Annotated in this window: 57 protein-coding genes, 1 tRNA gene, 1 pseudogene and 2 riboswitches (2 of these 61 running past the window's edge); of the genes and pseudogenes, 40 read left to right on the top strand and 19 right to left on the bottom strand. The window is 66.3% G+C overall.

Annotation, left to right across the window (positions count from 1 at the left end; genetic code table 11):
• On the bottom strand, nt 1-1536 hold the 5' portion of the coding sequence (locus CNE_RS01105) for an acyl-CoA dehydrogenase family protein (RefSeq protein WP_013955313.1). 126 nt of this gene lie to the left of the window's left edge; 1536 of the gene's 1662 nt are visible here — the first part of the coding sequence; its start codon is at nt 1534-1536; the stop codon falls past the left edge of the window.
• Between the two features lie 198 nt (nt 1537-1734).
• Nucleotides 1735-1836, top strand: a riboswitch (TPP riboswitch).
• A 101-nt stretch (nt 1837-1937) separates the two neighbouring features.
• Between CNE_RS01105 and thiC the strand changes: the two genes are divergently transcribed.
• The 9 genes from thiC (at nt 1938) to CNE_RS01150 (ending at nt 8955) form a co-directional block, all read left to right on the top strand.
• Nucleotides 1938-3818 (top strand): phosphomethylpyrimidine synthase ThiC, encoded by a 1881-nt coding sequence (gene thiC, locus CNE_RS01110; RefSeq protein WP_013955315.1) that lies wholly within the window; start codon nt 1938-1940, stop codon nt 3816-3818.
• Nucleotides 3819-3956: 138 nt separating this feature from the next.
• On the top strand, nt 3957-5150 hold the full coding sequence (locus tag CNE_RS01115) for an FAD-dependent oxidoreductase (protein ID WP_013955316.1): 1194 nt from the start codon (nt 3957-3959) through the stop codon (nt 5148-5150).
• Between the two features lie 12 nt (nt 5151-5162).
• Complete coding sequence (gene thiS / locus CNE_RS01120; RefSeq protein ID WP_041228272.1) at nt 5163-5360, top strand: sulfur carrier protein ThiS; 198 nt, start codon at nt 5163-5165, stop codon at nt 5358-5360.
• A 3-nt stretch (nt 5361-5363) separates the two neighbouring features.
• Nucleotides 5364-6200: a thiazole synthase gene (locus CNE_RS01125; protein ID WP_010813326.1), complete on the top strand. Its 837-nt coding sequence runs from the start codon at nt 5364-5366 to the stop codon at nt 6198-6200.
• Nucleotides 6197-7333 (top strand): thiamine phosphate synthase, encoded by a 1137-nt coding sequence (locus CNE_RS01130; RefSeq protein WP_013955318.1) that lies wholly within the window; start codon nt 6197-6199, stop codon nt 7331-7333. Before CNE_RS01125 ends, CNE_RS01130 begins: the two co-directional genes overlap by 4 nt.
• Nucleotides 7334-7347: 14 nt before the next feature.
• Nucleotides 7348-7866, top strand: coding sequence for a GNAT family N-acetyltransferase (locus CNE_RS01135; RefSeq protein WP_013955319.1), 519 nt, complete (start codon nt 7348-7350; stop codon nt 7864-7866).
• 53 nt (nt 7867-7919) lie between these two features.
• Complete coding sequence (gene relB, locus CNE_RS01140; RefSeq protein ID WP_013955320.1) at nt 7920-8144, top strand: type II toxin-antitoxin system RelB family antitoxin; 225 nt, start codon at nt 7920-7922, stop codon at nt 8142-8144.
• The gene (locus CNE_RS01145) at nt 8128-8397 is read left to right on the top strand and encodes a type II toxin-antitoxin system RelE family toxin (RefSeq protein WP_013955321.1); all 270 of its coding nucleotides are present in this window, start codon (nt 8128-8130) and stop codon (nt 8395-8397) included. Before relB ends, CNE_RS01145 begins: the two co-directional genes overlap by 17 nt.
• A 105-nt stretch (nt 8398-8502) precedes the next feature.
• The gene (locus CNE_RS01150) at nt 8503-8955 is read left to right on the top strand and encodes a PaaI family thioesterase (RefSeq protein WP_013955322.1); all 453 of its coding nucleotides are present in this window, start codon (nt 8503-8505) and stop codon (nt 8953-8955) included.
• Nucleotides 8956-8976: 21 nt separating this feature from the next.
• On the opposite strand, the gene CNE_RS01155 is transcribed toward CNE_RS01150, so the two are convergent.
• Nucleotides 8977-9411 carry a PGDYG domain-containing protein gene (locus CNE_RS01155; protein ID WP_013955323.1) on the bottom strand — a complete coding sequence of 145 codons (435 nt, stop codon included), beginning with the start codon at nt 9409-9411 and terminating at the stop codon, nt 8977-8979.
• Nucleotides 9412-9416: 5 nt separating this feature from the next.
• Nucleotides 9417-10244, bottom strand: a complete 828-nt coding sequence (thiD, locus tag CNE_RS01160; RefSeq protein ID WP_049800538.1) for a bifunctional hydroxymethylpyrimidine kinase/phosphomethylpyrimidine kinase — start codon at nt 10242-10244, stop codon at nt 9417-9419.
• A gap of 58 nt (nt 10245-10302) precedes the next feature.
• A riboswitch (S-adenosyl-L-homocysteine riboswitch) is annotated at nt 10303-10418 on the top strand.
• Between the two features lie 122 nt (nt 10419-10540).
• Here thiD and ahcY point away from each other — a divergent pair.
• From ahcY to CNE_RS01185, 5 genes are all read left to right on the top strand, one after another.
• Nucleotides 10541-11959, top strand: coding sequence for an adenosylhomocysteinase (ahcY, locus tag CNE_RS01165; RefSeq protein ID WP_010813332.1), 1419 nt, complete (start codon nt 10541-10543; stop codon nt 11957-11959).
• A 71-nt stretch (nt 11960-12030) separates the two neighbouring features.
• Complete coding sequence (locus tag CNE_RS01170) at nt 12031-12381, top strand: phage holin family protein (protein ID WP_013955325.1); 351 nt, start codon at nt 12031-12033, stop codon at nt 12379-12381.
• A gap of 61 nt (nt 12382-12442) precedes the next feature.
• A complete protein-coding gene (gene metF / locus CNE_RS01175) occupies nt 12443-13273 on the top strand; it encodes a methylenetetrahydrofolate reductase [NAD(P)H] (protein ID WP_013955326.1) in 831 nt (276 codons plus the stop codon).
• 8 nt (nt 13274-13281) lie between these two features.
• Nucleotides 13282-13641, top strand: coding sequence for a TfoX/Sxy family protein (locus tag CNE_RS01180; protein ID WP_013955327.1), 360 nt, complete (start codon nt 13282-13284; stop codon nt 13639-13641).
• Between the two features lie 51 nt (nt 13642-13692).
• Complete coding sequence (locus tag CNE_RS01185) at nt 13693-14451, top strand: Mut7-C RNAse domain-containing protein (protein ID WP_013955328.1); 759 nt, start codon at nt 13693-13695, stop codon at nt 14449-14451.
• Nucleotides 14452-14610: 159 nt separating this feature from the next.
• On the opposite strand, the gene CNE_RS01190 is transcribed toward CNE_RS01185, so the two are convergent.
• The gene (locus tag CNE_RS01190) at nt 14611-15195 is read right to left on the bottom strand and encodes a 5-formyltetrahydrofolate cyclo-ligase (RefSeq protein ID WP_013955329.1); all 585 of its coding nucleotides are present in this window, start codon (nt 15193-15195) and stop codon (nt 14611-14613) included.
• Between the two features lie 106 nt (nt 15196-15301).
• Between CNE_RS01190 and CNE_RS01195 the strand changes: the two genes are divergently transcribed.
• The 4 genes from CNE_RS01195 (at nt 15302) to CNE_RS01210 (ending at nt 20559) form a co-directional block, all read left to right on the top strand.
• Nucleotides 15302-17254 (top strand): lytic transglycosylase domain-containing protein, encoded by a 1953-nt coding sequence (locus CNE_RS01195; RefSeq protein WP_013955330.1) that lies wholly within the window; start codon nt 15302-15304, stop codon nt 17252-17254.
• Nucleotides 17255-17360: 106 nt separating this feature from the next.
• The gene (locus CNE_RS01200; RefSeq protein ID WP_013955331.1) at nt 17361-18383 is read left to right on the top strand and encodes a complex I NDUFA9 subunit family protein; all 1023 of its coding nucleotides are present in this window, start codon (nt 17361-17363) and stop codon (nt 18381-18383) included.
• A gap of 185 nt (nt 18384-18568) precedes the next feature.
• A complete protein-coding gene (locus tag CNE_RS01205) occupies nt 18569-19267 on the top strand; it encodes a glutathione S-transferase family protein (protein WP_013955332.1) in 699 nt (232 codons plus the stop codon).
• A gap of 56 nt (nt 19268-19323) precedes the next feature.
• Nucleotides 19324-20559, top strand: a complete 1236-nt coding sequence (locus tag CNE_RS01210; protein WP_013955333.1) for a multifunctional CCA addition/repair protein — start codon at nt 19324-19326, stop codon at nt 20557-20559.
• Here the strand turns inward: CNE_RS01210 and CNE_RS01215 are convergent.
• The 6 genes from CNE_RS01215 to CNE_RS01240 are packed head-to-tail and all read right to left on the bottom strand — an operon-like array spanning nt 20556 to nt 25832.
• Nucleotides 20556-20993 (bottom strand): universal stress protein, encoded by a 438-nt coding sequence (locus tag CNE_RS01215; RefSeq protein ID WP_013955334.1) that lies wholly within the window; start codon nt 20991-20993, stop codon nt 20556-20558. The two genes, CNE_RS01210 and CNE_RS01215, sit on opposite strands and share 4 nt — an antisense overlap.
• A gap of 41 nt (nt 20994-21034) precedes the next feature.
• Nucleotides 21035-21868 (bottom strand): ABC transporter ATP-binding protein, encoded by an 834-nt coding sequence (locus CNE_RS01220; protein ID WP_013955335.1) that lies wholly within the window; start codon nt 21866-21868, stop codon nt 21035-21037.
• A complete protein-coding gene (locus CNE_RS01225) occupies nt 21865-22611 on the bottom strand; it encodes an ABC transporter ATP-binding protein (protein WP_013955336.1) in 747 nt (248 codons plus the stop codon). The genes CNE_RS01220 and CNE_RS01225 overlap by 4 nt, the downstream gene beginning before the upstream one ends.
• The gene (locus CNE_RS01230) at nt 22608-23630 is read right to left on the bottom strand and encodes a branched-chain amino acid ABC transporter permease (RefSeq protein WP_148271556.1); all 1023 of its coding nucleotides are present in this window, start codon (nt 23628-23630) and stop codon (nt 22608-22610) included. Before CNE_RS01230 ends, CNE_RS01225 begins: the two co-directional genes overlap by 4 nt.
• Entirely contained in the window at nt 23627-24523 is an 897-nt protein-coding gene (locus CNE_RS01235; RefSeq protein WP_013955338.1) for a branched-chain amino acid ABC transporter permease, read from the bottom strand. Before CNE_RS01235 ends, CNE_RS01230 begins: the two co-directional genes overlap by 4 nt.
• Before the next feature lie 25 nt (nt 24524-24548).
• A complete protein-coding gene (locus CNE_RS01240; protein ID WP_202947889.1) occupies nt 24549-25832 on the bottom strand; it encodes an amino acid ABC transporter substrate-binding protein in 1284 nt (427 codons plus the stop codon).
• 193 nt (nt 25833-26025) lie between these two features.
• Between CNE_RS01240 and CNE_RS01245 the strand changes: the two genes are divergently transcribed.
• Genes CNE_RS01245 through CNE_RS01260 form a run of 4 tightly spaced genes read left to right on the top strand, consistent with a single transcriptional unit; the run spans nt 26026 to nt 30259 of the window.
• Nucleotides 26026-27417: an ABC transporter substrate-binding protein gene (locus CNE_RS01245; RefSeq protein ID WP_013955340.1), complete on the top strand. Its 1392-nt coding sequence runs from the start codon at nt 26026-26028 to the stop codon at nt 27415-27417.
• Between the two features lie 13 nt (nt 27418-27430).
• Nucleotides 27431-28459, top strand: a complete 1029-nt coding sequence (locus tag CNE_RS01250; protein ID WP_013955341.1) for an ABC transporter ATP-binding protein — start codon at nt 27431-27433, stop codon at nt 28457-28459.
• Entirely contained in the window at nt 28456-29403 is a 948-nt protein-coding gene (locus tag CNE_RS01255; RefSeq protein WP_013955342.1) for a carbohydrate ABC transporter permease, read from the top strand. Before CNE_RS01250 ends, CNE_RS01255 begins: the two co-directional genes overlap by 4 nt.
• Nucleotide 29404: 1 nt before the next feature.
• Nucleotides 29405-30259 (top strand): carbohydrate ABC transporter permease, encoded by an 855-nt coding sequence (locus CNE_RS01260; RefSeq protein WP_013955343.1) that lies wholly within the window; start codon nt 29405-29407, stop codon nt 30257-30259.
• Nucleotides 30260-30268: 9 nt separating this feature from the next.
• Here the strand turns inward: CNE_RS01260 and CNE_RS01265 are convergent, their stop codons facing one another.
• A complete protein-coding gene (locus CNE_RS01265; RefSeq protein ID WP_013955344.1) occupies nt 30269-30463 on the bottom strand; it encodes a DUF2905 domain-containing protein in 195 nt (64 codons plus the stop codon).
• 16 nt (nt 30464-30479) lie between these two features.
• Nucleotides 30480-31667 carry a class I SAM-dependent methyltransferase gene (locus CNE_RS01270; RefSeq protein WP_013955345.1) on the bottom strand — a complete coding sequence of 396 codons (1188 nt, stop codon included), beginning with the start codon at nt 31665-31667 and terminating at the stop codon, nt 30480-30482.
• Nucleotides 31668-31682: 15 nt separating this feature from the next.
• On the opposite strand from CNE_RS01270, the gene CNE_RS01275 reads away from it, so the two are divergent.
• The 3 genes from CNE_RS01275 (at nt 31683) to ttcA (ending at nt 34079) form a co-directional block, all read left to right on the top strand.
• Nucleotides 31683-32537, top strand: coding sequence for an SDR family oxidoreductase (locus CNE_RS01275; RefSeq protein WP_080569529.1), 855 nt, complete (start codon nt 31683-31685; stop codon nt 32535-32537).
• Between the two features lie 86 nt (nt 32538-32623).
• Nucleotides 32624-33025, top strand: a complete 402-nt coding sequence (locus CNE_RS01280) for a dihydroneopterin aldolase (RefSeq protein WP_011614433.1) — start codon at nt 32624-32626, stop codon at nt 33023-33025.
• 109 nt (nt 33026-33134) lie between these two features.
• A complete protein-coding gene (gene ttcA / locus CNE_RS01285; RefSeq protein WP_013955347.1) occupies nt 33135-34079 on the top strand; it encodes a tRNA 2-thiocytidine(32) synthetase TtcA in 945 nt (314 codons plus the stop codon).
• 72 nt (nt 34080-34151) lie between these two features.
• Here ttcA and CNE_RS01290 read toward each other — a convergent pair whose 3' ends face one another.
• Nucleotides 34152-34979, bottom strand: coding sequence for a DUF6279 family lipoprotein (locus CNE_RS01290; RefSeq protein WP_041227695.1), 828 nt, complete (start codon nt 34977-34979; stop codon nt 34152-34154).
• A 290-nt stretch (nt 34980-35269) separates the two neighbouring features.
• On the opposite strand from CNE_RS01290, the gene glmU reads away from it, so the two are divergent.
• The 7 genes from glmU (at nt 35270) to CNE_RS01325 (ending at nt 42436) form a co-directional block, all read left to right on the top strand.
• Nucleotides 35270-36634 (top strand): bifunctional UDP-N-acetylglucosamine diphosphorylase/glucosamine-1-phosphate N-acetyltransferase GlmU, encoded by a 1365-nt coding sequence (gene glmU, locus CNE_RS01295; RefSeq protein WP_013955349.1) that lies wholly within the window; start codon nt 35270-35272, stop codon nt 36632-36634.
• Between the two features lie 117 nt (nt 36635-36751).
• On the top strand, nt 36752-38590 hold the full coding sequence (glmS, locus tag CNE_RS01300; RefSeq protein ID WP_013955350.1) for a glutamine--fructose-6-phosphate transaminase (isomerizing): 1839 nt from the start codon (nt 36752-36754) through the stop codon (nt 38588-38590).
• 730 nt (nt 38591-39320) lie between these two features.
• Complete coding sequence (locus tag CNE_RS01305; RefSeq protein WP_013955351.1) at nt 39321-39950, top strand: cytochrome b/b6 domain-containing protein; 630 nt, start codon at nt 39321-39323, stop codon at nt 39948-39950.
• Between the two features lie 21 nt (nt 39951-39971).
• Nucleotides 39972-40745: a molybdopterin-dependent oxidoreductase gene (locus CNE_RS01310; RefSeq protein WP_013955352.1), complete on the top strand. Its 774-nt coding sequence runs from the start codon at nt 39972-39974 to the stop codon at nt 40743-40745.
• A 64-nt stretch (nt 40746-40809) separates the two neighbouring features.
• Nucleotides 40810-41082, top strand: coding sequence for a pentapeptide MXKDX repeat protein (locus CNE_RS01315; RefSeq protein ID WP_041227697.1), 273 nt, complete (start codon nt 40810-40812; stop codon nt 41080-41082).
• Between the two features lie 246 nt (nt 41083-41328).
• Nucleotides 41329-41766: a prolipoprotein diacylglyceryl transferase gene (locus CNE_RS01320; RefSeq protein ID WP_013955354.1), complete on the top strand. Its 438-nt coding sequence runs from the start codon at nt 41329-41331 to the stop codon at nt 41764-41766.
• Between the two features lie 295 nt (nt 41767-42061).
• Entirely contained in the window at nt 42062-42436 is a 375-nt protein-coding gene (locus tag CNE_RS01325) for a MerR family DNA-binding protein (RefSeq protein ID WP_238553074.1), read from the top strand.
• Nucleotides 42437-42484: 48 nt separating this feature from the next.
• Here the strand turns inward: CNE_RS01325 and CNE_RS01330 are convergent, their stop codons facing one another.
• Entirely contained in the window at nt 42485-43120 is a 636-nt protein-coding gene (locus CNE_RS01330) for a TetR/AcrR family transcriptional regulator (RefSeq protein WP_013955356.1), read from the bottom strand.
• Between the two features lie 186 nt (nt 43121-43306).
• Between CNE_RS01330 and CNE_RS41960 the strand changes: the two genes are divergently transcribed.
• Nucleotides 43307-44107: an MFS transporter gene (locus tag CNE_RS41960; protein ID WP_049800539.1), complete on the top strand. Its 801-nt coding sequence runs from the start codon at nt 43307-43309 to the stop codon at nt 44105-44107.
• Nucleotides 44029-44667 carry an MFS transporter gene (locus CNE_RS41965; protein ID WP_049800540.1) on the top strand — a complete coding sequence of 213 codons (639 nt, stop codon included), beginning with the start codon at nt 44029-44031 and terminating at the stop codon, nt 44665-44667. Before CNE_RS41960 ends, CNE_RS41965 begins: the two co-directional genes overlap by 79 nt.
• On the opposite strand, the gene CNE_RS01340 is transcribed toward CNE_RS41965, so the two are convergent.
• Nucleotides 44668-45828 carry an RNA-guided endonuclease InsQ/TnpB family protein gene (locus tag CNE_RS01340; RefSeq protein WP_049800573.1) on the bottom strand — a complete coding sequence of 387 codons (1161 nt, stop codon included), beginning with the start codon at nt 45826-45828 and terminating at the stop codon, nt 44668-44670.
• A 54-nt stretch (nt 45829-45882) separates the two neighbouring features.
• Between CNE_RS01340 and tnpA the strand changes: the two are divergent.
• Nucleotides 45883-46182: pseudogene (gene tnpA / locus CNE_RS01345) on the top strand (IS200/IS605 family transposase); the annotation flags it as partial.
• A 70-nt stretch (nt 46183-46252) separates the two neighbouring features.
• Here tnpA and CNE_RS01350 read toward each other — a convergent pair.
• Both CNE_RS01350 and CNE_RS01355 read right to left on the bottom strand, forming a co-directional pair.
• Nucleotides 46253-47626, bottom strand: coding sequence for an IS4 family transposase (locus CNE_RS01350; RefSeq protein WP_041227699.1), 1374 nt, complete (start codon nt 47624-47626; stop codon nt 46253-46255).
• Between the two features lie 229 nt (nt 47627-47855).
• On the bottom strand, nt 47856-48797 hold the full coding sequence (locus tag CNE_RS01355; protein WP_013955360.1) for a LysR family transcriptional regulator: 942 nt from the start codon (nt 48795-48797) through the stop codon (nt 47856-47858).
• Nucleotides 48798-48915: 118 nt separating this feature from the next.
• Between CNE_RS01355 and CNE_RS01360 the strand changes: the two genes are divergently transcribed.
• From CNE_RS01360 to CNE_RS01375, 4 genes are all read left to right on the top strand, one after another.
• Nucleotides 48916-49908 carry a Bug family tripartite tricarboxylate transporter substrate binding protein gene (locus tag CNE_RS01360; protein ID WP_013955361.1) on the top strand — a complete coding sequence of 331 codons (993 nt, stop codon included), beginning with the start codon at nt 48916-48918 and terminating at the stop codon, nt 49906-49908.
• Between the two features lie 294 nt (nt 49909-50202).
• Nucleotides 50203-50670, top strand: coding sequence for a bacterioferritin (gene bfr, locus CNE_RS01365; RefSeq protein WP_013955362.1), 468 nt, complete (start codon nt 50203-50205; stop codon nt 50668-50670).
• Nucleotides 50671-50756: 86 nt separating this feature from the next.
• A tRNA-Cys gene (locus CNE_RS01370) sits at nt 50757-50831 on the top strand.
• Between the two features lie 319 nt (nt 50832-51150).
• Nucleotides 51151-51594 carry a GNAT family N-acetyltransferase gene (locus CNE_RS01375; protein ID WP_013955363.1) on the top strand — a complete coding sequence of 148 codons (444 nt, stop codon included), beginning with the start codon at nt 51151-51153 and terminating at the stop codon, nt 51592-51594.
• Between the two features lie 24 nt (nt 51595-51618).
• On the opposite strand, the gene dmeF is transcribed toward CNE_RS01375, so the two are convergent.
• Nucleotides 51619-52608, bottom strand: a complete 990-nt coding sequence (dmeF, locus tag CNE_RS01380) for a CDF family Co(II)/Ni(II) efflux transporter DmeF (protein WP_013955364.1) — start codon at nt 52606-52608, stop codon at nt 51619-51621.
• Nucleotides 52609-52987: 379 nt separating this feature from the next.
• Nucleotides 52988-54448: an aminotransferase-like domain-containing protein gene (locus CNE_RS01385; protein WP_013955365.1), complete on the bottom strand. Its 1461-nt coding sequence runs from the start codon at nt 54446-54448 to the stop codon at nt 52988-52990.
• Between the two features lie 329 nt (nt 54449-54777).
• Between CNE_RS01385 and CNE_RS01390 the strand changes: the two genes are divergently transcribed.
• Nucleotides 54778-55367: the start of an aspartate aminotransferase family protein gene (locus CNE_RS01390; RefSeq protein WP_013955366.1), read on the top strand. Its footprint extends 742 nt past the window's final position; the window shows 590 of its 1332 coding nt (coding positions 1-590); its start codon is at nt 54778-54780; its stop codon lies beyond the right edge, outside the window.

The raw sequence follows: 55367 nt of genomic DNA on the forward strand, positions 1-55367 counted from the left end.
GGCATGCGCCAGCATCAGCGCGGCCTGTGCGGTCAGCACCAGCCCCTGCGCAAAGCGGCGTGCATTGGCTTCCAGCAGTTCGGGGTTCTCGTGCAGCATGGCCTGCAGCGATGCCAGTTCTGCGCGTACCGCCGGATGGCCGCCGGCGCGGCGCGACAGGTCTTGCAGCAAGCGTGCGGCATCGTCGGGATTGCGCTGGATGGCGCGCAGCACGTCCAGGCACATGATATTGCCCGAGCCTTCCCAGATCGAGTTGACCGGCGCCTCGCGGTACAGCCGCGCCATCGGGCCTTCTTCCACGTAGCCGTTGCCGCCCCAGACTTCCATGGCTTCGCCGGTGGCTTCCAGCGTGCGCTTGCAGACCCAGAACTTGGCCGCGGGGGTGACCACGCGCTTCCATGCCGCCGCGAGCGGATCATCGTCAGCGTGCTCGAAGGCGTGGCCCAGCTCCATCATCAGCAGGGTGGCCGCTTCGGATTCCAGCGCCAGGTCGGCCAGCACATTGCGCATCAGCGGCTGGTCGGCCAGCAGGCGCCCGAAGGCGCTGCGGTGGCGCGCATGGTGCAGCGCCTGCACAAAGGCGGCGCGCAGGATCGCGGCGCTGCCGATCACGCAGTCGAGCCGCGTGCTGGTGGCCATCTCGATGATGGTCGGGATGCCGCGGCCTTCCTCGCCGATCAGGATGCCGGTGGCGTCGCGGAATTCCACCTCGCTGCTGGAATTGGAGCGGTTGCCGAGCTTGTCCTTGAGCCGCTGGATCAGCACCGCGTTCTTGCTGCCGTCGTCGCGAAAGCGCGGCACGAAGAAGCACGACAGCGGGCCGTCTTCGGCGCCCATGCGCGCGACCACCAGGTGCGCATCGCACATCGGCGCGGAGAAGAACCACTTGTGCCCGGTCAGCGCGTATTCCGCGCCGCGGCCCTCGCCGCGCACCGCGCGCGCCACGGTGGTGTTGGCGCGCACGTCCGAGCCGCCCTGCTTCTCGGTCATGCCCATGCCGATCATGATTGCGCTCTTGCTGCGCCACGGCAGGTCGCGCGCATCGTGTTCGGTCGCATACAGCCGCGGCTCCAGTTCGGCAAACAGTGCGGTTTCCTTGCGCAGCACCGGGATGCTGGCGAAGGTCATGGTGGGCGGGCACAGTGAGCCGGATTCCACCTGCGCCTGCAGGAAGTAGCCGGCGGTGCGCGCCACCCATGCGCCCGCGCGCGGCTGGGCGAAGGGCAGGGCCTGCAGCTGCTGGCTGCGCAGCAAGCCCAGCAGCGCATGCCAGCTCGGGTGGAAATCCACGGCATCGATGCGCTCGCCGGTGCGGCTGTGCGTATGCAGCTCGGGCGTGTGCCGGTTGGCATCGGCTGCCCATTGCTGGACTTCCGGCTCGCCCAGGCGCGCGCCGAACTGGCCCAGCGCCGCGGCATGCCAGCCGCCTCCCAGCCGATCCAGTGCGCCGCGCAGCGACGGGTCGGTGGAAAACAGGTTGTAGTGCGCGAGATCGGGCACCTGGTTGAATACGCGGTGGGTGGCAGCTTCAGTCATGGCGGCATGGAAGGTGGACGCGTCCTGCTTGCATGGTAGAGCACGTGACGCGCGTTTGAGTGCATTGCCATGCCCTTGCGTGGGATTCGTGCGCTGCAGCATGCGTTATTTGATACCTGTGCGCACAGCTGTGGCACCACAAATGGAGGTCAATTGGCACTAGCGCCCGCCGGGGGCTTGTGCTTAAATTCACCCCGTTGGATGAAACAGGGGTGCCGTACGGATGGGCCGTGCGGCTGAGAGAGTCCCTTCGAACCCGATCCGGCTAGTACCGGCGTGGGAAGTTTCACAAGACCAAGTCTCCAGTCCCTCCGGGACTCGCCGCCCCAGGCCTCAGGCCCCAGGCAGCGCTCACAAGGCTCCTGGTTTCGTCCACCCCCGCAAGAGAGAGGACGACACCCATGGCCCGTACTGCCCCCGCTGCATCCTTCGAATCGCTCGAAAGCGACCTCGACCAGAAATTCGCCTATCCGGCTTCCAGCAAGACCTACCTGACCGGCAGCCGCCCGGATATCCGCGTACCGCTGCGCACCATCCTGCAAACGTCGACGCGCACCGACAAGGGCGAGATGTCCAATCCGCCGATCCCGGTGTACGACACCTCGGGCCCGTACAGCGACCCGGACGTGCATATCGACCTGAAGGCCGGCCTGCCGGCGCTGCGCGCCAAGTGGATCGATGAGCGCGGCGATACCGAAGTGCTCAAGGGCCTGTCGTCGGAATACGGCCGCGACCGCGCCAACGACCCCGCCACCGCGCACCTGCGTTTTGCCCAGCTGACCAACCCGCGCCGCGCCAAGGCCGGTGCCAACGTGTCGCAGATGCACTATGCGCGCAAGGGCATCATCACGCCGGAAATGGAATACGTGGCGCTGCGCGAGTCGCTGAACCTGCAGGCGCTGTACGACAAGCCCGAATACAAGGCGCTGCTGCGCCAGCACCCCGGCAACGCGCTGGGCGCCGGCCTGCCGCTGCGTCCGGAAGACATCACGCCGGAATTCGTGCGCCAGGAAATCGCCTCGGGCCGCGCCATCATTCCCGCCAACATCAATCACACCGAGCTGGAGCCGATGGCGATCGGGCGCAATTTCCGCGTCAAGATCAACGGCAACCTGGGCAACTCGGCGGTGACCTCGTCGCTGGCCGAGGAAGTGGAAAAGATGGTGTGGTCGATCCGCTGGGGCGCCGACACCATCATGGACCTGTCCACCGGCAAGCACATCCATGAAACCCGCGAATGGATCCTGCGCAACTCGCCGGTACCCATCGGCACGGTGCCGATCTACCAGGCGCTGGACAAGACCGGCGGCATCGCCGAGGACCTGACCTGGGAGATGTTCCGCGACACGCTGATCGAGCAGGCCGAGCAGGGCGTGGACTACTTCACCATCCACGCCGGCGTGCTGCTGCGCTATGTGCCGCTGACCGCCGACCGCGTCACGGGCATCGTCTCGCGCGGTGGTTCGATTATGGCCAAGTGGTGCCTGGCGCACCACAAGGAAAACTTCCTGTACACGCACTTCGACGAGATCTGCGAAATCATGAAGGCCTATGACGTGTCGTTCAGCCTCGGCGACGGCCTGCGTCCGGGCTGCATCGCTGACTCCAACGACGACGCCCAGTTCGGCGAGCTGCGCACGCTGGGCGAGCTCACCGCCAAGGCGTGGGAGCACGATGTGCAGGTGATGATCGAAGGCCCGGGCCACGTGCCGCTGCAGCGCATCCAGGCCAATATGGATGAAGAGCTGAAGCACTGCTATGAAGCGCCGTTCTACACGCTCGGACCGCTGGTGACGGACATCGCCCCCGGCTACGACCACATCACCAGCGGCATCGGCGCGGCCAACATCGGCTGGATGGGCACCGCCATGCTGTGCTACGTCACGCCCAAGGAGCACCTGGGCCTGCCGGACAAGGAAGATGTGCGCGAAGGCATCATCACCTACAAGATCGCCGCGCACGCCGCGGACCTTGCCAAGGGCTGGCCCGGCGCGCAGCTGCGCGACAACGCGCTGTCCAAGGCACGCTTCGAATTCCGCTGGGAAGACCAGTTCAACCTGGGCCTGGATCCGGAACGCGCGCGTTCGTACCACGACGCCACGCTGCCGGCCGAAGGCGCCAAGATCGCCCACTTCTGCTCGATGTGCGGGCCGAAGTTCTGCTCGATGAAGATCACGCAGGAAGTGCGCGATTACGCGGCGTCGCTGCCCAAGGAAGCGAAGCAGGGCATGGAAGAAAAGTCGATCGAGTTCCTGAAGAAGGGCAGCAAGATCTACTCGTGATGCCGTGACAGGTAGTACGGGCATGGGGTCGCAACCCATGCCCGCGCATGATCCGCCGCCGCGCAGCGCCCCGCGCGGCGGCACCGACAACAAGGAGGCCGGACGCGGCCGCATGGCGCGTCCGGCACTACATCCCTCATGACAGCAGTGCAGTCGTTTGACGTCGCCATCCTCGGGGCCGGTCTTGCCGGCCGCCTGGCCGCCTGGCAACTGGTACGCAGCGGCGCCCGCGTGGCGCTGGTGGAGCGGGCCGGTCCGGACGGCGCGGGCTCGGCCGCCTATGTGGCCGCGGCCATGCTGGCGCCGCTGGCGGAATCTGCCATTGCCGAGCGCCGCATCGTCGACCTGGGCATCGCCAGCGTCGACCTGTGGCGCGCGTGGCTGGCCGAATTGCCTGAGCCGGTCTTTTTCCAGGAGGACGGCACGCTGGTGGTCTGGCATGCGCGCGACCGCGCCGAGATGTCGCTGTTCACCAGCCGTGTGCGCGCGGTGGCGCCGCCCGAACTGGTGTCGCAGCGGCTGCGCGCGCTGGACGGCAAGGGCGTGGGCGAAGTCGAGCCCGCGCTGGCCGGCCGCTTCCCGCAGGGCCTGCTGCTGGCCGGCGAAGGCCAGCTCGACAACCGTGGCGCGCTGCGCGCGCTGCTGTCGTGCGCGGTCAGCGAAGGCGTGCATTGCGTCTGGGAGGCCGGCGAGGTCGATGCCGAATCGCTGCCCAAACTTGGTATCCGTGCCGACGTGGTGCTGGATTGCCGCGGCCTGGGCGCGCGCGCGTCGTGGCCGGCGCAACCCGGCGGCACCCAGCCGGGGCTGCGCGGCCTGCGCGGCGAAGTGGTGCGCGTGCATGCGCCCGACGTCAGGCTGCACCGGCCGGTACGGCTGCTGCATCCGCGCTACCCGATCTATATCGCGCCCAAGCCCAACGACCTGTACGTGATCGGTGCCACCGAGCTGGAAAGCGAGGATGATTCGCCCATGAGCGTGCGTTCCGCGCTGGAGCTGCTGTCGGCGGCGCATTCGCTGCACCCCGCCTTCGGCGAAGCGCGCGTGCTGGAGCTGAACGTGCAGCGGCGCCCGACGCGGCCCGACCACCTGCCGGCGATCCGCGTGGATCAGCGCGCGCGCGTGGTGCGCGTCAACGGCTTGTACCGGCATGGCTTTCTGATTGCGCCGGCGGTGACCGAGGCCGCGTGCGCGGTGGTGGGCGCGCTGCTCAAGGGCGATCCCGCGGCCCATGCGGTGCCGGCCGCGCTGCGCTGGCCTGGCATGATCGAGGCCGTGACCGAAGCGCCCGCCGCCACTACCATGGCCGCACCTGGCGGACTGCTGCACTAACGCATGACTGACATGGAAATCCTGCTCAACGGCCGACCGCTCGCCCTTGCCGATTCCGCCACGCTGGCGGACGCGGTGAGCGCGGCGCAGATCGCGCCCCCCTTTGCCGCGGCGGTCAACGGCCAGTTCGTGCCGCGCGGCGCCCACGCCAACACCCTTCTCGCGGCCGGCGACCGCATCGACCTCGTGCAACCCGTGACGGGAGGCTGACCCATGACTTTCGAACCTTCCGAAACCTTGCGCGACCCGTTCGTGCTGTATGGCGAGTCGTTCGGCTCGCGCCTGCTGCTGGGCACCGCGCGCTACCCGTCGCCGGCCACGCTAGAGGCCGCCGTGCAGGCCTCCAGGCCCGCCATGATCACCGTTGCCCTGCGCCGCCAGGGCGCGGTCGGCGCCGGCGAGGGCGGCCAGGCCTTCTGGCAGATGCTCAAGGCGCTGGACGTGCCGGTGCTGCCCAATACCGCCGGCTGCTTCACCGCGCAGGAAGTGATCACCACCGCGATGATGGCGCGCGAGGTTTTCGAAACGCCGTGGATCAAGCTGGAGCTGATCGGCGACGACTACACGCTGCAGCCCGATACGCTGAACCTGCCGGCCGTGGCCGAGACCCTGATCAAGGAAGGCTTCAAGGTGCTGCCGTACTGCACCGAGGACCTGGTGCTGTGCCGCCGCCTGCTCGACGTGGGCTGCCAGGCGCTGATGCCATGGGCCGCGCCGATCGGCACCGGCCGCGGCGCGGTCAACCCGCACGCGATGCGCGTGCTGCGCGAGCGCCTGCCCGACACGCCGCTGATCGTCGATGCCGGCCTGGGCCTGCCGTCGCACGCGGCGCAGGTGCTGGAGTGGGGCTACGACGGCGTGCTGCTCAATACCGCGGTGGCGCAGGCTGCCTACCCGGTCAATATGGCGCGCGCCTTTGCGCAGGCCGTTGAGGCCGGCCGCACCGCCTACCTGGCCGGGCCGATGCCCGAGCGCGAGGTGGCGCAGGCCAGCACCCCTGTCGTCGGCATGCCGTTTTGGCACGCCGACAGCACGGAGCAGCGCGCATGACCCGCCGCGCCGTGCATGCCGCCAGCGACGGCCCGCTGCGCCAGGCGGTGCTGGAACACTATGGCGAGACCTTCGGCGTCGATGACAAGCCGTGGCAGGCCTGGCGCCTGGCCGACGCACCCGCGCAACCCGGCGCCCACGACGTGCTGCTGTTCGACGGCGAAGCCGACGCAGGCACGATCGCGCGCCTCGCCGCCGCGGGCGCCACGCTGATCGAGACCGACCGCGAGGGTGGCCAGTGGATCGACACCGTGCGCTCGCCGATGGGCACGTGGGTCTTCTCCGTTGCCGCCGACACCGACCAGCCGCATTCGCCCGCCTTCGTTGCGGTGCTGCTGGCCAGTCTGTCGCTGCATTTCCCCGCGCACGACGCGCTGTGCCTGTCACGTGCCTGGGAGCCGGGCTCGGCCGACTGGCCGTCTGACTTTGCCCGCTTCCCGCACGTGCGGCACGCCGCCCTGGCGGCCCCCGAGCAGGCCGCGGCGCCGTTCGCGCCGTGCCCCGCGCTGGGCCTGTACGTGGTGGTGCCAAGCGCCGAATGGATCGAGCGCCTGGCGCCGCTGAACGTGCCGACGGTGCAGCTGCGCTTCAAGTCCGACGACCCGGCCGAGGTGCGCGCCGAGATCGCACGCGCGGCGAAGGCCATGCAGGGCTCGTCTTCGCGCCTGTTCGTCAACGACCACTGGCAGGCCGCGATCGACTACCGCGCCGCCAACGGTGGCGAGCACAGCGGCATCTACGGCATCCACCTGGGCCAGGAAGACCTGGACGATGCCGACCTCGATGCGATCCGCGCTTCGGGTCTGCGCCTGGGTGTCTCCACCCATGGCTATGCCGAGATGCTGCGCGTGGCCGCGATCCGCCCCAGCTACCTGGCGCTGGGCGCGATCTTCCCCACCACGACCAAGGTGATGCCGACCCAGCCGCAGGGCATGGGCCGCTTCCGCGCCTATGTGAAGCTGATGCAGCCGGTGATCCCGTCGCTGGTGGGCATCGGCGGCGTCAACGTGGCCAATATGCGCGAGGTGCTGGCCGTCGGCGTCGGCAGTGCCGCCGTGGTGCGCGCGGTGACCGAGGCTGATGACGTGCCGGCCGCGGTGGCCCACCTGGTCAGCCTGTTCCCGGCCGCCTGAACGCGGCTCTCGCCATGGCGCCAACCGCCGCCGCGCACCGCGTCCGCCTGGCGGTGGCGGACGACCTGGCGCGCCTGCCCGAAATTGAGCTGGCAGCGGCGGCGCTGTTTCCTGACGCCGACCTGCCCGCGCTACTGCGCCTGGTCAGTACGCCGGAATCGGCACTGGCCGCCGCGCAGCGCGAGCGGCGCCTGTGGGTGGCCGAGCGCGGCGGCGAACTGGCCGGCTTTGCGCTAGCCAGCCGCAAAGGCGAATGCGGTTACCTCGATGAAATGGATGTCCACCCGGACCACGGGCGTCGCGGCATCGGGCGCTTGCTGGTTGGGGCGGTGCAGGGCTGGGCGCGGGCGGACGGATTGCGGTCGCTGAACCTGACCACGTTTGCGCATTTGCCGTGGAATGCGCCGTTCTATGCATCCTTGGGGTTTCGTCAGTTGCGCGATGACGAGCTTTGTCCGCTCCTGGCGGATGCACTGGCGGCGCAACGGGCGGCGGGATTGCGGCAACGCGTGGCGATGCGGCAGATATTCTGACGGCAGGACCCCATCGTTGCTATACTTGTATAGCAATCACTTTGGAGGCTGCCATGCTCGCTATCCGACTACCAGAGGACATCGAAGACCGCCTGGAAGCCCTTGCCAAACGCACCGGCCGCACCAAGACGTTTTATGCGCGTGAGGCCATCATGCAGCACCTTGATGATCTTGAGGACCTGTATCTGGCAGACAAGATTGCCGCACGTGTTCGCGCCGGCGAAGAATCCACGGTAACGCTGGATGAGCTGGAGGCGCGGCTTGGCCTGGCGGATTGAAGTCACGCAAACGGCAGAGAAACAACTTGCCAAGCTGGATCGGCCGGTCGCCAGGCGTATTGTCACGTTCTTGCGCGAGCAAGTCGCGGCATCCGACGACCCCCGCTCGCTTGGCGAAGCCCTGAAGGGGAGTGAGCTTGGCGAATACTGGAAATACCGGGTCGGCGACTGGCGTTTGATTTGCCAGATCGAGGACGCGCGCATCACTGTTGTGGTGCTGCGTCTTGGGAACCGCAGGGACGTGTATCGCTAGCGCCAAGATTTGTGCGACATTCGCCCAGCCGCCAAAACCGAGCGGCAGCCCGCCGCTATGATGGCGGGCAGCATTCCCCGCCAACCATCCCCCGCCATCCCTACCATGTCCTCCCAGACCGCCCCCGAAATCGTCCCCGTCGCCCCCGGCACGCCCGAAAAGCCCTACTTCGGCATCGACGTGCCGCTGATGCGCTATTTTGGCCTGCAGCCGGTGCAGATCGAGGAGGGCCTTTGCCGCACGCGGTTGCCGGCGCACCCGTCGCTGGTCAACAGCCGCGGCGATGTGCATGGCGGCACGCTGATGGCGACGCTGGACTTCACCCTGAGCGGCGCCGCGCGCTCGCATGCGCCGCTGGAAACCGGCGTGATCACGATCGATATGTCCACGCATTTTCTGGCGGCAGCGCGCGGCGAGCTGACGCTGGAGGCGCGCTGCCTGCGCCGCGGCGCGCGCATTGCATTCTGCGAGGGCGAGGTCAAGGATGCTGCCGGCACCGTGGTGTGCGTGGCGCGGGCCGCATTCAAGCTGGTGCCGCTGTCCGCCGGCGGCAACTGACCCCGGCGTCGGCCTGGCCGCTCAGTCCTGCAGCGGCCGGTACACCTGTTCGAAACGTGCGCGCTCGGTGATGCCATAGTCGCCGGGCGCGTATTGCATCAGCCAGTCGCCCGGCTTGCCGTGCAGCACGTCGCCGCCGGCGCTGCGCGCGATGCTGAAGGCCTCGTGCATCTCGCGCGCCAGTACCGGGATCGGCTTGTTGCGGTAGGCGCCGTCCTGGCCGTGCGCGAGCGGCGGCACGGCCTCGTACTTGGGGTCGAAGCGGTCGCGCGAGACGCACCAGCGGTCGCCGCCGCGGCTGGTGATCAGCGCATCGCCGGGTTGGTAGCGGTTGGGTCCCTCGCGGCTGATCAGCTCGCCGGGTTCGGTGGCGAACAGCACGTCGACGATTTCATGCTTGAGGTAGAACGCGGCTTCGGGGTCGCTGCGCAGGTCGATATCGGCCAGCATCGTCATGTCTGTCAACCCAGCGCGCGCGGCGCGAACAAATGGTTCAGCGGCCCGTTGCCGGCGCCCAGCCGCAGCCCCGCGCCCGCGGCGATGGCCTGCGCCACATAGTCCAGCGCCGTGCCCACTGCCGCCTCCAGCGCATCGCCGCGCGCCAGCTGCGCGGCAATCGCGGCAGCCAGCGTGCAGCCGGTGCCGTGCAGGTTGCGGGTATCGACACGCGGATGCGTGAACACGCGCACGCTGCCGTCGGCCAGCATCAGCAGGTCATCCAGGCCGCCGGCGGCGGCGCCGTCTTCGAGGTGGCCGCCCTTGAGCAGCACGGCAGGGCAGCCCATCGCGATCAGGTCGGCGGCAGCCTGTTCCATCTCGGCGCGGCGCGCGATCCTGCGGCCCAGCAGGTACGAAGCCTCGGGCAGGTTGGGCGTGACCAGCAGCGCGCGCGGGAACAGTAGCCGCACCATGGCCTGCGTGGTGGCGTCATCGGACAGCGTCGCGCCCGAGGTCGAGATCATCACCGGGTCCACCACCAGCTTACGGATGCCGTGCCGGTCCGCTGCCGCGGCAACGGCCTCGACGATGGCGGCGGTGCCCAGCATGCCGGTCTTGGCCGCGTCCACGCCGATATCGCTGGCCACGGCATCGATCTGCGCGGCCACCATGTCGGCGGGAATGGCGTGCACGCCGGTCACGCCCAGCGTGTTCTGCGCGGTGATCGCGGTGATGGCGCTCATGCCGAAGCAGCCCAGCGCGGAAAAGGTCTTCAGGTCGGCCTGGATGCCGGCGCCGCCGCCGGAGTCGGAACCGGCGATGGTCAGGGTGCGGGGTGGCGTTGGGATCATCTGTGCAGGAATCGGAGGGAGCCGGTGCGCAAGGCGCCCGGGCACGCTACAATACCGCCACTCCGAGGAGCGTTGCAACGGATGGAGGCCTGCGAAGCACATCGCACGGCCGGCGGCACAGCCGCCCCATGCCATCCGCCAGGCTCGGACTGTCTTCAACGGCGCTCGCTGATCCGTGGTCCGCACGGAGGCGAGTCGACCTATCCGCGAGCTTCGCATGTGCCCTTGCGCCATGCCATAGCTGCCAGATTCCCCGTACTCGTCACCTGCGTGCCACTCTTCACCGGGAGTGAAACATGAACGCTGTGACCGACCTGAAGCAAGACTACCTCGTCGCCGACATTAACCTGGCCGGCTGGGGCCGCAAGGAAATCGCCATTGCCGAGACCGAAATGCCCGGCCTGATGGCGATCCGCGACGAATTTGCCGCCGCGCAGCCGCTCAAGGGCGCGCGCATCGCCGGCTCGCTGCACATGACGATCCAGACCGCCGTGCTGATCGAGACGCTCAAGGCACTGGGCGCCGACGTGCGCTGGGCCTCGTGCAACATCTACTCGACCCAGGACCACGCCGCTGCCGCGATTGCCGCCGGCGGCACGCCCGTGTTCGCCTTCAAGGGCGAATCGCTGAAGGAATACTGGGACTTCACGCACCGCATCTTCGACTGGTCGGACGGCGGCACCCCCAACATGATCCTGGACGACGGCGGCGACGCCACGCTGCTGCTGCACCTGGGTGCGCGCGCCGAGAAGGACGCGTCGCTCATCGCCAAGCCGGGCAGCGAGGAAGAAACCTACCTGTTCGCCGCCATCAAGGAAAAGCTGGCCAAGGATCCGAGCTGGTACAGCCGCAACCTGGAGGCCATCCGCGGCGTGACCGAGGAAACCACCACCGGCGTGCACCGCCTGTACCAGATGGCCCAGAAGGGCGAACTGCGCTTCCCGGCCATCAACGTCAACGACTCGGTGACCAAGAGCAAGTTCGACAACCTGTACGGCTGCCGTGAGTCGCTGGTGGACGGCATCAAGCGCGCCACCGACGTGATGATCGCCGGCAAGGTGGCCATCGTGGCCGGCTACGGCGACGTGGGCAAGGGCAGCGCACAGGCGCTGCGCGCGCTGTCGGCGCAGGTGTGGGTGACCGAGATCGACCCGATCTGCGCGCTGCAGGCCGCGATGGAAGGCTACCGCGTGGTGACCATGGACTACGCCGCGGAGCATGGCGATATCTTCGTCACCTGCACCGGTAACTACCATGTCATCACCCATGACCACATGGCCAAAATGAAGGACCAGGCCATCGTCTGCAATATCGGCCACTTCGACAACGAGATCGACATCGCCTCGATCGAGAAGTACGAATGGGATGAGATCAAGCCGCAGGTCGATCACGTCAAGTTCCCCGACGGCAAGAAGCTCATCATCCTGGCCAAGGGCCGCCTGGTGAACCTGGGCTGCGCCACCGGCCACCCGTCGTACGTGATGAGCAGCTCGTTCGCCAACCAGACCATCGCACAGATCGAACTCTGGCAGGAACGCGACAGCGGCAAGTATCCGGTCGGCGTCTACACGCTGCCCAAGCACCTGGACGAGAAGGTGGCGCGCCTGCAGCTGCGCAAGCTGAACGCGCAGCTGACCGAACTGACCGAACAGCAGGCCGCGTATATCGGCGTGAAGAAGGAAGGTCCGTACAAGGCCGACCACTACCGCTACTGATCCGCGCAGGTAAGGCAGGGCCCCCCTCCCGCTCGCGGGAGAGGGGGAGAAACCACATTCAAGGAGCCGTCATGAGACTACTGGTCGTCTGGGTCATCAACGCCGTTGCGCTGTTCGTGTTGCCGTACCTCATCTCGTCGATCCACATCAAGAGCTTCGGCTCGGCGATGCTGGCGGCGCTGGTGCTGGGCCTGGTCAATACGCTGATCCGTCCGATCCTGGTGATCCTGACGCTGCCGGTCACGCTGCTGACGCTGGGGCTGTTTATCTTCGTCATCAACGCGCTGCTGTTCCTGTTTGTCGGCAACCTGCTGTCGGGCTTTACCGTCGGCGGCTTCTGGGCGGCCCTGCTGGGCTCCATCCTGTACAGCGTGATCTCGTGGCTGCTGGCTAGCCTGCTGCTGGGCGAACGCACCGCCTGACGCGGCCTGCACTGTCACGAATCCCATACCGCGCGCCGCGCCAACGCGGCGCGCCACCATCATGCAAGACCGCTACTTCAGCTTTGAATTCTTCCCGCCCAAGACGGCGGAGGGCACGGAGAAGCTGCGCAACACGCGTGCGCAGCTGGCCCCGCTCAAGCCCAAGTACATCTCGGTGACGTTCGGCGCCGGCGGCACCACGCAGCAGGGCACGCTGGACGCGGTCCTGGAAATCCAGCGCGAAGGCATCGAGGCCGCGCCGCACCTGTCGTGCGTGGGCTCGTCGTGCGAGAGCATCCGCGCCGTCCTGCAGCAGTACCGCGACGGCGGCATCCGCCATATCGTCGCGCTGCGCGGCGACATGCCCTCGGGCATGGGCGAGATCGGCGAGTTCCGCTACGCCAACGAACTGGTCGAGTTCATCCGTGCCGAGACCGGCGACTGGTTCAACATCGAAGTCGCCGCCTACCCCGAGTACCACCCGCAGGCCAAGTCGCCGCGCCACGACCTGGACAACTTCGTGCGCAAGGTCAAGGCCGGCGCCGACTCGGCCATTACGCAGTACTTCTACAACGCCGACGCCTACTTCCGCTTTGTCGACGATGTGCGTGCGCAGGGCGTGGAGGTGCCGATCGTGCCGGGCATCATGCCGATCACCAATTACTCGCAGCTGATGCGCTTCTCCGAGATGTGCGGCGCCGAAGTGCCGCGCTGGGTGGCCAAGCGGCTGGAGAGCTTCGGCGACGACCGCGAATCGATCCGCGCCTTCGGCCTGGACGTGGTCACCGCGCTGTGCGAGCGCCTGCTCGCCGCGGGCGTGCCGGGTCTGCACTTCTACACGCTCAATGCCGCCGGCGCCACCAAGGCGATCTGGCAGCGCCTGAAGCTGTAACGCCCGCCATGGCCACGCGCCGCCCCGATCCCTTCATCGAACATCTGCTCGAGCTGATGGGGCCGCTGGCGGCGCGCATCGGCCCTGTCAGCGCCAGGCGCATGTTCGGCGGCCATGGCCTGTTCTATGACGGGCTGATGTTTGCGCTGGTGTCGGGCGGCACCTGCTACCTGAAGGCCGATGACGCCACGCGCGGCAAGTTCGAGGCCGAGGGCAGCGAGCCCTTCCGCTACCAGTCGGCAAAGCGCGAGGTCACCATGCGCCACTACCTGAGCCTGCCGCCGGCGGCGCTAGAGTCGCCCGGCGCGATGACACCCTGGGCGAAGCTGGCGGTAGAGGCGGCGCTGCGGCTGGGGAATGCGGGCTGAGGCAAGGTCCCGCTATCGCGCCGATCTGCCGACAGTGCCATACTCGGCACCATGGTCACCGCCACCTTCCGCTTCTACGAGGAACTGAACGACTTCCTCGCGCCGGACCAGCGCCGGCGTGACCTGTCCTGCGCCTGCGCGCGCGCCGCCACGGTCAAGCACATGATCGAGGCGCTGGGCGTGCCGCATACCGAAGTCGAGCTGATCCTGGTCAATGGCGAATCGTCCGGCTTCGAGCGGCAGCTGCGCGATGGCGACCGGGTCTCGGTCTATCCCAAGTTCGAACGGCTCGACGTGTCCCCGCTGCTGCGGGTACGCGAGCAGCCGCTGCGGGTGATGCGCTTTGTCGCCGACGCGCACCTGGGCGGCCTGGCGCACCTGCTGCGCATGACCGGCTTCGACACCCTCTATGACAACCATTTCGAAGACAGCGAGATCGAGCGCATCGCCGTCGACCAGGGCCGCGTGGTGCTGACTCGCGACCGCGAGCTGCTCAAGCGCCGCGGCATCACCCACGGCTGCTATGTGCGCGCGATCAAGTCGCAACTGCAGGTGCGGGAGATCTTTGCGCGGCTGGACCTGGCGCGCAGCGCACGGCCGTTCTCGCTGTGCCTGGACTGCAACGCGCCGCTGCGCGCGCTGGATGCGGCCGGCGCGGCCGGGCGCGTGCCGGAGGGGGTGCTCGAGCGCCATCGCAGCTTTGTTACCTGCGACCAGTGCCGGCGCGTGTTCTGGGAGGGCTCGCACTGGCGCTGCATGCGTGCGCTGGTGGATGAGCTGGTGCGGGGCGCCGAGGCCGGGCCGGGTTAGTGTCCTGTTCCGCAAATACCTTGCCATGGAATCGCCCAGTTGGCCGCCAAGCGTCGTTGCTCGTCGTTGCCATAGCTACGGCTATGGCGCCTCCTCGCGCCTAGCTTGACGACCAACTGGACGATTTCATTTTGGCAAAGCTATCTACGGAACAGGACACTAGAACTGGCCGGATTCCGTAACGATCCAGTCCATGGCAATGTCATGCGGCTGCGCCTGCAACGGTAGCCGGCAGCTTTCGTAGCCAATGCCGATCGCTACTGGCCGCTGCGCCATGGCCGCCAGCGTGCGGTCGTAGAAGCCACCGCCGTAGCCCAGGCGGAACTTGTCCGGGCTGAAACCGACACAGGGTATGAGCAGCGCATCGGGCGTCACGGCCTCGGTGCCGTCCGGCACCGGGATGCCGTAGTGGCCGGTGGCCATGGGCGTGTCCGGTGTCCACAGGTGGAAATCCAGCGGCGCGCCCGGGCGGCTGACCGACGGCAGCGCGGCGCTGCGGCCAGGCATGGCGGCGAGCCAGCGGCCGACCGCGTCGCGCGCATCGAACTCCTGCTGGATCGGCCAGTAGAAACCCAGGCAGCGCACGGCCAGGCCGGCCAGCAATCCGGACAGCGCGGCGGCGATGCGTGCGTCGGCTTCGGCGCGTGCGGGCAGGGCGGCGCGTTGCGCCAGCAACTGCGTGCGCAGTGCACGACGGTCGTCGGCGGCGGGGTTGGGTGCGGTCGTGACAGGAGTGGATGACATGGCGTGGGATAATGCCCCTCGTCCGAACCAAACACGGACGGCGGAGCCGCGGCTGGGCACAAGGTTGCAGGCGCCGGCGCCGCCGTCATCGACAAGGAAGCAAAGAATGCTGAAGGGAGTATATCTGCAGCGTGCCGGCCGGGCCGCCTGGATCGCGCTGGCATGTGCACTGCTTGTCACGCCCGTCCATGCGCAGAAGCGCCCGCAGGCGGTGTCGCGCCCGCAGGCGGCGGTGATCCCGAGCGATCCCGACGAGGCCTTCACCGCGCTGCGCGAAGCCGCGCGCAAGAACGACGTAGAGCGCGCCTACGCGATCTCGGCCACGCTGGTGGACTACCCGGTCCCGTCCTATGTCGAGTACTTCCGCATCAAGCCGCAGCTGTTCGACGCCAGCGGCCTGGCGCGCATCGATGCGCCCGACGATCAGGTGCGCGCATTCCTGCAGCGCTACAAGGGCGACGCCATTGCCGACCGCATGCGCAATGACTGGCTGCTGGTGCTGGGCAAGAAGCGCGACTGGGCCAATTTCGATGTCGAGTATCCGCAGTTCGCGCTCAAGGACGATACCCAGGTCGAGTGCTATGCGCTGCTGTCGCGCGCGCTCAAGGGCCAGAACGTGGCCGCCGATGCGCGCAATGTGCTGAGTGACCCCAAATACTACGGCGAAGGCTGTGTCGACCTGATCGGCTACCTGGCGCAAAGCCAGCAGATCCAGCGCAGTGATGTCGCCTACCAGGCGCGTCTGGCGCTGGAACAGAACTTTGTCACGCTGGCCGGCAAGATCGCCGCGCTGGTGCCCGACGCGCGTGCGGATGGCGATACGCTGGCCACCGTCGTCAAGATGGCGCGCAACGACCCGTCGCAGGCAGCCGCCTACCTCGGCACGGCCCAGGGTGCGCTGTCGCGCGACGAGCAGGGTGCTGCCTGGGGCGTGATCGGCCAGTTCGCGGCCAAGAAGCTGCTGCCCGATGCGGCCGGCTTCTACCGCCGCCAGATGGACCTGGGCGGCAACCAGTGGCTCTCCGACGACACGCAGGAATGGCGCGTGCGCGCCGCGCTGCGCCAGGGCGACTGGAAGCAGGTGCGCCAGGCGGTGGAGCTGATGCGCCCCGAACTGCGCGCCAAGGATCCGGCCTGGATCTACTGGTATGGCCGCGCGCTCAAGGCCGACGGCCGCGACACCGAGGCCCAGCAGAACTTCCAGCAGATCGCCGGCCAGTTCAACTTCTACGGCCAGCTGGCCAGCGAAGAGCTGGGCAACCGCATCACGCTGCCAGCGCGCACCACCGTCAGCGACGCCGAGGCCATGGCCATGCGCACGCGCGCCGGTTTTCAGCGGGCGCAGAAATTCTATGCCATGAACCTGCGCTTCGAAGGCAACCGCGAGTGGAACTGGGAACTGCGCAATATGAGCGACCGCGAGCTGCTGGCCGCGGCCGAATATGCGCGCCGCCTGGAACTTCTGGACCGCACCGTCAACTCCGCCGACCGCACCCGCAACGAACATGACTTCACGCTGCGTTTCCTGATGCCGTACCGCGACATCATGCAGCGTGCCACCGACGATGTCGGCCTGGACATGGCGTGGGTCTACGGCCTGATCCGCCAGGAATCGCGCTTCCTCATGAACGCGCGCTCGTCGGCGGGCGCACATGGCCTGATGCAGGTGATGCCGGCCACGGCCAAGTACGTCGCGCGCAAGATCGGCATGGCCGACTTTTCGCCGTCGATGATGGCCGATCCCAATATCAACATCCTGCTCGGCACCAACTACCTGAACATGGTGCTGACAGACCTGGACAGCTCGTGGACGCTGGCTTCGGCTGCATACAACGCCGGCCCGGGCCGGCCCAAGGCCTGGCGCAGCACGCTGGCGCGGCCGGTGGAAGGCGCGATCTTTGCAGAGACCATTCCGTTCAATGAAACGCGCGGCTATGTGAAGAATGTGCTTTCCAACGCCACGTACTATGCTGCATTGATGAGTGGCCGGCCGCAGTCGCTGAAATCGCGCCTGGGCATGGTCGCGCCGTCGGCGGTGACCACTACCAGCCTGCCCTGAAGTTGCCCCTGCGGGGGCGGGCAGGACGGGCCCTGCCGGGACGATCCGGCGGGCCCGGGCTGACGCAGGGTGCCGCGGCGTGCAGTTTTCTTGGCACGGAGGCATCATGCAGACCAGCAACGTCCTCGTCATCGGTGGTGCCGGCTTTATCGGCAGCCACCTCGTCTCGCGCTTGGCCGGGGCTGCCTCGGCCTCGGGCGCGCCGCTGGAGCCCGGCGCCAACCCCGATTCCCCCATCGCCCCGGACCGCATCGTAGTCGGCGCGCGCAATATCGAGCACGCGCAGCACCTGCTGCTGTTGCCGCGCGTGGAAGTGGTGGAGCTGGGCCTGGCCGACAATGCCGCGCTGGACGACGCCATCGGCTCGCTGGGCGTGGATGGCATCGTCGTCAACCTGGTGGGCGTGCTGCACGGCGAGCGCGCCGACCCCTACGGCGAAGCCTTTGCCAGCGCGCATGTGGAGATGGTGCGGCAGATCGCGGCGTCGTGCCTGTCCACCGGCGTGCGCCGGCTGTTGCATATGAGCGCGCTGGGCGCGGACAGCAACGGGCCGTCGATGTACCTGCGCAGCAAGGGCGACGGCGAGCGCGTGGTGCGCGCCAGCGGGCTGGACTGGACCATCTTCCGGCCCTCGGTGGTGTTCGGCCCCGACGACCATTTCCTGAACCTGTTCGCCCACATGCAACAGATGGCCCCGGTGGTGCCGCTGGCGTGCGCGCATGCACGCTTCCAGCCGGTATTCGTGCAGGATGTGGTGCAGGCCTACCTGAATGCCATGGTGAACCCGGCCACGATCGGCCACGGCTATGAGCTGGGCGGCCCGCAGGTCTATACGCTGGAAGAGCTGGTGCGCTTTGCCGGCCGCGCGTCCGGGCATCCGCGCCCGGTGATCGCGCTGCCCGATGCGCTGGCACGGGTGCAGGCCAGCATCATGGAGCATATGCCGGGCGAACCGCTGCTGTCGCGCGACAACCTCGACTCGATGCAGCTCGACAATGTGCTGGAACACCCGGTCGCACCCGAACTGAACCTGCATCCGGCCAGCCTGGAGTCGATCATGACCGACGCGCTGGCCGGGCGCAACCGCGATACCACGCTGACCCATATGCGCGCGAGCGTGCACCGCTGACGGGCCCGGCGGCCGGTGTGCCCTATGTGACCGGATTTCATATCGGTTGCTAGCGCAATTCACTTTGACGCGGACGGCCGCGCTGGCAGAATGACCAGTCCGGCGCGCGGCCGCCACGCCGTCCTGCAGGCGGCAGGCGCCGCGCCTGCGCCGTCTCCCTCCGTTTCCTCCCCCAAGGACCCACGATGAAGCTCGTCATCGGCAACAAGAACTATTCCTCCTGGTCGCTGCGCCCGTGGCTGTTGCTGCGCCAGGCCGGCATTGATTTCGAAGAAGTGCAGGTGCGCCTGTTCACCGGCAGCTTCGCTGCCGAGATCGCGCGCTACTCGCCCGCGGGCAAGGTGCCGGCGCTGGTCGATGGCGAGGTCACGGTGTGGGATTCGCTGGCGATCTCCGAATACCTGGCCGAGCGCTTCCCGGAAAAGCACCTGTGGCCGGCCGACCGTGCCCAGCGCGCGGTGGCGCGCGCCGTCTGCGCCGAGATGCATTCGGGCTTCGGCAACCTGCGCAACCAGTTGCCGATGAACGTGACCGCGGTGCTGCCCGGGCGCGGCTGGAACGTGGCCGTGCAGCGCGACGTGGAGCGCATCGCCGCGATCTGGGAAGGGCTGCGCCAGCAGCACGGCGCGAACGGGCCGTTCCTGTTCGGCGAGTTCACCGTGGCCGACGCGTTCTTCGCGCCGGTGGTGAGCCGCTTTGCCACCTACGGCATCCACCTGCCCGACGAAGCCGAGGACGCCAAGGCCTATGCCGACTTCATGCTGGCGCTGCCGGCAATGCAGGAATGGATTGCCGGCGCACGCGAGGAACGCGACTTCCTGGCCGACGACGAACCCTACCGGCTGGCCCCGGATCGTCCCGATGCGATAATCATCAACCACTAGCAATACCGCTGGTGCCGGGCGCCAGCCCGGCACCAGCCCACGACGAGGCCAGAACGATGCAGGTGTATGCCGTCGGCGGCGCGATCCGCGACGAACTGCTGGGCAAGCCCAGCCAGGACCGCGACTACGTGGTCGTTGGCGCGACCCCGGCGCAGATGGAGGCCGCGGGCTTTCGCCCGGTGGGCAAGGATTTCCCGGTCTTCCTGCATCCGCGCACCCAGGAGGAATACGCGCTGGCCCGCACCGAGCGCAAGACCGCGATGGGCTACAAGGGCTTTGCCTTCTACTGCGAGCCCGATGTCACGCTCGAGGACGACCTGGTCCGGCGCGACCTGACCATCAACGCCATGGCGCGCGCCGTCGATGCCGACGGCAACCTGGCCGGTCCCGTGATCGACCCTCATGGCGGCCAGCGCGACCTGGCCGCGCGCTTGTTCCGCCATGTATCCGATGCCTTTGCCGAAGACCCGGTGCGCATCCTGCGGCTGGCGCGCTTTGCCGCGCGCTTCCAGGACTTCACCGTTGCCGCCGAGACCATGCGCCTGATGCGCGAGATGGTGGCCGCGGGCGAAGTCGATGCCCTGGTCCCCGAGCGCGTCTGGCAGGAACTGGCGCGCGGGCTGATGGAGGCGCGCCCGTCGCGCATGTTCGAGGTGCTGCGCGAATGCGGCGCGCTGGCGCGGCTGCTGCCCGAGCTGGACCGGCTGTGGGGCGTGCCGCAGCGCGCCGACTACCACCCCGAGGTGGATACCGGCGTGCACGTGATGATGGTGATCGACTGCGCCGCGGCGCTGGGCGCGCCGCTGCCGGTGCGCTTTGCCGCGCTGGTGCATGACCTGGGCAAGGGCACCACGCCTGAGGACGTGCTGCCGCGCCATACCGGCCACGAGATGCGCAGCGTCAAGCTGCTGGAAGCCGTCTGCGCGCGGCTGCGCGTACCCAACGACTGCCGCGACCTGGCGGTGGTGGTGGCGCGCGAGCATGGCAATATCCACCGCTCGCTGGAATTCAGCGCGGCGGCCGTGGTGCGCCTGCTTGAACGCTGCGATGCGCTGCGCAAGCCGGCCCGCTTTGCCGAAGCACTGCAGGCCTGCGAGGCCGACATGCGCGGACGCAAGGGCTTTGAGGCGAGCGCGTATCCCCAGGCGGCGCGCTTGCTGGCCGCGCTGGACGCGGCGGCGGCCGTCGACGCCGGCGCCGTCGCGCGCGCATGCGGCGATGATGTCAGCCAGATCCGCGACCGCGTTCATGCGGCGCGCGTGGCGGCGGTGGCGCAGCGGCTGGGGTGCTAGCGAAAAACCAGCACTGGAATCGTCGCGTGTGTCAGCACCTTGTGCGTCTCGCTGCCGATCAGCAGCGCCTGTAGCCCGCGCCGCCCATGCGAGGCCATCACGATCAGGTCGCACTTCCTCGCCTCAGCCTCGTCGATGATGGCCTGGAAGATGTGGTCGCCGGTGGGGCAGGCGGTTTCACACGGCACGCCCGCCGCGGCGGCCTCCTGCGCGATCGTTGCCAGGTAGGCCTCGGCCTGCCGGTAGGCTTCCTGCATGAAGCGTTGCCGGGTTTCCTGGAGCATGGCGGTCTGCAGGCGCATCACGTCATAGTGCGCGACGACCTGGATCGCGGTGAGGCGGGCCTGTATCGAGCTGGCCAGCTCGATGGCCTTGCGGTAGGCCGTATCGGACAGGTCCGAGCCGTCGACCGCCACGAGCAGATGCTTGAACATTTTGGTCTCCTTGTAAGCCGGCGCCGCACCGCAGCGGTGGCTCAGGCGCCAAGAAATAGCCGGCCGACCTCCGGGTCCCGGCCCAGTTCGCCACCGGTGCCGGCCATGGCCAGCTGCCCGGCCACCAGGACATAGCCGAGGTCGGCGAAGGCGAGCCCTTTGCGGGCGTTCTGCTCGACCAGGATAATGGTCTTGCCCTCGTCCTGCTGCAGCTGGCGCAGGTGTTCGAACACCAGGTCGACATAGCGCGGCTCCAGCCCGATCGAGGGCTCGTCCACCAGCAGCACGGCGGGGTCCATCATCAGCGCGCGCGAGATTTCCAGCAGCCTGCGCTCCCCGCCGGAGAGCACGCTGGCGCGCTCGCCGCGCCGTTGCGCGAGCGCGCCATGGCGCTGGAAGATGCGCTCGGCCGCAGCCCTGGCGTCGCGCGAGTGCGGCATCAGGTACCCGCCCATCAGCAGGTTTTCTTCGACCGTCATGTCAGGGAAGATCGAACCCTCCTGCAGCACATAGGCTACGCCTGCCTGCCGCAGCTTCTGCTCGGCACGCAGGTGGGTGACCGGCGCGCCGGCCACGGTGATGGTCCCCGACATGACCCGGGCCAGGCCGTAGATGGCGCGCAGCACGGTGGACTTGCCCGCGCCGTTCGGGCCGATCAGGCACAGCGAACCGCCGCGCGCCACGCGCAGGCTGAAGCCGTGCACGATTTCCATGGCGCCATAGCCGGCGACCAGGTTGTCCACCGCGACCATCGGCGTGCCGCCGGCCAGTTGCTCGAGTTGCCCGATCGTTGGCCGGGGACGCGAGAGCGCTGCGGCGAGCGTGGCGGCTGGTGCGTGGACAGCCGGCTGGGCCGCGGTGTGCGCGCTGATCATGGCTGTCCTCCCAGGTAGGCCTCGATCACCGTGGGGTTGGCCGTGATCTGCGCTGGCGATCCCTGCGCCAGCACCTCGCCATGCGCCAGGCAATAGATGTGGCCGGCCAGCTGCATCATTACCCGCATATTGTGTTCGATCACCAGCAGGGTGATGCCAAGCCGCGCGTTGATGTCCCTGAGCAGCGCGATCAGGCTGTCGATCGTCACCGGGTTCACGCCGGCGGTGGGCTCATCGAGCAGCAGCAGCCTGGGCTCGTTCATCAGGGCCATGCAGATCTCGAGCAGCTTCTGCTGCCCGAACGAGAGGTCGGCGCCGCGCCGGTCCCCGTGGTCCTCCAGCCCGGCCATGCGCAGGGTCTGCCGGGCCCGCTCCGTCACTGCTGGTGCCTGCCGCATGCACATGGCGGCGAGTCCTTCACGCATATGCGGCACGCTGACCAGCAGGTTCTGCAGGCAGCTCATCTTGCCGAACACCCGCGTCTGCTGGAAGGTGCGCACCAGGCCCAGGCGAGCGATCTCGGGAACGCGCAGCCGCGAGATCTCGCGCCCGTCGAACGCGATCGACCCGCCGTCGATCGGGTGGTAGCCGACGATCGAATTGAACAGGGTCGTCTTGCCCGAACCATTCGGCCCGATCAGGCCGACGATGCTGCCGTGCGGCACTTGCAGGGAGATGTCATGGTTGGCGACGACACCGCCGAAGCGCTTGGTGACGCCGCGCACCGCAAGCAGGTCGTTCATGGCGCGGGACTCCCCGTGATGCGCCGGCGGTTGGCACTGTAGTCGCGCAGCCAGCCCATGATGCCGGTCGGGAACAGCACCACGATCAGCACGATCAGCACGCCCAGCGCAACGCGCTGCCAGTTCAGCAGGTAAGTCCAGAACAGTTCCTGGGTCAGGTGGAACAGCGCGGCGCCGATCACCGGCCCCCACAGCGTGCCCTTGCCGCCCAGGATTGCCATCACCACCATCCACACGCCGAAGGTGGCGCCGGCAAAGGCCAGTTCGCGCGGATCGATGAAGCCCACCAGGTTGCCCGTCAGGGCGCCCGCCATGCCGAGGAAGAGGGCGCACACGCACCACGCCAGGATCTTGTAGCGCGTCGTGTGCAGGCCGAGCGCCTCGGCCTTGTCCTCGTCATCGCGGATGGCATTGAGCGCGAGACCGAACGGTCGCGCATAGAGCCAGCGCAGCGACAGCAGGGTCACTACGGCCAGCACCAGCATCGCGTAGTAGAAGAACGGCTCGCGGCTGCCGGCAGCACCCGGGAACAGCGGCAGCGTCATGCCCGATCCCGCGCCGATGAAATCCCAGCCGGCGGCACCATCGGCGCAGGCGATGCCCAGGCCCAGCGTTCCGATGGCGAAGTAGTGGCCGCGCAAGCCCAGCATGGCCGGGCCCAGCGCAAGCGCCGCCGCCACGGCCGCCAGCGCCGCCAGGCCGGTACCCACCGCCAGCCCGGCGAAGTAGCCCAGCCCGAAGTCGCGCTGCACCACCGCGCAGACATAGGCACCCACGCCGAAGAACACGATGTTGCCGAACGAGTTATAGCCCATCTGCCCGCCCATCACATCCCACGTCAGCGCAAATAGAACCATCAGCCAGAGAAAGGTCAGCTGCGTGGTGATGCCGGCGAACAGCCACGGCGCGATCAGCGCGCCCACGCTGCCCGCAAGCAGCGCCATCCAGGCCGCCCCGGCGGCCGAGGTGACCGGGAGATCCGATTCGGGCCGGCGTGCGCCGCGCAGGTGCGGGTTCATCGCAGGTAGCCGCGCCGCCGGCGCAGCATCAGGTTGCGGCTTACCAGGATCGCCACCAGCAGGGCGTAGAGGAAGGCGGTCTGGTACTCGGTGCCGAGCAGGAAGCCGGCATAGTTCTCGGCAATGCCCAGCCCGCCGCCGGCGCCAAGCACCGGCAGCATGCTGCCCAGCCCGGCCACCACCACGATCATGAAGGCGCGCACGGTATAGGGCAGGCCCAGGTAGGGGTGGATAATCCAGGTCATTGCCACCAGCCCGCCCGCCGCGCCGCAGATGGCGGCGTTGAGCGCGAAGGTCGAGGCATAGATGCGATCGGCGTCCACCCCCAGTACACGGGCAGCGCGCGCGTTCTGGGCGGTCGCCCGGATCGCCTGGCCGCGGCGCGAATGCCTGAGGAACAGCATCAGGCTGGCGCCCAGCGCCAGCGCTGCGGCGAACGCTGCCAGCTTGATCTTCGGCACCACCAGTCCGCCCGGCAGCAACAGGCTGCCCAGCCCCGCATCGACCGTACGCACATTGGCGCCGAAGGCCAGGTTGGCGAGCTGCTGCAGCACGATGCTCAGGCCGAAGGTGGCCAGCACCGAGACAAAGAGATCGCGCTCGACCAGGCGGAAGATAACGATGCGATAGAGACCCCAGCCCACGCAGTACATCACCGCCGCGGCAACCGGCACGGCCAGCATCGGGGGCACGCCCTTGCCAACCAGCCAGATCACGATATAGCCGCCCAGCATCACCAGCTCGCCCTGGGCTATGTTGATGAGATTCATCACGCCCCATACCAGCGCCATGCCGTAGGCCGCCAGCGCAAAGATCGCGCCGGCCAGCAGGCCATCCACCACGAGCTGCAGGTTCAGCTCGGGACTCTGGAAGAGGACCGCGAGATTGCTCATCTGCGTCAGGCCGCGCAGCAGCCCCCTATTTGCGCCGCGCCCAGGCAGGTGCCGGATAGATGACCTTCGACGACGCCCACTTGCCCGGCGCGACCACCTTGAACTTGCCGTCCTGCACCTGGTACAGCACCATCGACTTGGCGATATTCTTGCCGCTCTGGTCAAACCTGAGCGGGCCGTAGAACGTCATCAGGTCGGTTTTTGCCAGGGCATCGCGGACCTTCTCCGTATCGAACGAGCCGGCACGCTCGAAGGCGTCGGCGAACGCCAGCACCGCGGCGGTGGACTCGGCCGCCTGGTATGGCGCCTCGTAGTGGTACTCCTTCTCGAAGCGCTGCGCGTACTGGTCAGCCGTGCCGAACCAGCGGTCCTTGTAGCCAAGCGTGCGGTCCCATTGCGAGCCACACACCGCGAATTCGGCGCTCTTGCCGAATTTCTCGATGACCTGCGCGGAGTCGCAATGGGTCAGCGCCAGCATCGGCACGTCGATACGCATCTCCGCTACCTGCCGCACCGCCAGCGCCGCGCCCTTTTCATGGCCGGATACCACCAGGATGTCCGGCTTGAGCGCCTTTACCTTGGCCAGCGTGGCCGACATGTCGTTCAGCTCAGGCGGCAGCTTGTCGTCGATTACCACCTGCATGCCCAGGCGTTTCGCATCCTCTTCCACGCCGTCGCGCACGTCCCGCGAGAAGTTGTCGTTCTCGATGGCGATGGCCACCTTGAGGCTCTTCGGCGACTTGCCTGCCCGCTGCGCTTCCTCGGCGGCGAGCTGGATGGCCGAGCGCAGGTAGTAGTCGGAGGTGTTGAGCACCGCGAACATGTAGCGGTAGCCCTGCGTGAACAGGTTGCGGTCCGCGCCGTTGCCCTCGACCATCGGAATCTTGTACTTCTCCGTGACCGGGGCGATCGCCTTGGTGAGCCCCGAACTGTAGGGCCCCAGAACGTACTTGACGCCGTCCTGGTTGATCAGCCGTTCGGCCAGCTGTGCGCCGCGGGCCGAGGTGGATTCGTCGTCGTAGTAGAGGACCTTCAACTGATAGGCCTTGCCGCCAACCTTGACGCCGCCCATCTCATTGACGCGTTTCACGGCAAGGTTGTAGCCGTCCTGGGTGTTCTTGCCATTGGTGGAGTACTTGCCGGTCAGGGAAACCGCGGCACCGAGGACGATGGTGTCGCCCTCCACCTTGGCGGCGGCGGGGGCCGACACGGCCAGGCCAAGACCGGCCAGGGCGCAGACGGCGGCATGGCGCAAATGGATAGCGGGCCTGGGATCGCCTGGTGAGTCCTGTTTGGACGCGTTTTTCATGGCACCTCCTCACTCTCTCCAACGTAGGACTCATTTCTGAAAGCGGAAGTGCCCGTATGTCACGGGTCCATCACTCCATGAGGTGTTCCCGGGATTCCCTATTCATGAAATGAGGCCTACGCTTGAGGTGATCAGGCAGATCGTTGCTCGACCGGGATGGGAGCCGACCGCTTTCTCACATGAGGAGATAGCCATGGCCAAGACAGCGCATCCAGGTGGTACCCACGTGGCAGTCGCCACCAGCCCCAATACAAATACCAATACCGGCAGGCGCGGATTCATCCGGGCCACTGGCGCGGTCGGGCTTGCCGCCGGCCTCGGACCTTTCGTGATCCCGCGCTATGCCCATGCGGCAAAGCACACGCTCAAGATCCTGCAGTGGAACCACTTCGTGCCGGGCTACGACAAGTGGTTCGACGACACCTATGTGAAGGAGTGGGGGCAGAAGAACGACACCGAGGTGGTGGTCGACCACGTCGGCATCCCGGCGCTGGCCACGCGTGCCGCCGCCGAAGTGTCCGCGCAGAAGGGACACGATCTGTTCATGTTCCTGTCGCCGCCCCCGGTCTACGAGGAGCAGGTGATCGACCATCGCGAACTCTACGAGGAATGCCAGCGCAAGCATGGCAAGCCGATGGAGCTGGCGATCAAGAGTACCTACAACCCGAAGACGAAGAAGTACTTCGGCTTCTCCGACAGCTTCGTGCCGGACCCGATCAACTACCGCAAGGACCTCTGGGACGAGGCCGGCATGAAGCCGCCAGACACCTGGCTGGATGTCCTGGCCGCCGGGCGCAAGATCAAGGCCAAGAGCGGCATCCCGGTCGGCGTGGGGCTGTCCGCGGAACTTGATACCGCGATGGCGATGCGCGCCATCCTGTATGCCTTCGGCGGCTCGGTGCAGGACGACCGGCACACCGTGGTGCTGAACTCGAAGAACACGATCGAAGCGGTGAAGTTCGTCAAGGCGCTGTACCAGGAGGCCATGGCGCCGGATGTGCTGGCATGGGACCCGTCGTCCAACAACCGCGCCATGCTGGCGGGCAAGATCTCGCTCTGCCTTAACGCCATCTCCATCACCCGCGAGGCCGAGAACAAGAACCTGCCGATCGCGCGCGACATCTGGCTCACGCAGGCGCTGCAGGGGCCGGTGCGGCGCATCGCGCTTGAACACGTGATGGACTGCTACGTGATCTGGAAATTCGCCGAGAACATCGCCGGCGCGAAGAAGTTCCTGGTCGACTATATCGATAACTTCCGGCAGGGCTTCCTGGGCAGCGAGTTCTACAACTTCCCTTGCTTCCCCAGTACCGTGCCAGACCTGCAGAAGCTGATCGCCGACGACCAGAAAGCCACGCCGCGCGACAAGTACAAGGTGCTCGGCGCGCTGATGAACCAGGCGACCAATGTCGGCTACCCCGGCTACGCCAACGCGGCCGTCGACGAGATCTTCAATACCTGGGTTCTCAATACCATGTTCGCCAAGGCAGCCACGGGCGACGAGACGCCGGAGAACGCAGTCCGGATCGCCGATGCCGCGTGCAAGCGCATTTTCTCGAAGTGGCGCGACAAGGGCATGGTGTAGCTCGCGGCAGGATATGGCTTCAGTAGAGGTTCGCTCGCTCACCAAGCATTTCGACGGTGCCAACGTGGTCGATAACGTCGACCTTGGCGCCCGCGATGCCGAGTTCCTGGTGCTGCTGGGGCCGTCCGGCTCCGGCAAGACCACGCTGCTGCGCCTGATTGCCGGGCTCGAGACGCCCAGCCACGGCGATATCCTGGTGGACGGCCGCGTCGTCACGGCGCTGCCGCCCAGGCTGCGCAACATGGCGATGGTGTTCCAGAGCTACGCCCTGTACCCGCACCTGAATGTGTTCGACAACATCGCCTTCCCGCTGCGGGCCAGGCACATGTCGCGCGAGGAGGTCGGGCGCAAGGTGGACTGGGCCGCGCAATTGTTCGGCATCGGACATCTGCTGCAGCGCAAGCCGCGCCAGCTGTCCGGCGGCGAGCGCCAGCGGGTGGCGCTGGCGCGCGCGGTGGTGCGCGAGCCGGTGGCGTTCCTGCTCGACGAGCCCTTGTCCAATCTCGACGCCAAGCTGCGGACCTCGGCGCGCGACGAGCTGCAGCGCTTCCAGCGCCGGCTCGCCATCACCACTGTCTACGTCACGCATGACCAGATCGAGGCGCTGGGCCTGGGCGACCGCATCGCCATCCTCGACCACGGCAGGATTCACCAGATCGGCACGCCGCAGGAGGTCTATGAACGTCCCGCCGATCTCTTTGTCGCCACCTTTATCGGCTCGCCGCCGATGAACCTGATCGAGGCCGACGGGGTCGTGACCGGGTTCCGGCCCGAGCATTTCCTGCCGCGCGAAGCCTATCCCGCGGCGGATGCGCTGCGCGCCTTTGCCATGGACGTGACGCGCATCGAGAACCTGGGCTCGGACCGCCTGGTGTACGGCAAGCTGGAAGCGCCGCTGCCGCCGGCCAGCGTGGTCTCGCGCATTCCCTGCACGGTGACGGTCCCGATCGAGCCCGGCGCCGGTCACCGCTTCGTGGTGCGCGAACGCGACCTGCGCCGCTTCGATGCGAAATCCGGGGCCAGCCTGGGGGCCGCGCCGTGACGCCGCTGCATATCGCCACCGGGCAGCCCGCGCAGGACCAGGCGCGCCAGCCCGCGCAGCGCCTGGCCGACGACGACCGCTGGCTCGGCCGCGCCATGCTGGCCCCGGCGGTGATCTACATCGCGCTGCTGGTCGGCTTTCCGTTCATGCTGTCGATCTACTACAGCCTCTCCGATGCCACGGTGGGCAGCCAGGTGCTGCACTTCGTCGGCCTGGAGAACTTCCGGCGCGTGCTGGAAAGCAATACGTTCTGGCGTTCGCTGCGCAACGCGCTGGTCTTCACGCTGGTGTCGCAGGTGCTGGTGGTGGTGCTGGCCAAGATGCTGGCAATGGCCCTGTACCAGGACTTCCGCGGCAAATGGCTGGTGCGCCTGCTGATCCTGCTGCCGTGGGTGGCGCCGATCTCGCTCGGCACCATCGGCTGGCTGTGGATCTTCGATCCGGTCTACAGCATCATCAACTGGACCCTGGCCGCCGTCGGCGTGCTGGGGCCGCGCAACTGGCCGGTGTGGCTGGGCCAGCCGGAGCTGGCGATGGCCTCGGTCATCGTGGTGGATGTCTGGCGCCTGCTGCCGCTGGCCACGGTGATCATCCTCGCCGGCCTGAGCGGCATCCCGCAGGACATCCACGACGCCGCCGCCATGGATGGCGCCGGCTTCTGGCGGCACCTGTTCCTCATTAACCTTCCGTTGGTGATGCCCATCATGCTGGTGGCGCTCCTGTTCGGCATCGTCTTCACCTTCACCGACATGATCATCATCTACGTGCTGACCCGCGGCGGGCCGTACGACACCACCCAGGTGCTGGCCAGCCTGGCCTTCTTCACCGGCATCCAGGGCGGTGACCTGGCGGAAGGGGCCGCCATCTCGCTGTTCCTGTTCCCGGTGCTGGTGGCGGTCGTGATTGTGCTGCTGACCGTGGCGCGCCGCGCGGAGGTGACCTGAAATGCGCGCCGCTGCCATCACTTACCGGCGCTGGGCTGCGCGCGGTGCCCACTTCGGCCTGCTTGCCGCCTTCGTGGCGTTCTGCGCGTTTCCCTTCTACTGGATGCTGATCACGACCTTCAAGGATGTGCACGACCTGATCAACACCGCCAACAACCCGTTCCTGTTCAACCTGCCGCCGACGATGGAGAACCTGCGGATCCTGTTCGGCGAGACCCGCTATCTGCGCTGGGTGCTCAATACCCTGGTCGTGGCAGTGGGCGTGGTGCTGATCACGCTGCTGCTGGCCGTGCCCGCTGGCTACAGCCTGGCCCGGCTGTCGGGCCGCTGGGGCCGGCAGTGGGCCATCGGCATTTTCCTGACCTACCTGATTCCGCCAACCATCCTGTTCATCCCGTTCTCGCGCATCATCGGCTCACTCGGACTGCAGGATTCGCTCTGGTCGCTGGTGCTGGTGTATCCCAGCTTCACGGTGCCGTTCTGCAGCTGGCTGATGATGGGGTTCTTCAAGGCGGTGCCGCGCGACATCGAGGAAGCCGCGATGATGGACGGCCTGAGCCGCTTCGGCGCGTTCCTGAAGGTGGTGGTGCCGCTGTCGTCGAGCGGGATACTGACCGTGGTTATCTTCAGCGCGACGCTGGCGATGCAGGAGTTCGTCTATGCGCTGACCTTTATCACCAGTTCGTCGCAGTACACGGTGAGCGTCGGCGTGCCGACCTTCCTGGTGCGGGGCGATGTCTATTTCTGGGGTTCGCTGATGGGCGCCTGCCTGATCGTCAGCGTACCGGTGGCTGCGCTCTACAACAGTTTCCTTGACCGCTTCGTCGCCGGGTTTACCGTCGGCGCGATCAAGTGATCAGGTGGACTAAAGCAGCTTGCCGATCACCAGCGCCACCATCGACAGCAGGATCGTCGAAGCAAACGGCAGTACAAACTCGCGCCCGAACAGCCGGAAGCGCACATCTCCGGGCAGCCGTCCCAGTCCGACCTTCTGCAGCCACGGCAGCGCCGCGGACAGGATGATCACGCTCAGGAAAATCGTCAGGGTCCAGCGCAGCATGGGGGCTCCGGTGCCGTTACAGGGTATGGCAGCGGTCGCCGCGGGCAAAGCCGTCCATCGGTTCGCTGTCGTCCAGGGCGCGCGTGAGCGCGATTACCTTGAACAGCTCGCCCATCTCGGCTTCTGACAACAGCTTCTGCACCGCATTGGCCTGCGGCAGGAAGGCGCGCGCGTCGGACGGGTCCAGCGCCATCAGCAGCTCGGTGATGCCTGCATTCATCAGGAAGCGCGCCTGCGAGGCAAAGCCCGCCACGGTCAGTCCCGCATCCACCGCGGCGAGCGCAATGCCGCTGAAATTCACGTGGGCGGTGATGTCCTGCAGGCCCGGGTACAGGAACGGGTCCGGGTGCGCATGATGGCGGTAGTGGCACATCAGCGTGCCGCCGGCGCGCTGCGGGTGGTAGTACTCGCCCGCCGGGAAGCCGTAGTCGATAAAGAAGGCCGCGCCGCGCGCCAGCATGGCGCCGACCGCGCGGGTAAAGCCCTCGGCTTCGGCATGGGTCTCGGTGACGAGGTCGTGGTCGCCGGGGATGTCGCGCAGGGCCTCGGGCACGTCGGCATCGGCCAGCGGGCGGTCCTCGAAGCGGAAGGCGGATGTGGCATCGTCGCCGCGCACTACGCCGCGCTCATGCCAGCGGCTGCCGCTACGTGCGTAGAGTTGTACCGGCATCGCATCGAGCACTTCATTGCCGACGATCACGCCTTCAAAGCTGGCAGGCAGCGTATCGAGCCAGGTGACGCGGTCCGCCAGGTGCGGCGCGCGCTGCGCCAGCGTGGCCTGCTGGCGCGCGCGCAGTTCGCCCGACAGCTCGACGATGGCGTAGGTGTCCGGCAACTGGCCTTCCTGCTCCAGCCCCAGCAGCAGGTCCGCCGCCAGCCGGCCGGTGCCGGCGCCGAATTCCAGCATGCGCGGCAATCCCTGCGCCAGCAGCGGCGCGAACTGGCGCGCCAGCGTACGCGCGAAAAAGGGGCTCAGCTCCGGGGCGGTGATGAAGTCGCTGCCGTCGCGGGCATCGCGCCCGAACTTGGCCGAACCGCCGCTGTAATAGCCCAGGCCGGGCGCGTACAACGCCAGCGCCATATAGCGGTCAAAACCGATCCAGCCGCCGGCCGCGTCGATGGATTCGCCAATGCGGGCCGTAAGGGTATCGGACGCGGCCTGCGCGTCGGCGGGGGGAAGGGGTAAACTAGCGGCTTTCTGCATCCTGCGATTGTAGCAATGCCCGCATCCAAGACTCCTGCCAGCCAGACCGGTGACCAGACCCATAGCCAGACTGGTAGCCAGCGCGCCACCGCCCGCGGCGTGGCGCTGGTGACCGGCGGCGCGCGCCGCCTGGGCCGCGCCATCGCGCTTGAACTGGCGGCGCAGGGCTGGGACGTGGCCGTGCACTGCCATCGCTCGGTGGACGAGGCCGAAGCCCTGGCCGCGCAGATCCGCGCGCTGGGCCGCCGTGCCGCGGTGCTGCGCGCCGACCTGGCCGACGAAGCCGCCACCGGCCGCCTGGTGGCGGACTGCACCGCCGCGCTGGGCGTGCCTACTTGCCTGGTCAACAACGCTTCGCTGTTCCAGTACGATGTGGCGACCAGCTTCTCATATGCGTCGCTGGATACGCATATGCGCACCAACGTGGCGGCGCCGCTGCTGCTCGCGCGCGAACTGCACAAGGCGCTGGGCGCCGCTGCCGGCAACGACAAGGTCATCGAGCCGCGCGGCGTGGTGATCAACCTGCTGGACCAGAAGCTGGACAACCTGAACCCGGACTTCCTGTCGTACACGCTGTCCAAGGCGGCGCTGCAGACCGCCACGGTGCAGCTGGCCCAGGCGCTGGCGCCGCGCCTGCGCGTGGTGGGCGTGGCCCCCGGCATCACGCTGGTGTCGGGCGAGCAGTCCGAGCAGAGCTTCCGCCGCGCACATCGCGTGACGCCGCTGGGCCAGTCGTCCACGCCCGAGGATATCGCCCAGGCGGTGGCCTACCTGGCGCAGGCGCGCGCCGTGACGGGCACCACGCTGTACGTGGACGGCGGCCAGCACCTGATGCCGCTGGCGCGCGACGTGATGTTCCTGACCGAGTAAGCTGGAAGCCAGCAACCGAATACCGTAGTGCCTGATGTGCCGCGTCCGCCGGGCGCGGCTTCCTTTTTCCCCTCAGCAGCCCGCTCATGACCATGCTCGCCGCCCTTTCCCACCCCAGCCTGCAAGACTGCCGACGCATGTTCCTGCGCAACTACGAAGTGCAGATCAATATCGGCGTGCACGAATTCGAGAAGAAGGGCGAGCAGCGGGTGCTGATCAATATCGACCTGTTCGTGCCGCTGGCGCAGAGCACCCCGCAGGCCGACAAGCTCGATGAAGTGGTCGACTACGACTTCATGCGCAACACCGTGGCCGAGCGCATGGCGCAGGGCCACGTGCACTTGCAGGAAACCTTGTGCGACGACGTCGCGCGCGCGATGCTGAAGCATCCCAAGGTGCGCGCGGTGCGCGTCTCGACCGAGAAGCCCGACGTCTACCCGGACTGCGATTCGGTCGGGGTCGAGGTCTTCCATATCAAGCAGGCCTGAGCCGCGGTTCCACTGGCGCCAGCACCGTGCGGGCGCCTAAAGTAAAATGTTGCCCCTTCGCGCCGCGCCGGCCATTCCATCCGGCGGGCGCCACGCAACAGGATGCTCCATGAGCCACTCGAACAACTTCTACCGCCTCGAGACGAGGCTGCAATCGCAAACCGGCAAGGCCATCGGTGACTTCGGCATGATCGAGGACGGCGATACCGTGCTGGTCTGCATGAGTGGCGGCAAGGACTCGTACACCATGCTGTCTGTCCTGATGGCGCTGCAGAAGCGCGCGCCGATCCAGTTCAAGCTGATCGCGATGAACCTGGACCAGAAGCAGCCCGGCTTCCCGGAACACATCCTGCCGGAGTACCTGAAATCGGTCGGCGTGGAATATGTGATCGTCGAGGCGGATACCTACTCGATCGTCAAGGAGAAGGTGCCCGAGGGCAAGACCACCTGCTCGCTGTGCTCGCGCCTGCGCCGCGGCGTGATCTACCGTACCGCCAAGGAGCTGGGCGCCAACAAGATCGCGCTGGGCCACCACCGCGACGACATCGTCCAGACCTTCTTCCTGAACATGTTCTTCGGCGGCAAGATGAAGGCGATGCCGCCCAAGCTGTCGACCGACGATGGCCAGCACATCGTGATCCGCCCGCTGGCGTACTGCTCGGAGAAGGACATCGCGTCGTACGCGCGCGCCATGGAATTCCCGATCATCCCGTGCAACCTGTGCGGCTCGCAGGAAAACCTGCAGCGCAAGAAGGTCAGCGAGATGCTGCAGGACTGGGAGCGCCAGAACCCGGGCCGTATCGACAATATCTTCTCGGCGCTGCGCAACGTGGTGCCGTCGCACTTGGCCGATACCGACCTGTTCCCGTTCACCGGGCTGGCCACTGGGCTGGCCAAGGTGGATGAAGCGTCACTGTTCGGCGAAACCACCTTCCAGCAGCAGCCGCTGATGTTTGCCGGCAACGTGGAAGAGAACCGGATGGAGTTCGTGCGCTTCGAGCGCCCGCCCGCGGCTGCCGCGGCACCGGCGGCTGAGCAGGCCGGCACGCAGTAAGACTGCCCCGCCTGTTTTCTCCCTCTTCCGCAAGCGGGAGAGGGAGAAAACAATCGGCATTTTTCAATTGCCCTAATTCGCAGCCGCCGCCCGCACCGGGGCGTTTGCCTTATCGCGCATCAATGCATGCGTGTCGTCGATCCATTTCTGGAACCGGTCTTGCGCATGCGCCTTCTGCTGCGGCGTGGTCATGTTGGCGATGGCCACGGTCAGCGCGATGCCTGCGTTGTCACTGGCTTCATGGCTGGCGGCAAGCCTGGCTGGCGGGTTCTGCCAGTATTCGCGGAAGCGGTGCAGCACGTCTATCACCTGTGCCTTGGGTGGCTGCGTGGCCTGCACGTAGCGCACCATCTTGAGCCATTCCTGCTGCCGGGCGACGCGCTCGGCGTAGCGCGCCTCGGCATTCTGCACCACCGGGCCTATCCTGGCGCGGATGGCCTTTTCCTGATCGCTGGAGAAGTTGCCGTAGACCAGCCGCGCGTACTCCATCACCTTGTCATAGCGCGCTTCCTCGCGCTCGGCAGGGTTGGGATTCAGGAATTTCTTGCGGTACTTGGCATTGCCCTCGCCAAATTTCTTCTCCATGCGGCCGATCTGCTCAGGCGTCAGCGTCAGCAACAGGTCGGCGAGGTCGGGCATCGCTTGTTCGAAGGACTTGCGCGCCAGTTGCTGCGAGGCGTCCTGGAAGTGCTCGACCGTGGCCGGTGTCACCGGTTGGCGCACCTCGGCCTTGGCCTGTTGCAGCAAGGTGGCGATTTCCGGCAATTGCGCCTTGCGATGCCAGGCAAAAAAGCGCGCAATGGCCTCGCGCGTGAGCGGCTCCTGGGCTGTGGTGACATCGACGTAGTTGTCGATCCACCAGTAGGCCAGGTGGTCACCCTGCTGGTATCCCAGCTTCATGGCGCTGCAGGCGCACAAGGCCGCGGCGCCCAGAATCGCGAAAATCCGCCGGGCCCAGCAATTGTGAAATTCAGAAACGGCGGCCCGATGCGCAGAAACCGCCATGTTAAAATCGGCGCGCATCGATGCCGGCCTGCCCAGGTGGCCGCCAGCCAAGTCCTGGCAAGGGTTTGCGGGGTTATGCGCAGGCCTGGCCGCACGTTTTCGCCAAACCTGGCGGCGCAGTCCGCCAAACACCCGGCTGGCGTTTTCAAGAATATTTTCGGACACACTCACTTAGGGGTCTCCTTGTGAATATCGTCATTCTCGCCGCGGGCATGGGCAAGCGGATGTATTCCGATTTGCCCAAGGTACTGCACCCGGTAGCCGGGCGGCCCATGCTCGCGCATGTCCTGGACACCGCCCGTGCGCTGTCGCCGTCGCGGCTGGTGGTCGTGGTCGGCCACGGTGCCGGGCGCGTGCGCGAGGCCGTTGCCGCCGACGATGTCGCCTTTGCCGAACAGCCCCAGCAGCTTGGCACGGGCCATGCGGTGATGCAGGCACTTCCCTTGTTGGACGACAGCCAGCCCACGTTGGTTCTGTATGGTGACGTGCCGCTCACCAGCGCTGCCACGCTCCAGGCACTCGTAGCCGAAGCCGGCACGCAGCGCTTTGGCGTGCTGACCGTGGAAATGCCCGACCCGACCGGCTATGGCCGCATTGTGCGCGATGCCGCGGGCAGCATCGTCCGCATCGTCGAGCAGAAGGATGCCAGCGACGCCGAGAAGGCCATCCGCGAGATCAACACCGGCATTATCGTGTGCCCCACCGGCCACCTGCGCAAGTGGCTGTCGACGCTGCGCAACGATAATGCCCAGGGCGAGTACTACCTGACCGACACGGTCGAGCGCGCCGTGGCCGATGGCGTGGAGACCGTCTCGGCCCAGCCGGCGGCGATCTGGGAGACGCTCGGCGTCAACAGCAAGCTGCAGCTGGCCGAGGTCGAGCGCATCCACCAGGGCAACCAGGCCCGGCGCCTGCTGGAAGCCGGCGTGACGCTGCTGGATCCGGCCCGTATCGACGTGCGCGGCGAACTGAGCTGCGGGCGCGACGTTACTATCGACGTGGGCTGCGTTTTCGAAGGGCGCGTGCACCTGGAAGACGGTGTGCGCATCGGCGCCCATTGCGTGATCCGCAACAGCACCGTCGGCGCCGGCGCCCAGGTGCACCCGTTCTGCCATATTGACGAGGCCAGGGTTGGCCCCGCCGGGCGCATCGGGCCGTACGCGCGGCTGCGTCCTGGCACCGAGCTGGGCGAGGACGTGCATATCGGTAACTTTGTCGAGGTCAAGAACGCCCAGGTGGCCGCGCACAGCAAGGCCAACCACCTGGCTTATGTGGGCGATGCCACGGTGGGGTCGCGCGTCAATATTGGCGCGGGTACCATCACCTGCAACTATGACGGGGTGAACAAGCACCGCACGGTGATCGAGGACGATGTCTTTATCGGCTCCGACACCCAGCTGGTGGCCCCGGTGACGGTGCGCCGCGGCGCCACGCTGGGTGCCGGCACCACGCTGACCAAGGAGGCGCCCGCCGACAAGCTGACGCTGTCGCGGGCCAAGCAGCTGACCATCGACGCCTGGCAGCGCCCGGTCAAGCAGCCGAAGAAGTAAGCGTCAGAGGGCCGTCCGCGGGCGGCCAGGGCACGCGCCGCCTCGGTGAGGCGGCGCCACAGGATTCATACCGGCGCCTGAGGTCTACGGGCAGGCGCCAGCAAACGGGGGTTCAGCATGTGTGGCATCGTCGGCGCGGTTTCCACGCGCAATATCGTTCCGGTCCTGATCGAAGGGTTGCGCCGCCTGGAGTATCGCGGTTATGACTCGTGCGGCGTCGCCGTCGTGCGCGACGATGCGGTCGAGCGCGCGCGCACCGTGTCGCGCGTGGCCGACCTGGACGCGCAGACGCAGGCTTCCGGCCTGTCGGGCTTCACCGGCGTGGCGCATACGCGCTGGGCCACGCATGGCAAGCCCGATACCGTCAACGCCCACCCGCACCTGTCGGGCGAGACCATCGCGCTGGTGCACAACGGCATCATCGAGAACTACGAGCCGTTGCGCGAAGAACTGCGCGCGGTCGGCTACGGCTTTGAATCGCAGACCGATAGCGAGGTGGTCGCCCACCTGATCCACCAGGCCTACACCTATCCCAGCAGTGCCACGCGCGGCGACCTGTTCGCCTCGGTGCGCGCGGTGACCAAGCGCCTGCACGGCGCCTACGCCATCGCCGTGTTCGCCAAGGACCAGCCCGGCCGCGTGGTCGGCGCGCGCGCCGGTTCGCCGCTGGTGGTGGCGCTGGGCGAGAACGAGGCCTTCCTGGCCTCCGACGCGCTGGCCGTGGCCGGCACCGCCAACCGCATCATCTACCTGGAAGAGGGCGATGTGGTCGAGATCACGCTGGACGGCGTGACCATCCACGACGTCGACGACCACCCGGTCGAGCGCGAGGCGCGCGTGGTCGAAGCGCACGCCGCATCGGTGGAACTGGGCCCGTACCGCCACTTCATGCAGAAGGAGATCTTCGAGCAGCCGCGCGCGCTGGGCGACACGCTGGAAGGCATTGAAAGCATTTCGCCGGAGCTGTTCGGCAGCGGCGCCGCCGAGGTCTTTGCCGGCATCGACAGCGTGCTGATCCTGGCCTGCGGCACCAGCTACTACTCCGGCTGCACCGCCAAATACTGGCTGGAGAGCATTGCCAGGATCCCGACCCAGGTCGAGGTCGCCAGCGAATACCGCTACCGCGAAACCGTGCCCAACCCGCGCGCGCTGGTGGTGGTGATCTCGCAGTCCGGCGAGACCGCCGACACCATGGCCGCGCTGCGCCATGCGCGCGCGCTTGGCCACGTGCACACGCTGGCGGTCTGCAATGTGGCCACCAGCGCCATGGTGCGCGAGACCGAGCTGCGCTTCCTGACGCGCGCCGGCACCGAGATCGGCGTGGCCTCGACCAAGGCCTTCACCACGCAGCTGGCCGCGCTCTACATGCTGACGCTGGCGCTGGCCAAGGTGCGCGGCCTGCTGACCGAAGACGCCGAGGCCAAGGCCCTGACCAACCTGCGCCACCTGCCCGTCGCGCTGCATGGCGTGCTGGCGCTGGAGCCGCAGATCATCGCCTGGTCGGAAGACTTCGCGCGCCGCGAGAACGCACTGTTCCTCGGCCGCGGCCTGCATTACCCGATCGCGCTGGAAGGCGCGCTCAAGCTCAAGGAAATCTCCTATATCCACGCCGAGGCCTACCCGGCGGGCGAACTGAAGCACGGCCCGCTGGCACTGGTCACCGAAGCCATGCCGGTAGTCACCGTCGCCCCCAACGACGCACTGCTGGAAAAGCTCAAGTCCAACATCCAGGAAGTGCGCGCCCGCGGTGGCCGCCTGTACGTGTTTGCCGACAGCGACACCCAGATCCAGTCGTCCGACGGCATCCAGGTGATCCGCCTGCCCGAGCACTACGGCGATCTCTCGCCGATCCTGCATGTTGTGCCGCTGCAGCTGCTGGCCTACCACACGGCCTGCGCCCGCGGCACCGACGTGGACAAGCCGCGTAACCTGGCGAAGTCGGTAACGGTGGAGTAAGGCACTCCTACCATCGTCAGATGGTTGGTCCTGTCCATTAGAAGTCGCCAAAACCTGCGTTAAATCTGCCCAACCCCCGCCCCGGAACTGCCCGGAAACCAAGACTGGGGCGGAATTGGGCGCTTCTAACGGAATCGCCGGCGCGGCACCTTGCACGCCAAACCGGCCGGGTTGGAGCCCAGATTTTTTGAGATCCGCCCCGCGATAATTCACCTTTGCAGTTTTCCGACTTGCCGTCCTCGCACTGCCTCTCGACCTGAGCCACATACGAACGCAAAGGTAGCCTCCGAAGGCGGGAACCGACTGGTCATTCCCTGACAGCAGCGGCGCTGGCTCTACCAGCATGGAACGAGTTCGGGAATCTTCCAGCCCGGCCGCGGGCGAGCGAGGCTTCAGTTTCGGGGCCGCCAATACGTCGGTTCTGCTTCCTCCGATCGGGGCTTCGCGTCCACGGTCGATACACCCCATGCAGGGCCGGACGGAGAGCGAAGGCCTGCTTTGCCTCCTCCGGGATTTGCTCCTATCGTGAATGTGCGTGTCGCTCTTATTTCAAAAGCCGAACCGGTGTGGATTTCCTGAGCTGACAAGTGTCGTTTGCCGCATTCGCCAGCAGCGGAACCTAGGGTGGCAGGGCAAGCATGCACTGACCTTGTAAGGTCTCGGCGTCTGGGACGACGAACGTGGTGAAGAAGGCGGTCACCGATGTGCCGCCTGGCGTCGGAGAAAGCAAGTGAAGAATGCCCACCATGTGCCGCCCGATAAGCTGGCGCCGCACAGCCAGTCCATCCAGCCTGCATGGGTTCGCATCACGCACTGGCTGAATCTCATCGCTGTGCTCATCATGATGCTTAGCGGCTGGCGCATCTACAACGCATCGCCGCTGTTCGGCTTCCACTTTCCCAATGCAATCACTCTGGGCGGCTGGCTTGCCGGGGGCCTGCAGTGGCATTTTGCGGCGATGTGGCTCCTTGTCGCCAATGGCCTGTTCTATTTGGTGATGAATATCGTCACGGGCCGTTTCCGGCGGCGCTTCTTTCCGCTTTCCGTCCCAGCGGCACTGCGTGACATTGCAGCAGCCATGCGTGGCAAGCTCGCGCACCCCAATCTGGCCGAATACAACGCTGCCCAGAAGCTCTTCTATGTGGGCGTGGTGGTGGTGATTGTGCTGACGGTGCTGTCTGGCCTTGCAATCTGGAAGTCGGTTCAATTTCCCTTGCTACGTGTATTGATGGGAGGCTACGACGCTGCGCGTTGGGTGCACTTCATCGGCATGAGCGCGATTGCGCTATTCCTTGTCATCCATGTGGTGATGGTGTTGCTGGTACCACGCACACTCATCATCATGTTGCGCGGACGCTAGTTCTCGATGCGGAGAATGGTCATGAGCAAAGCTGAGCAAATCGTCAGGCTCGACCGCAAGCTGATATTGCACGATGCAACGCGCGAGCTGAGCATGCCATCTCGCCGACTGTTCGGAAAGCGTGCCATTACGCTTGGTGGCTTGCTACTGCTGACGGGCTGCAGCATTACCGACAAACCGTCGGTTGAGTCCTTTCTAATGGCAGTTTCGCGCTTCAATGACCGCGTGCAGGGCTGGCTGTTCGACCCTAACCGGCTGGCGCCGACCTATCCCGAGTCAAGGCTGACGCGGCCGTTTCCTTTCAATGCCTACTACGGCCTCGCTGATGTACCAGAGGTAGATGCCAACGCGTTTCAACTGGAAGTCGGTGGCTTGGTCTCGCGCAGGACGGCATGGACCCTCGAAGAACTCTACGCGTTACCGCAGACGGCGCAGGTGACTCGCCATATTTGTGTCGAGGGGTGGAGTGCCATCGGCAAGTGGGGCGGTACGCGCTTCTCTGATTTTCTCCAGCGCGTCGGAGCCGATACCACTGCAAAATACGTGGGCTTTCTCTGCGCCGATGACTACTACACAAGCATCGACATGCCCACTGCGCTGCATCCACAGACCTTGCTTACTTTCACCTACGATGGCGAACGCCTGCCGCCGAAGTATGGGTTTCCGATAAAGCTGCGCATGCCCACCAAGCTTGGGTACAAGAACCCGAAGCACATTGTCGCGATTTACGTCACAAACAAGTATCCCGGCGGTTACTGGGAAGACCAGGGATACAACTGGTTTGGGGGCTCCTGACCCCCCGAAACCTGACCGGCAAGTCTGCCGGCCTCTCTTTACCAATCCAATCAAGGGGTACAACATGAACAAGCGCCTGGTTTTGCTGCTTTCCTCCGCGGTGTTGCTTGCCAGCCATGCATGGGCACAGGACGCGATGAAGAAGGACGAGATGGGAAAGGGCGCCATGGGTGCCAGCGGCAGCATGGCGAAAGAGTCCATGGGGAAGGACGATATGGACATGAAAAAAGAAAAAATGAGCAAGAGTCACGCCAAGAAGCCCCACGAAAAGAAGGAGGGCATGAGCAAAGGTACGATGGAAAAGGATTCCATGAGCAAGGACGCCACGAAGCAATAGTAGGTCGTACGCACCATCCCGTGGACTATCAGGCGAAAGGAAGCCTCGACATCCGCCGGCCGACAGCGGTTGAGGTTTCCGGCCAGCAAATTGCTCGTGGAGTTTGATGGGCTCGTGATTCATTGCTGGTTGCAGAACTTACGGATTGTCACGACTTGTGGGTCAACTCGGACGCCGACCGTACCGTTTGTTCCGGTAAGCAAGGCGCATCGCCGAGCTGCTGAATTTTTCCCAGGAGTCCACGTCATGAAGAAGCTGTTCGCTGCACTCGCTTCCGCCGCCCTCGTCGGTACCGTTTTCGCGCAGACTGCTGTGCCAGCTTCCGCGACTCAGCCGCAGGGCGGGGCGTCGAAAGACCAGGCGAAGGTCGTCAAGGAGAAGAGCGCCACGCTGGCAAAGGCCGACAAGAACCACAAGAGTGCCGGCGCGCATGAAGTAAAGGCCCAAGCCAGCACCAATAAGGAGAAGGCTGACGTAAAGGCCGATGCCAGTAAGTCAGCCGCCAAGGGCAGCCACCACAATGCGAGCAAGACGAAGGCCGCCCATACCGAGGCTGGTATGGCGAAGGCTGACGCAAAGAATGATTCCGACACGGCGAAAGCCAAGGCGGATGTGGCGAAGCCTGTGGCGCAGCCCGACGCCGCGAAGGCCGCGGCCAGCGTGGACAAGACGAAGAACCAGTAAGTTGCTCCTATCGGGCGTACCGAGGGGCCGTTGCCAGGGCGAAAGCCGTGGCGATGAAGCCTGAGTGCAGGAGCTTTGCGGAGAGCGCAGGTTAGCCGGAATGCCAGCCTGGTCTCTCCGCGCTTGTCACGTTTGGGGGCTTTCCCATGCCAATTCATGACGTCGGGGCTCGCCGACTGCATGGCGGAGTTCGCGGTCTTCGATGATTCCTTCGCCGTATGCAGGGCACTGCATCGCCCTCTGAGTACGGAGTCAAGTGATGGAGTCGACCCTGATAAATGGGTAGTTGGCCAAGGTGGCCAACGTTGGCGTGGAAATGGTTCGCTATTACCAACGATGCGGAATGCTGTCGATATCCGAACGCGTGCATGGCGCCATTCGTCAGTATTCCGGGGACAGCCTGCAGTGGCATCATTTCATTCGCCGGGCCCAGGCACTTGGGTTCACCCTGGACGAGGTTCGTACGCTGCTGCAACTGAACGACGGCAGCAAATGCGGAACTGCGCGTGCGCTGGCCGAACAAACGCTGCAAGTCGTCGAGGAACGGCTGCGCGATTTGCGGATGCTGCGGACCGAGTTGAGAAGTCTTGTTGGGCAATGCCGCGACAATCGCGATGAGGTCATGTGCCCGCTCATTGCCAACCTGTGTGAGGCCAATTGGCCAAAGTAGTCGCGGCTCAAGCCCTTGTGCGTCGTGCTCCGTGGCGAGGGCCGGCCGTTATGCCACGTACAGCAGGAACGCCCGCGCCATCTCCATATCCAGCCGCCGGTCCGACATTGCAAAGGTGCTGTCGCGGTTGATCAGCGCGTACAGCAGGGTGCCGGCCAGGGCCTGGTGCGCAAAGCGGATGCGCAGTTCCAGTTCCGGCGAGGCGCCCGCCGGGAGCAGCCGCGCCAGGCGTGAAGCCAGGTCGTCCATGTATTGCCGGTTGAGCTGCCGGATCGGATCCTCGCCGCTGGTGACGCGGGCCACCAGCGAGGCACGCAGCACCCCGGCATTGCGGTAGGCCCAGATGCGGCTGTCGCGCGCCAGCGTGCACACGGCGTCTTCCAGCGTCGGCGGGCATGTGTCGAGTTGCGCAAGGCGCTCGGCCATGGCCTTGCGCAGCGTGGTCAGCACCAGGGCCTGCAAAGCCTTGAAATAGCTCTCCTTGCCTTCGAAGCGGCTGTAGAACGCGCCGGTCGTGACGCCGGCGTGCGCGCAGATTTCCTGGATCGAGACCTGTTCCAGCGTGCGCTCGCGCAGCAGCCGGCGGCCGGCTTCCAGCAGCAGCAGCGTGGTGCGCAGGCCACGCGAATAGCGCGGTGCGGCATAGCCGGCGTGGCCTTCCAGCCCGGTCAGCTTGTTTTCCATGACGACCCTTTCTCCCCGCGGGGCGTGGCTTGGGCCCGCCCCGGCATGTCCGTGTTTTTACGGATGTCGTGAACCGTATCCGGCCAACATACTGGCCCGAAAACGTAATCCATATTACGAATTGAGCGGCGCCGTGCCTATCAGGTGCCGCCCGGAGACCGATGTCCGCCCTTAGGGAGACCTCGCATGACCATGTCCTACCAGCCGCGCCGCGCGTGGTTGACCGCAGTGCTGTTGTTCTTCTTCCTGGTGGTCAACGCCATGGACAAGATGGTGGTGGGCCTGCTGGCCGCGCCGATGATGGATGAACTGGGGCTGACGCCGGCGCAGTTCGGCCTGGTCGGCAGCAGCTTCTTCTGGCTGTTCGCGGTGTCCGGCGTGCTGGGCGGCTTTCTTGCCAACCGCACGCCGACCTCGCGGCTGCTGGTCTGCATGGCGCTGGCATGGTCGCTGTGCCAGATCCCGCTGGCGCTGTCGTCCAGCCTGGCGGTGCTGATCATCTCGCGCATCCTGCTGGGCTTCATGGAAGGGCCGGCTGCGCCGGTGGCGATCCACGCCTGCTACAAGTGGTTTCCGGACCGCCGGCGCAACCTGCCCGTGGCGGTGCTGACGCAGGGGGCCGGGATCGGCATCGTGCTGGCGGGCTTTCTGATCCCGGCGGTCGCCGTGCATTGGGGCTGGCGCGCCAACTTCTACGTGCTGGCGGCGCTGGGTGTGCTGTGGGCCGTGGCCTGGCTGACGCTCGGGCGCGAAGGGACGCTCGACGAACACCCGGCGGGGCATGGCGCCCCCCACGCCCCCGCGGCCGCCGGCGCGCCGCAGCGCCTGCCATACCGCGTATTGCTGAGCGATCCCACGGTGCTCGGCTGCTTCGCGCTGCGGCTGGCGGCATACTGGGGCCTGGCGCTGTGCCTGACCTGGATCCCTCCTACCTGCAGAGCGGGCTGGGCTTCGGCCACGCCGTCAGCGGCAAGCTGTTCGCGCTGATCATCGGCACCAACCTGCCGTTGACGCTGGCCATTGCATGGTTCTCTGAGCGGCTGCTGGCGCGCGGCGTGTCGTCGCGGGTTGCGCGCGGGCGGGTCTCGGCCGGCATGCTGCTGCTGGCCGGCGGCTTCTTCCTGTTGCTGCTGTGGCCGGACACCACGCCGGCCATGCGGGTGGGCCTGCTGGTAGTGGCCTGCGTGTGCGCGCCGGCGATCTATTCGCTGGGCCCGGCGATGCTGGCCGAGGTCGTGCCGGCGGGGCAGCGCGGTGCGATCCTCGCCATCGATGCATCGGTGTCGTCGCTGGCCGGCGTGCTGGCGCCGCTGGTCACAGGCGTGCTGGTGCAGAACGTTCCGGGGGCACGCGGTTTCGAGCTGGGCCTGGCCGTGTGCGGCGCGATCATGGTGGCGGCGGCGCTGGCCGGGCTGTACGTGTTGACATCCCCCCCGTCCTCAGCCTTCGGCTGCCGCCTTACGGCGGAAAGGGCGAGGATTCCTACGGCGCTACGTGATGCTCTACGTAGTCACTTCGGTGGGTTCCTGCTTCGTAGAGCGGCTTGACTACGCCGACTCTCCACAGGCTGCAACGCGGTGCCCCCGCGCCAAAATGTTGATCGCGCCGACCACGTCGGCGTGATTCGCATAGCCGCATGCCACACAGGCGAAGCTCGCCTGGCTCTGCCGGTTCTCGGCAGATACATGCCCGCAGCAAGGGCACGTGCGACTGGTGTGCTGTGGCGGCACAGCTATTAGCCAGCCGCCATTCCACGCTAGCTTGTATTCCAGTTGACGCCCGAACTCGTACCAACCCTGATCGAGGATGGCCTTGTTCAGGCCGGACTTGGCCCTGACGTTCTTGCCCGGTTGCCCGCTTGAACCGGCCGCTGACTTGGACATGTTCCGTACCTTCAGGTCCTCGATACACACCATCGCTTGATTTTCGCTGATCGTGGTCGTGGCTTTGTGCAGGTAGTCGAGGCGGGCGTTACCGATGCGTGCGTGGATACGCTGGATTCGGGCCTTGGACTTCTTCCAGTTGTTGCTGAATTTCGTCTTGCGGCTCATCGCCCGCTGCGCACGGCGCAGTCTGGCTTCGTGCTTCCTAAAGCTGTTGAGCGGCGCGAGGAAAGTGCCATCGCTCATGGTGGCAAAGCGAGCGATGCCCATGTCGATGCCGATGGCGCTGGTGGCTTTCGGCACAGGTCGCTCGACCTTCCGCTCAGTCTGGATCGAAACAAACCACTTGCCGCCCGACAGGCTGACGCAGGCATTGCGTACCTCACCGAGTACGTCGCGGCTGTTCCTGTATCGCAGCCAGCCCAGCTTGGGCAAAAAGATACGCGAGTTGGTCTGATCAAGCTTGATTTGCTTCTGGTCGGGATAGCGGAAACTGTCGCCCAGACCCTTCTTCTTGAAACGCGGGAAGTCGGCCCGTTTTGCGAAGAAATTTGTGTAGGCCCGCTCCAAGTCCTTGAGCGTCTGTTGAAGAGGATGGACTGGTGCATCGGCCAGCCATGCTGTTTCCGTGCTGTTGCGCCACTCCGTGAGTTGCTTACACAGACCGGCATAGCTGAGCTTCTTTTCGCCTTGATCGTAACGCTGTTTCTGCAACGCCAGCGCCTTGTTATAGACGAACCGGCACGATCCGGCATAACGGCGCATGTTGCGCTGCTGCTCGCCGTTCGGCATCAATTCGTATTTGAATGCTTGAAGACGCTGCATGGCCCAATCATACTCTTGGCCTACGAGCGACGACAATGACATTCGGCAGAGGACCTGCGCGACATATTTACCGGCGTTTGCGCAGATTTCGAAGCTGAACTGGTGGAGTTCGATGGGGAGGACGATCACGTTCACCTTCTTGTGAACTACCCGCCAAAGGTCGCGGTGTCCGCACTGGTAAACAGCTTGAAAGGGGTATCCAGCCGTATGATCCGAAAGAAGAACTACCCGAGCATCAGCAAGAAGCTATGGGGCGGTGCACTGTGGTCGCCGTCTTACTTCGCAGGGAGCTGCGGCGGTGCGCCCATCGAGATCATCCGCCAATACATTGAGCAACAACAGACGCCGCATTAGCCGCCGAAAGGACGCCGACGGCGTCCGCGCTATCCTTCCCCGGCCTAAAGGCCTGAGCTTTACCCACATCCTATGGACCTGAACTGAAGATGCGGAACATTTCGGTAATCTCGTGGAGGACGAAGAAGCCTCGCCAGATAACCGTGGCGCCGGGCGGAGGATCACTGCGGCGATTCAGGTAGCCACCCAGCGTGGCGATCCACAGTACTGCCTGATTCAGCGATGGCACTTTGTCCGGTGGCCGGGTGGTTCGGTGTACGCGGCAATACAGAGCCTGCCATTCGATGGGCTGAAGGACTACCTCGCAGGGCAAGTCGCCATCAAGGCGAGCCAGTAGAGTCGTGTACAGAATGCGCCAGGCGATTACGGCAAACAGGGAGGTGGCCCGCACGAAGCGTTCCAGTGTACCGAATTGGCGGGCCTCGATACGGCAGCCACTCTTGAGCACACGGTGCCAGGTCTCGATGGTCCAGCGCCGCGCATACCACTGAAGCCGCTCAAGAGCCTGCTCAGGCGAGTGCGTGGGCACCGAACTGAGTAGCATCCATTCGAGCGGCTCGATACCGGCGGGCGGTTCGTCCTCGATGACATGCACAGCGAAGACATTCTGCTCGGGCAAGCCAGCCCGCGTCTGAGGTGGTTGCAGGCGAACGGGCGCGTATCGCAGCGTCAGGCGGGCCGTGCGTAGGGTGCGTGCACCTCTGGCCGGAATCAGCAACTCGGTGTAACCTGCCGCAGGGGTGTCCAATACCGCTTGCCAGAGATAGCGCTGGGGATGGCGGGCACAGCGATTCCATGCTGCGCGCACCAGCCAGTCCACTCCGTCTGGTCGCTCGGCAGCAAACAGTTCATACACATCGCTTTCGCGATCTCCGATCCCTACCAGTTGGGTCTGTGCACAGCGCGACTTCAGCGCAGACAGATGGGCAAGACCCTCGATCCACTTAGCGCTTTCTTTCTCGTGGACGGGTCGGGACTTGCGCTGCGCCGCACTACCTTTGGTTGCTTCAGCGCGTGTCCACGTCTTCATGCCCAGCACCCCAAGCGGCAGCCCCTCTGGACTGACTGCCAGCAGGCTGTGCATCAGGAAACCACGCTCATTGCCACCGGTACAGCGACCTAAGCCCTCTGTGGCGTGCAGGTGCGTCAGATTGAATTCGGTCGTATCCTGTATTGCCAGCACCACTGGCAACTGTTCCATGCGGTGCAACGTCTGTGCAATATGCGGCGCCAGCACGACGTTGGTATCGACCTGATCGTTATCGAAGAAGCGGTAGGCCGCCTTCAGTTCAGCTGGTGACAGGGCCTGGGGGAGCGAAGTGTGTGGACTGATGGCCAGCTGCCGGGCCAGCGCGACCAGTCGCTGCGACAGGCGAGCATCGCCGAGACTCGCCTCTGCGAATTCTTCGCTAGCCCAGTCTGCCGTGTCGTCTCTGATCGCCAATCCGCTGCAACAACATAAATAGGATGGGCGAAAGTTAACACCGCTCAATCCAGTTTACAACCGGATTTGTGGGTAATCCTCAGGCCTAAAGGCCGAGGCTTGCCGCGCACCTGGTCAACCCCGAGCGCTCGCGCCGCCGGCTGGCCGCGCACCTGCCGTCGCGTGTCGAAGCGGGGCAGCCCGCGGTGGCTGCTGGCTGAATCCCGAACGCCCGGGCGATGACCCGGGCCTACGGCCCGGCACCGCCGCTGGCTTGCGCCACCGCTTCGTGCACCAGCGCCGCGAATGCGCGCATGGCCGGCGACGGTGAGCGCCCGGCCAGCGACACGATCCCATACTGCGCCCTCAGCTCGGTTGGCGGGTGCATCGGCAGGGCCACGGCCATGCCTTGCGCGCAGGCGTCGGCCATCATCGCCACGGGCACCAGCGCCACGGCATCGACGGCCAGCAGCAGCGAGCGCAGCGCGTGCATGTCGTTGCAGGTGACGGTCATCAGCCCGGGCGCGTCCTCGGAGACCGGGCCGCTGCCACCGCGGGCTTCATGCAGTGCCTGCCGGAAGAAGCGCAGGACATGCGCCGGCAGCCGGGTCCCGGCCACCGGATAGGCGCGCAGCTCAGCCAGGGTGACTTCGCGCTGCCGCGCCAGCGGATGCCCGCTGCGCACGAAGAATGCCGTTTCCAGCGCCGGCAGCCGGTCAATCTGCAGGTGTCCCTGTTCCGCCAGGCTGCGGCTTTCGCCGACAAAGACATCGAGGCGTTCCGCTTCGAGCGAACGCCGCATGGCCGGCGTGTCGGCGGTCTCCAGGTCGATGCGCAGATGCGGGTAGCGCCGCACCAGCGCCTCGAGCACGGGATCGAGCAGGAACGATGCCGCAAACGGCCCGAAGCCCGCACGGATCGTGCCGATCTCTACTTCCTCCAGCAGTTGCAGGTCGCGCCGCAACTCGCGCTGTTCGCGCAGCATGCGGCGCGCGCGTTCGAGCGCCAGCATGCCGGCGGCGGTTGGCCGCACCTTGCCGTAGCTGCGGTCGATCAGCGGCCCCAGGTCCGCTTCCAGCGCCTGGATGCTGCGCGTCAGCGCCGGCTGCGACAGGTGCAGGGCGCTGGCGGCACGGGCAAAACTGCCTTGCTCGACCAGCGTGACGAAGTGATGCAGCTGCCTTAGCCCCACGTCAGCTCCAGTAAATTAACCAATTCTGCATCAAAAACTGAAAAATATTGCATTGGACGTAATTTCTCAAGCCCGCTAACGTTGTCCTCCAAAACCATAAAGACGACCTGGAGACGACATGAACCGACGCGCATGGCTCGCGCTGGCCGCTGGCGGGCTGATTGGCGGGTTTTCGCTCAGCCTGGCCCTGCCCGCCGCGGCACAGACCTATCCCGCCAAACCGATCCGCATCGTGGTGCCTTATGTGGCCGGCGGCGGCACCGACACCATCGCCCGTGCCATGGGCGAAAAGCTCAGCAAGCGCCTGGGCCAGCCCGTGGTGGTGGACAACAAGGCGGGCGCCTCGGGCATCATCGGCACCGACGCCGTGGCCAAGGCCGCGCCGGATGGCTACACGCTGTTGATGACCCTGACGCAGTCGGTGCTGACCAACCAGTTCCTGTACCAGAAACTGCCCTACGACCCGCGCAAGGACCTGACCATGATCAGCGTGCTGGCCGATGCGCAGCTGGTGCTGGTGGCCCATCCGTCGGTGCCGGCACGCACCGTGCGTGAACTGGGCGAATACGCGCGCAGCCGGCCAGGCAAGCTCAGCTATGCCTCGTGGGGCGTGGGTTCGCTGTCGCACCTGAGCGGCGCCTACTACAGCAAGCTGGTGCACGGCCAGGCCACGCACGTGCCCTACAAGGGCGAGGCGCCGATGATGCAGGACCTGCTGGGCGGGCAGGTGCAGTTCGGTTTTGCCAGCATCCTGACCGCCAAGCCCTATATCCAGAGTGGCAAGCTCAAGGCGCTGGCGGTGACCGGCACGCAGCGCAGCAGCGCATTGCCTGACATGCCTACCTTCGCTGAGTCCGGCATGCAGGACAGCGCCTTCAAGACCGTCGGCTGGATCGGCCTGGTGGCGCCGGTGGGCGTGCCCGCGCCGATTCTCGCCAGGCTTGAAGGCGAAGTGCGCGCCATCCTGCAGGCGCCCGACATGCAGGAGCGACTGGTCGCGCTGGGGCTGCGCACGGTGGGCAGCTCGCCGGCCGAGGCGCAGGCGCTGTATGCGCGCGACTGGCCGGTGCTGAAGACGCTGGTGGCGGATTCGGGCGCGAAGCTCGACTGATTTACACGACTGGTTTCCGATGGCGGGCGGTGCGGCAATTGCCGTGTGCGCCCGCTTTTCTATTTGCACAATGCCGCGCGATGCGCTTTTGGAAATCGAATGGAAACCATTGGTATTCGCATCTGCAATGGCGCGTGAAAACCCGGCGAAAATGCTGCAGCAAGGCCGAATTTGCTTGATGTCCGCTCTTGCCGGACTACCATGAAATGCGCGGCGGGATTATCACTGCGGGGTTTTCGTGATTACGAAAATGAGAGTGGGTCCATCGGTTTTGAGGGGTCGTTGGGGGCAGTCATGAAAAGCGACAAAAAGGTGATCCAGTTGCTCAATGGCCAGCTCCGCCATGAGTTGACCGCGATCAACCAGTATTTCCTGCATGCCCGCATGTACCGGCATTGGGGGCTCGGTGCGCTGGGCAAGCACGAGTACGAGGAATCGATCGAGGAAATGAAGCACGCGGACAAGCTGATCGAGCGCATCCTGTTGCTCGATGGCCTGCCCAACCTGCAGGACCTGGACAAGCTGCTGCTCGGCGAGAACACCGAGGAGATGCTCGGCTGCGACCTGAAGCTCGAACAGGTGTCGCAGGCCAGCTGCAAGGAAGCGATCAAGTTTTTCGAATCGGTCGGCGATTATGTCTCGCGCGAGATCGTGGTCGATATCCTGGCCGACACCGAGGAACATATCGACTGGCTCGAGGCGCAGCTGGAGCTGGTGAACAAGGTCGGGCTGCAGAACTACATCCAGTCCGCGATGGGCTAGGGTCCGGTACCGTCTCCTGCAAAGATTTCCATTTCCCGCTACACTGCGGCCCGCAGCACGTAGCGTCGCACAGACGCGGCGTCAGCGGCGGGGTGGCAGAGTGGTGATGCAACGGCCTGCAAAGCCGTACACGACGGTTCGATTCCGTATCCCCGCCTCCAGTTTTTTCTTTGCCCGGCACATGTTGCCGGGCAGTCTTGCGCGCGCCCGCGCAATTTCCCCGATTTTCATGCGCCTGTCACAGTGACCCGCCATGCACGGCAGCCATGCCGTGGCGCGCGTAATGCCCGCGATGGCTCGGGCCATTTCGGCCTCGCTGTTCCGTTACTTCCCCAATAGAACAATGCCACCGAATCAGGTAATGTTGCCTGATAGGCCACATGGCCTGCGTGCAACCCGTGCCGCCGGATGGCGGCACAACCATGTCCGGGCTTCCATGGTGTCCCCGTCGCGAGGTGATGTGAAAAAGAGAGGCTCCAGATGATCAAAGACTTGCGGATCCGGGCGGCCGTGCCCTCGGACGCGCCAGCCGTGGGCAGCGTGCTGGAACGCTGCGGCCTGCCCGTGGACGATGTGGCCCGCTTGCTCGAGCACTTCCACGTTGCCATCCTTGGCGCGCAGATCATTGGCTGCGCTGCCGGCGAGCGTTTCGGCGAGACCGTGGTGATCCGCAGTGTTGCCGTATTGCCGGAACACCGCGACCAGGGTGTGGCCACGCATGTGGTGCGCGCCGCGCTGATGCGCGCGCGCGCCAATGGCGCGCGGCGCGCGGTGCTGCTGGCCTCAAGCTGCCCGAGCTATTTCGCGCGCTACGGTTTTACGCTGGTGCCGGCCGCGAAGCTGCCGGCCGAGGTCATGTCATCGAGCGAATTCCACCGCCATACCGATACACCGCCGCTATGCATGTGGTGCGAGCTGGACTGAACCCGCAAGCACCGATGGCACGCCTCAGTGCGCGCCGTCGCAGCGGCTGATCTCCACCGTTACGTGCACCAGTTCCTCATGCACGGATAGTGCCTCGCGCACGCGCTGCGGGGTCAGCACCGGATCGTGCGTGACCAGGCAGGCGATGCAGGCAAACTGCTGCCGGCCCACGCGCCACACATGCAGGTCGGTCACGCGGGTGCGCTCCTCGCCGTTGGCGTAGGCAGGGTCCAGGCCCGCCAGCATCTCGCGCACTTCTTCCACCACCGGGTGGTCCATCTCGCGGTCCAGCAGCACGGTGCCGCTCTGGCGCAGCAGGCCGACGGCCCACCTGCCGACCAGCGCGGCGCCCACCAGGCCCATCACCGGATCCAGCCACGCCCAGCCCAGCCACCAGCCGCCGGCCAGCGCGACAAGCGCCAGCACCGAGGTCGCGGCGTCGGCCAGCACATGCATGTAGGCGGCGCGCAGGTTGATGTCGTGGTGGTGGCCGTGGCCGTGATCATGGTCATGGCCGTGGTGATGGTGGCCATGGTCGTGCCCGTGGTCGTGCCCGTGCGCATGGCCGCCAAGGATCAGCGCGCAGCCCAGGTTGACCAGCAGGCCGAGCGCGGTCACGGCCATGGCCTCGCGGTAGTGGATGGCCTGCGGGCTGAACAGCCGCTCGACCGAGCCGGCCGCCATCAGCGCCGCGATGCCTAGCAGGAACACCGCGCTGGCAAAGCCGGCCAGCACTTCGATTTTCCACGTGCCGAAGGCAAAGCGCCGGTCGCCGGCGTAGCGGCGCGCGGCGGCATAAGCGACGGCCGACAGGCCGATGGCCAGGGCGTGCGAGCTCATGTGCCAGCCATCGGCCAGCAGCGCCATCGAGTTGAACCAAAGGCCGGCGGCGATCTCCACCACCATGGTGGCGGCGGTGATTGCCATCACCAGGCGCGTGCCGCGTTCGGCGGCGCGGTTGCCGGCGTCGAAGGCGTGGCTGTGGGTCCAGGCGGACAAGTCGTGGCTATGCATGGTCGGGTTCTGCTGAGCGCTTGAGAGGTGAAATCCTCACCCTGCGTGGGGTAATGCAGTCACAAGGGTAGCAGAGCCCCGGCGCTTCGGCGGCCGCGTCCCTGACGGTTGCAGGGACAGCTGGCGCGTATTTTGTGTGCTCCCCGCGATACAAATAGCCCTTGATTGTCCGCGGGAATTCCATGCGAGCCTTACATACATTCATGAACGGATGTATGATCCAGCGAAGAATTCACACTGCCTTAACGATTTTGTTGTCCATTCCGAGATGAGTTATCGATTTATCGCTATCTGCCTGACCGCCTGGCTGGGCCTCTGCGCCACCGCGGGCTGGTTTGTCGAGCGCCTCTGGAGCTGACCCCTGCGTCCTGCGCGGATGCTAGGCCGCGCGCGGCGCCTGTGCCAGCCGGTCGAAGAATTGCCACAGCTGTGGCGCATCGCCGGTGGCCACGTTGAAGCGGATCCACGGCGAATCGGTCTCGTCCGGCTCGAAATACGACCCTGGCGCCAGCCAGATGCCATGCTCCAGCGCCAGCGTGGCCAGCCGGTTGCCGTGCAGCGGCTCGCCACGGCGGCTGGCCTGCAGCCGCGCCTGTGCCGCCTCGTTCAGGCGCGCCCAGGCGAACATCCCGCCCTCCGGGCGCAGCAGCACCTCCAGCCCGTGGGTTTCCATCTTTTCCGTGACGCGATCCTGCTGCGCGCGCAGCCGCTCGGCCAGCGCCGCCACGTGGCGGCCGTAGTGGCCGCTGGTCAGCACCGAGTAGACCAGCCGCTCGGTGACTTCCGATGAGGTCAGGCCGACCGCCATCTTGGTGCGCGCGAAGGCCTTGGCCAGGTCGGGGCTGGCGGCCAGATAGCCGACCCGCAGCGACGGCGTGATGGTCTTGGAAAAGCCATTGATATAGACCACCTGCGACAGCCCGTCCATGGCCGCCAGCATCGGCGAGCCGGCCGGCGCCAGCTCGCGGTAGATATCGTCCTCCACCACCAGCAGCCGGTGCTGCTCGGCCAGCTGCAGCACGCGGAAGGCGTTCATACTGCTCAGGCTGGCGCCGGTCGGGTTCTGCAGCACGGTATTGATAAAGAGCGCGCGCGGGGCGTGGGCGCGGATGGCATCGTCCAGCGCATCGGTATCGAGCCCCGCCGCCGAGCGCGGCACGCCCACCACGCGCAGCCCCGCCAGCCGCAGGATCTGCAAGAGGTTGCAGTAGCAGGGCGATTCCACCAGCACCGTATCGCCGGCACGCAGCAGCGTGCGCACCACCAGGTCCAGCGCCTGCGTGGCGCCCTGCGTCAGTACCACCTGCTGCGCCTGCAGCGGGATGCCGTACTGGCCCAGGCCTGCGGCGATATGCTCGCGCAGCGGCGCAAAGCCGTAGGGATGGCCGTAGCCCGACAGCTGCGCCGCCGGCACGCGCGCCGAGGCGCGCATGGCCTGGTGCAGCCCTTCCTCGTTGAGCCAGTCGCCGGGCAGCCAGCCAGCGCCAGCCTTGATCGGCACCGAGTGGTCGGCGAACACATCCGACAGCAGCCACGCCGCGTTCAGACCCGGCGCCTCCCAGTGCGGCGCGCGCGCGCGCCCGGCGGGGGCATGGCGGTGCGCCACGGTATAGCCCGAGCCCGGGCGCGCTGCCAGGTAGCCCAGCGCGGTCAGCCGGCCGTAGGCCTCGGCCACGGTGAAGGTGCTGACGTGGTGGTGCTGCGCAAAGCGGCGCACCGAGGGCAGGGCGGTGCCGGCGCGCAGCGCGCGCTGCTCAACCAGTGCGGCGATGCCGGCAACGATCTGCTCGGTCAGGGTGTCGCCGTCGCGGCGGCTGCGGGTCAGGTTCAGGGTCAGCATCAGGCACTCAGGCAGGCGTGAACCTGTACAGTTTAGCGGCTGGAGGCAGGCCAGGCTGCGGTGGCTTTCCGCAAAGCGAAATTTGCCGCAGTGCAGCGTGGGATGTCACCCAGCAGTCCAGGGCGGGTCGTGGCACGGGGGCGGGCTGGCGGCACCCCGATGGCGCTTGCCTGTACGGTTTGGCATGTTCAAACTGCACGGTAAGGCAGCCTTGTCCGGACTGTATATTTTGTCGGCCAGGCGCCGCCGGTAGAGTGGCCCTCATTGCCGACGCGCTGACCGCCAGCGTGCTACCCGCCAATCCGACCCGATTCCCCCTAGGAGGACGTATGGACGCCGCCAAGACCGTGATTCCCGATCTCGATGCCCTGTGGATGCCCTTCACCGCTAACCGCCAGTACAAGGCGGCGCCGCGCCTGCTGGCGTCGGCCAGCGGCATGTACTACACCACCCACGACGGCCGCCAGATCATGGACGGTTGTGCCGGCCTGTGGTGCGTGGCCGCCGGCCACTGCCGCAAGGAAATCTCCGAGGCCGTAGCGCGCCAGGCCGCCACGCTGGACTATGCGCCGCCGTTCCAGATGGGCCATCCGCTGTCGTTCGAGGCCGCCACCAAGGTGGCCTCGATCATGCCGCAGGGCCTGGATCGCATCTTCTTCACCAACTCGGGCTCGGAGTCGGTCGACACCGCGCTGAAGATCGCGCTGGCCTACCACCGTGCACGCGGCGAAGGCCAGCGCACGCGTTTTATCGGCCGCGAGCGCGGCTACCACGGCGTGGGCTTCGGCGGCATGGCGGTGGGCGGCATTGGCCCCAACCGCAGGGCGTTCTCGGCCAACCTGATGCCGGGCACCGACCACCTGCCGGCCACGCTGAATATCGCCGAGGCAGCCTTCTCCAAGGGCCAGCCGCAATGGGG

Source organism: Cupriavidus necator N-1, from assembly GCF_000219215.1.
GTDB lineage: Bacteria > Pseudomonadota > Gammaproteobacteria > Burkholderiales > Burkholderiaceae > Cupriavidus > Cupriavidus necator.

What these genes read in the sequence shown, in the direction of transcription:
- thiC (WP_013955315.1), top strand. Translation starts at nt 1,938, where the DNA reads ATGGCCCGTACTGCCCCCGCTGCATCCTTCGAATCGCTCGAAAGCGAC.
- CNE_RS01115 (WP_013955316.1), top strand. Translation starts at nt 3,957, where the DNA reads ATGACAGCAGTGCAGTCGTTTGACGTCGCCATCCTCGGGGCCGGTCTT.
- thiS (WP_041228272.1), top strand. Translation starts at nt 5,163, where the DNA reads ATGGAAATCCTGCTCAACGGCCGACCGCTCGCCCTTGCCGATTCCGCC.
- CNE_RS01125 (WP_010813326.1), top strand. Translation starts at nt 5,364, where the DNA reads ATGACTTTCGAACCTTCCGAAACCTTGCGCGACCCGTTCGTGCTGTAT.
- CNE_RS01130 (WP_013955318.1), top strand. Translation starts at nt 6,197, where the DNA reads ATGACCCGCCGCGCCGTGCATGCCGCCAGCGACGGCCCGCTGCGCCAG.
- CNE_RS01135 (WP_013955319.1), top strand. Translation starts at nt 7,348, where the DNA reads ATGGCGCCAACCGCCGCCGCGCACCGCGTCCGCCTGGCGGTGGCGGAC.
- relB (WP_013955320.1), top strand. Translation starts at nt 7,920, where the DNA reads ATGCTCGCTATCCGACTACCAGAGGACATCGAAGACCGCCTGGAAGCC.
- CNE_RS01150 (WP_013955322.1), top strand. Translation starts at nt 8,503, where the DNA reads ATGTCCTCCCAGACCGCCCCCGAAATCGTCCCCGTCGCCCCCGGCACG.
- CNE_RS01155 (WP_013955323.1), bottom strand. Translation starts at nt 9,411, where the DNA reads ATGACGATGCTGGCCGATATCGACCTGCGCAGCGACCCCGAAGCCGCG.
- thiD (WP_049800538.1), bottom strand. Translation starts at nt 10,244, where the DNA reads ATGATCCCAACGCCACCCCGCACCCTGACCATCGCCGGTTCCGACTCC.
- ahcY (WP_010813332.1), top strand. Translation starts at nt 10,541, where the DNA reads ATGAACGCTGTGACCGACCTGAAGCAAGACTACCTCGTCGCCGACATT.
- CNE_RS01170 (WP_013955325.1), top strand. Translation starts at nt 12,031, where the DNA reads ATGAGACTACTGGTCGTCTGGGTCATCAACGCCGTTGCGCTGTTCGTG.
- metF (WP_013955326.1), top strand. Translation starts at nt 12,443, where the DNA reads ATGCAAGACCGCTACTTCAGCTTTGAATTCTTCCCGCCCAAGACGGCG.
- CNE_RS01180 (WP_013955327.1), top strand. Translation starts at nt 13,282, where the DNA reads ATGGCCACGCGCCGCCCCGATCCCTTCATCGAACATCTGCTCGAGCTG.
- CNE_RS01185 (WP_013955328.1), top strand. Translation starts at nt 13,693, where the DNA reads ATGGTCACCGCCACCTTCCGCTTCTACGAGGAACTGAACGACTTCCTC.
- CNE_RS01190 (WP_013955329.1), bottom strand. Translation starts at nt 15,195, where the DNA reads ATGTCATCCACTCCTGTCACGACCGCACCCAACCCCGCCGCCGACGAC.
- CNE_RS01195 (WP_013955330.1), top strand. Translation starts at nt 15,302, where the DNA reads ATGCTGAAGGGAGTATATCTGCAGCGTGCCGGCCGGGCCGCCTGGATC.
- CNE_RS01200 (WP_013955331.1), top strand. Translation starts at nt 17,361, where the DNA reads ATGCAGACCAGCAACGTCCTCGTCATCGGTGGTGCCGGCTTTATCGGC.
- CNE_RS01205 (WP_013955332.1), top strand. Translation starts at nt 18,569, where the DNA reads ATGAAGCTCGTCATCGGCAACAAGAACTATTCCTCCTGGTCGCTGCGC.
- CNE_RS01210 (WP_013955333.1), top strand. Translation starts at nt 19,324, where the DNA reads ATGCAGGTGTATGCCGTCGGCGGCGCGATCCGCGACGAACTGCTGGGC.
- CNE_RS01215 (WP_013955334.1), bottom strand. Translation starts at nt 20,993, where the DNA reads ATGTTCAAGCATCTGCTCGTGGCGGTCGACGGCTCGGACCTGTCCGAT.
- CNE_RS01220 (WP_013955335.1), bottom strand. Translation starts at nt 21,868, where the DNA reads ATGATCAGCGCGCACACCGCGGCCCAGCCGGCTGTCCACGCACCAGCC.
- CNE_RS01225 (WP_013955336.1), bottom strand. Translation starts at nt 22,611, where the DNA reads ATGAACGACCTGCTTGCGGTGCGCGGCGTCACCAAGCGCTTCGGCGGT.
- CNE_RS01230 (WP_148271556.1), bottom strand. Translation starts at nt 23,630, where the DNA reads ATGAACCCGCACCTGCGCGGCGCACGCCGGCCCGAATCGGATCTCCCG.
- CNE_RS01235 (WP_013955338.1), bottom strand. Translation starts at nt 24,523, where the DNA reads ATGAGCAATCTCGCGGTCCTCTTCCAGAGTCCCGAGCTGAACCTGCAG.
- CNE_RS01240 (WP_202947889.1), bottom strand. Translation starts at nt 25,832, where the DNA reads ATGAAAAACGCGTCCAAACAGGACTCACCAGGCGATCCCAGGCCCGCT.
- CNE_RS01245 (WP_013955340.1), top strand. Translation starts at nt 26,026, where the DNA reads ATGGCCAAGACAGCGCATCCAGGTGGTACCCACGTGGCAGTCGCCACC.
- CNE_RS01250 (WP_013955341.1), top strand. Translation starts at nt 27,431, where the DNA reads ATGGCTTCAGTAGAGGTTCGCTCGCTCACCAAGCATTTCGACGGTGCC.
- CNE_RS01260 (WP_013955343.1), top strand. Translation starts at nt 29,405, where the DNA reads ATGCGCGCCGCTGCCATCACTTACCGGCGCTGGGCTGCGCGCGGTGCC.
- CNE_RS01265 (WP_013955344.1), bottom strand. Translation starts at nt 30,463, where the DNA reads ATGCTGCGCTGGACCCTGACGATTTTCCTGAGCGTGATCATCCTGTCC.
- CNE_RS01270 (WP_013955345.1), bottom strand. Translation starts at nt 31,667, where the DNA reads ATGCAGAAAGCCGCTAGTTTACCCCTTCCCCCCGCCGACGCGCAGGCC.
- CNE_RS01275 (WP_080569529.1), top strand. Translation starts at nt 31,683, where the DNA reads ATGCCCGCATCCAAGACTCCTGCCAGCCAGACCGGTGACCAGACCCAT.
- CNE_RS01280 (WP_011614433.1), top strand. Translation starts at nt 32,624, where the DNA reads ATGACCATGCTCGCCGCCCTTTCCCACCCCAGCCTGCAAGACTGCCGA.
- ttcA (WP_013955347.1), top strand. Translation starts at nt 33,135, where the DNA reads ATGAGCCACTCGAACAACTTCTACCGCCTCGAGACGAGGCTGCAATCG.
- CNE_RS01290 (WP_041227695.1), bottom strand. Translation starts at nt 34,979, where the DNA reads ATGAAGCTGGGATACCAGCAGGGTGACCACCTGGCCTACTGGTGGATC.
- glmS (WP_013955350.1), top strand. Translation starts at nt 36,752, where the DNA reads ATGTGTGGCATCGTCGGCGCGGTTTCCACGCGCAATATCGTTCCGGTC.
- CNE_RS01310 (WP_013955352.1), top strand. Translation starts at nt 39,972, where the DNA reads ATGAGCAAAGCTGAGCAAATCGTCAGGCTCGACCGCAAGCTGATATTG.
- CNE_RS01315 (WP_041227697.1), top strand. Translation starts at nt 40,810, where the DNA reads ATGAACAAGCGCCTGGTTTTGCTGCTTTCCTCCGCGGTGTTGCTTGCC.
- CNE_RS01320 (WP_013955354.1), top strand. Translation starts at nt 41,329, where the DNA reads ATGAAGAAGCTGTTCGCTGCACTCGCTTCCGCCGCCCTCGTCGGTACC.
- CNE_RS01330 (WP_013955356.1), bottom strand. Translation starts at nt 43,120, where the DNA reads ATGGAAAACAAGCTGACCGGGCTGGAAGGCCACGCCGGCTATGCCGCA.
- CNE_RS41960 (WP_049800539.1), top strand. Translation starts at nt 43,307, where the DNA reads ATGACCATGTCCTACCAGCCGCGCCGCGCGTGGTTGACCGCAGTGCTG.
- CNE_RS01340 (WP_049800573.1), bottom strand. Translation starts at nt 45,828, where the DNA reads ATGCAGCGTCTTCAAGCATTCAAATACGAATTGATGCCGAACGGCGAG.
- CNE_RS01360 (WP_013955361.1), top strand. Translation starts at nt 48,916, where the DNA reads ATGAACCGACGCGCATGGCTCGCGCTGGCCGCTGGCGGGCTGATTGGC.
- bfr (WP_013955362.1), top strand. Translation starts at nt 50,203, where the DNA reads ATGAAAAGCGACAAAAAGGTGATCCAGTTGCTCAATGGCCAGCTCCGC.
- CNE_RS01375 (WP_013955363.1), top strand. Translation starts at nt 51,151, where the DNA reads ATGATCAAAGACTTGCGGATCCGGGCGGCCGTGCCCTCGGACGCGCCA.
- dmeF (WP_013955364.1), bottom strand. Translation starts at nt 52,608, where the DNA reads ATGCATAGCCACGACTTGTCCGCCTGGACCCACAGCCACGCCTTCGAC.
- CNE_RS01385 (WP_013955365.1), bottom strand. Translation starts at nt 54,448, where the DNA reads ATGCTGACCCTGAACCTGACCCGCAGCCGCCGCGACGGCGACACCCTG.